This window comes from Francisella sp. SYW-2 (assembly GCF_008711475.1).
Classification (GTDB): domain Bacteria; phylum Pseudomonadota; class Gammaproteobacteria; order Francisellales; family Francisellaceae; genus Francisella; species Francisella salimarina.
Genome location: NZ_VXKO01000011.1, coordinates 1 through 52,410, shown reverse-complemented (window position 1 = coordinate 52,410; position 52,410 = coordinate 1). Strand labels below are relative to the sequence as shown.

The following is a 52,410-nucleotide window of genomic DNA, read 5'->3' as shown; positions in this document are numbered from 1 at the left end:
CCTAATGATTCTTCTAAACCTAAAAAGAAAAAATCCATAACTACTAAAAATATAAATATCTACGATATCTATATTTTACAAAAGTTCATAAGTTTAATGAAAGATTAAATCAACAGTCTTTAGTATTAGCAATACTATAAAGCAAGTGACATATATTAGTGAAGTTGGAAAAGAAAAATTACGTGCAAATAGAAGCTCAATCTGGGTTTTAGAGGGAGAAGAATGGAAGCTTAAATTTCATCAAGGAACTCCTTGTTTGTAAAAACCGAAAAAATGGAGGGCTCTGCAAACAACCCCTTACAAAAAGACAAAACGAAGAAATATACTTATCTCAAAAACCAGGTATAAAGTTGAAAGATGCTTTGGTACATTAAAAAGAAAGTTCAACTTTGCTAGAGCTAGTTATTTCTCTACAGTAAAAGTTCATGTTAAAGCTTTAATGAAAGCTTGCTGTTTTAACATGTTAAAAGCTGTCAACATGATGGCTTAACTAGGGTAAATGTATCTATATCTGCCAAAACTGGTAAATATAGATACTAAAAGAGAAATTAACCTCAAATTTCATTAAATTTGAAAAAGTTATCAGGAATAAATAAATTAGTCAAGATTAATTCAACAATCTTTAATATTTATCTAATCACTCATGTTAATATTTCTTAATAGATTAATAAATCACCAATTAAAGATAATATGAGCAAAGTCGAGATAAACCATAACCAATACTGGTTAGATAGATGGCAAAATAATGATGTCGATTTCTGTCAAGAGTCGCCAAATGAATTTCTAATTAAGCACTTTTCTAAATTAAATATAAATAGTTCTTCAGTATGTTTAGTGCCAATGTGTGGAAGTAGTATAGATATGCTGTACTTTTTATCTAACGGCGTTAAGGTAGTCGGTGTGGAGCTTTCAGAAAAAGCTGTTTTATCATTTTTTAGCCAAAATAATATCAAATATGAGGTTGTAGATGGCAATAACTATAGGCTCTATAAAGGCGATGACATCGAGATATATGTAACAGATATTTTTAACTTACCTAAAATAGCCAAAAACCTACCCGCTTTTGATATTTGGTATGATAGAGGAGCTTATATTGCTTTGCCAGAAGATATAAGAGCTAGATATGCAAAGATGATGCTACAAGTATGCTCTGATAATACTCAAATACTACTACTCGTGATGGAGCATGACAAAAAATCTCAGACTCCTCCATATAGTGTTACTCAAGCTGAGCTGGTAAAGAACTTCTTTCCAAATATTAAGTTTGAACTAATTGATAGTAAGCAAAGAGAAAATATTCCAGACTACCGAAAGGCTGAGGGAATGACTGAGCAATATTACACCGCTTATCTAAGAAAATAATTAGAACTTACTTTTGAAATTTTTCATTAATACCCTGCATATATTTATTTAGAGCATCTAGTGTACAACTGTCATCATCATCCATAATTGGTAACTTGACATACTTCCCATCATACCTAAGCTTAACTTTATAAGTATCGCTATCTTTGAAAAGTTCAAATTGCATATTACTTGCATAGCCTGGTGCTTCAGCTAGAGGTACTCCTAATGTCCCCATTACTTCCAAAAGAGTCAAATCATGACCTGAGTAATAAGTCATTTTATATTTGGATTTACCTTCAGCAGCATTATTTAAATCTTGTATTATTCTATTAGTAAATTCGCCACCCATAATATAGGCAACTTTTTGTGATTTGAATTGTTGTGCTAAGCCCCAATCTGTAAGAGCTATTATCTGATCAGCATCTTCTTGAGATAGCCCTTTTGGTAGAGGCTTACCATGTGCCTTAGCAACTATCAAAACATCGCCTACAGTGATCACATCATTTAACCCTGATATTTTATTACCTAGTATTTGCTGCCATTTTGCAAAGTTAGGCTCTGCTTCTTTAGTCTTATCTTGCCATATTTTAGAGTTATAGATATATTCTCTCAACACAGCCAAATACTGCTCATAAGGAAACTGTATAAGCTTAGAATCTGCTGACAGAGTCATAATAGGAATTGGTTGGAAGCCTCCATTAATGGCGCGCTGTCCATTAGCCAAAACAGGTCCCGTACCTGCTGGATATAGCCCCATTAATAAACTCTGTGCACTCTCTACAGTACGATTAGTATGACTAGATAGTACAAAAATACTCTGATTCTTATATTTACATGAAAGTAACTTAAAGTTTTTGATATATCTTTGTCTTAATTTACTTCCTAGTATAAATTCTTGATGCATACCTATAGGAGTAAGCTCAGATAATTCTGTTCCCCAGTCATAGTCAGCATTTTTGATATTTGCAAATGGTGCCCTATCACCATGGCGTGTAATCATAGATACAAAAACTAACTTACCTTCAGAGTATCCTAGCGGTATCAGCAAAAATAGTAACGTGAATGTCGCAATAATTTTTTTCATAACTTGGTTTAGCAATATTACTAAATAATTCACATATATTATCATTTTAAAAAATGAAAACTATGATTTTATAACCTTATATTACTACTATGCTCACTAATCCCCACCAAATATCAATAAAACTTATATACAAAATAAAAATAACATATTTTTATTTATAAGAAATCTCTGCAATAATACTCACATCTCGATACAGAACATAATAAAAAAGGTAATCAAAATGAAAAAAGCAATATTAGTAATCACAATTAGTTTAGCAACTCTAAATTTTGGATTTAGTTTATATCAAGTAGGTGGTACAAGTTCTAACTCTTTTCCACCTCCCGTTATGCAATTAGCATAATCAGCATACTATACATCAAAAACTTATCTCTACTTATACTTAATACCTTATCTAAAACCAATATCATCATAGATAAATCATAAAAGATTAAAATACTAATTTTTTGTAGAAAAAAATCTATTTTTTTGAAGAGATAAAAGTTAATTGTAGTATAAAAATAGCTTTAAAACTAGACCAAAATCAACTTTAGTCAAAACTTAAGAAAACAGTCTTTACATATAGGTCTCTAATGCCTACAATACTTTCAATTTGCCTATTAACTTTGTAAAAAGTAATGACAGAAAAAACTTTCAAACTCTTTTTTTCTTCCAATTCAATTTATCACAAAAAGGTTGTTTTATTATGATATTAGCTAACGATATGACTAATGCTATATTGGTTTTCCCAGATGGTACATACTATCTTGGTAGATCAATAGGAGTTCGTGGTTGGACAGACGGCGAAATTTGTTTCAACACTTCAATGACTGGTTACCAAGAAACATTAACAGATCCTTCTTATGCTGGTCAAATTATCACATTTACATTTCCACATATTGGTAATGTAGGTATCAATAACGAAGATAATGAATCACTTGGTGTATTTGCCAAAGGTCTAATTGTTAGAGAAAACCTAACTAGCCCATCAAATTTCAGATCAAAAAAACATATTGATACATGGTTAAAAAATAGAAATATCGTTGGTATATGTGGTGTGGACACTCGTGCAATTGTGCGTAAGATTCGCAAAGAAGGTGCCGTAAGGGTTGCTATACTGTCTGTAAAACCTGGTGAGTTTCTAGATGCTAACTATGTAAGATCACGTATCAAAAATAAATCTAACCTAAGTGGTAGAGATTTAGCAATAAGTGTAACTACTAATAGAGAATATGAGTGGGATGAGCATACCTTTGAACTGGGACAACAATCATATCGCCACCAACAAGAATACAAATATAATGTTGTAGTCATCGACTATGGTGTTAAATATAACATCTTAAGAAATCTTGTAGATGCAGGGTTTAAAGTAACTGTAGTACCAGCTGATAGTACTTATGAAGATATTATGAAGCATAACCCTGATGGAGTATTCTTATCAAATGGTCCTGGAGATCCATTTGCTACTTCAGACTACACTATGCCAGTTATCAAAAAACTTCTAGAAATCAAAATGCCAATATTTGGTATCTGTCTAGGTAACCAGCTATTAGCTCTAGCAGCTGGCTTAAAAACTAAAAAAATGCACCAAGGTCATCGTGGTGTAAACCAACCTGTACTAGATGCTGATACTAAAAAAGTTCTCATTACCAGCCAAAACCATGGTTTTGTAGTATGTGATGATGTAGTTCCAGATAATATCGAGATTCATATGAGCTCACTTTTTGATGGTACTGTTGAAGGCTTGAGATTCAAAGATAGACCAGCTTTTGCAGTACAATATCACCCAGAGAGCTCGCCTGGCCCACATGACTGTAAGTATTTATTTAATGAATTTGCTGAGATGATAGCAGAAAGTAAGAAAGGGAACTAAGAAGATGCCAAAAAGAACAGATATAAAAAGTATTTTAGTATTAGGTGCTGGTCCAATTGTTATCGGTCAAGCATGTGAGTTTGACTACTCAGGAACTCAAGCATGTAAGGTTTTGAAAGAAGATGGCTACACAGTCTATCTGGTAAACTCAAACCCTGCAACTATCATGACAGACCCTACAACAGCAGATAAGATCTTCATTGAGCCAATTACAGTTGAGAGTGTTGGCAAAATTATTGCTAGAGAAAAACCAGATGCAATCTTACCTACAGTAGGTGGTCAAACTGCTCTTAACTGTGCGTTAGAGCTAGATGCTGCTGGTATACTAGAGAAGTATAGCGTTGAAATGCTAGGAGCAAAAGCTGACTCTATCGACAAAGCAGAGAATAGAGAGCGTTTTAACAAAGCTATGGCAAAAATTGGTCTTGATGTGCCAAGAAATGTCGTAGTGCAATCTATGGAGGAAGCTCGCAAAGCACTAGAAGATATTGGTTTGCCAGCTATTGTTAGACCATCATTTACACTTGGTGGAAGTGGTGGTGGTATCGCTTATACAAAAGAAGAGTTTGAATCAATTGTCAAAAATGGTCTAAGCCTATCACCAACAAATGAAGTGTTAATTGATGAGTCTATCCTAGGCTGGAAAGAGTATGAAATGGAGGTTATCCGTGATAAGGCCGATAACTCTATTATTATATGCTCAATTGAGAATATCGACCCAATGGGTATCCATACAGGTGATAGTATCACAGTAGCTCCAGCACTAACTCTTACAGACAAAGAATATCAAATCATGCGTGATGCTTCGATTGCTGTACTTAGAGAGATAGGCGTAGAGACTGGTGGATCAAATGTACAATTTGCAGTAAACCCAGAGACTGGAAAGCTTGTAGTGATCGAGATGAATCCAAGAGTATCTCGCTCATCTGCACTAGCATCAAAAGCTACTGGCTACCCTATTGCAAAAGTTGCTGCTAGACTAGCTGTTGGCTATACTCTTGATGAGATTGATAATGACATAACAAAAGTTACTCCAGCATCATTTGAACCAACTATTGATTATATAGTTACTAAAATTCCTAGATTTACATTTGAGAAATTCCCTACTACACCGTCAAACTTATCTTCACAAATGAAATCAGTTGGCGAAGCTATGGCGATTGGTAGATCTTTTACAGAAAGTTTACAAAAAGCTCTAGTATCACTTGAGACAGATTTAAAGGGTCTAGATCAAGTTGAAATACCAGGTGTTAGTGAGTCAAACTCAACAGAAGAAAATAAAGTAGCTATTCTAAAATCATTAGAAGAGCTATCTCCTATGAGAATTCTAAGAGTAGCTCAAGCGCTCAGATTTGGTATATCTGAAGAAGATATTCATAATGCTTGTAAAATAGATCCTTGGTTTATTGAGCAGATTGCTATCATAATAGATGCTGAAGAAAAGCTTAAAAAAACAGGTTTGCCAAATAGCAAAGAAGAGTTCTCTATTTATAAGAATCTAGGATTTTCTGATGCGAAAATTGCTGAGCTTGTTGGTAGAACTGAAAGATATATTAGAAACTTCCGTTTCGGTAAAGAGATCTACCCTACTTTTAAGAGAGTAGATACTTGTGCTGCTGAATTTGAGTCTAAATCATCTTATCTATACTCGACTTATGAGCACTATAGCTATGAAGAAATCGTACGTGACTGTGAGTCAGAAATATCTGATAAGAAAAAAGTTATAATTTTAGGTGGTGGGCCTAACCGAATTGGTCAAGGTATTGAGTTTGATTATGCTTGTGTTCACGCTGCTAAATCTCTTAAAGAGGAAGGTATCGAAACTATCATGATTAACTGTAACCCTGAGACAGTTTCTACGGATTACGACACTTCTGATAAATTATACTTTGAACCTCTTTGCGCTGAGAATGTTCTTGATATTATCAAAAACGAAATGCGTAAAGGTGAAGTCCTAGGAGTAATTGTACAGTTTGGTGGTCAGACACCTTTGAAACTTGTATCTGCCCTACATGAGAATAATATTCCTATACTAGGTACAGATCCTGATAAGATTGATCTAGCAGAAGATAGAGAGAGATTCAAAGAACTATTAGACAAGGTTGGTTTAAAACAACCATTAAACACTATCGCATATACCATTAATGAACTTAAGAAAAAGATTGTTAATGTCGGCTATCCTGTTGTTGTAAGGCCATCTAATGTGCTAGGTGGCAGAGCTATGGAAATAGTTCACTCAAAAGAAGAATTAGATACATATATTGAAACAAATGCTAAATGTATTCTGGAAGGTCCTATTCTAATTGATAAATTCCTAGAAGATGCGATAGAACTAGACGTTGATGCTCTAGCTGATGGTGGTGATCGTGTATTTGTCGCAGGTATTATGGAACATATCGAGGAAGCAGGTATTCACTCTGGTGACTCGGCTTGCTCTATACCAACTCGTTCGCTATCTGATGAGCAAATCGAAGAGGTTAAACAAGCAACTATCAGACTAGCTAGAGAGTTAAATGTTATTGGTCTAATGAATATCCAATTTGCATATCAAAAGGATCAATTATATGTAATCGAGGTAAATCCAAGAGCATCGAGAACTGTACCATTTGTAGCAAAAGCTACTGGTAATAGTATCGCAAATATTGCTACTAAACTTATGCTTGGTAAAAAGCTATCAGAGTTTATCTTAAATAACCCTATACCTAGACATTTCTCTGTCAAAGAAGCGGTATTCCCATTTGGAAGATTTGCTGATGTAGACTGCTATTTAGGCCCTGAGATGAAATCTACAGGTGAAGCAATGGGTATGGATAGATCTTTTGGCGTAGCTTTTTATAAGGCTCAAGAAATGTCTTTTAATAAACTACCTCTAAAAGGAAATATTCTAATATCTGTAAGTAATGCTGATAAGCCTAAGATAATAGAGCCTGTTAAAGAGCTGATAGAACTAGGTTTTAATATATTTGCTACTAAGGGTACAGAAAGCTTCTTAAAAGAACATGGTATTGCTTGTAAGCTATTTGATAAAGCTTCGGACAATATTGGTAACAGTCAGGTTCATAGTACAGTTAATGCTATCGAAGCCGGCGAGGTTGATCTACTTGTTAATACATCAATTAGACAAGAGTTAAATATCAGCTTAGCTCTTAGAAGAGCTGCTATTATGAGTAGAGTACCATATGTGACGACGGCAGGTGCTTTTGAGGCTTTTGTTATTGCAGCTAAAGATATGCGCAAAATCAATAATGATTTTGATGTTAAAACTGTTAAAGAGTGGATTAATAGTTAAATTTTGGCTTATTAGAATACCTATCATTTAGGTAATAATTGATTAATATACTTAATGGATTTTTTTTGAATGAATTTAATTTTCGATATTGATGGAACAATTTGTAATAATGGAAAGCATATAGCAGAAAATATACAAGAAGAAATAAAATCTCTATATAACAAACACAATGTTATTTTTGCTTCTGCTCGACCAATAAGAGACATGTTACCAATCCTTAATAAAGAATTTCACTCATCTTTACTAATAGGATGTAATGGTGGTATTCATTATAAAAATAATGATTTTGGAAAAACCCACCACTTTAAAACTAACATAATAAAAGATGTGGTAAACTTTCTTAAAAAGGGAGATATCCCCTATGTACTAGATGGTGACTGGTATTATTCTCTATCTGAAGTCACACATCCATTCCACGATTATATTAAATCATTAAGTAATTATGAGTATCTAGAGAACGATTTAATAGAAAAAGGAATAACTAAACTACTCATATTAGATAATACAAAAGAGTTTGAAGTAGCTGATATTTTTGCTTCCTTTAATGAAAAGTTTAATTTAAATAAACACTCAAAAGATAACTTTTTTGATATAACACCCAACTATAATAATAAATATGTTGCACTTAAAGAGTGTAATATCAACATGCAAGAATCTATCTGTTTTGGTAATGATCATAATGATTTTATGATGCTAGATAATGCCCACATATCTGTTTTTGTTGGTGGTGAGAATACTTATAATAATGCAGATATTTATACTGACTTTGATGGTGTTCATAATGTCATAAGAAAACTTAAAAGTACTGGTGTACTATAGTAATTTAACTATACAAAAGGTATTAAAATGCTATCATTTCAAAAGCTTCTACGGGGCGATCAAATTACTAAAGATGACTTATATAAACTATTTCATCAAGCTGATATTTATAAAAATAAACTAGCTAATTCAGAACCCATCAAAGATTTAGAAGGCAAAATACTAGCATCTCTTTTCTTTGAACCAAGTACTAGAACTAGATTCTCTTTTGAATCTGCCATGAATAGACTTGGTGGTAAGGTTATATCACTAGAAAACGGTACTTCTAGCTCTACTCAAAAAGGCGAAACCCTTGATGACACAGGTAGAATGATGGATCAATATGCTGACATAATAGTTATGCGTCATCCTAAGCCACATAGTGTTGAAGAGTTCTCAAAATATGTTTACTCACCTGTGATAAATGCTGGTGACGGTGAGAATGAACACCCTACTCAATCATTGGTTGATTTATATACTATCTATTCCGAGAAAGGCTCTCTTGATAACCTAAAAATTGGTTTCTTAGGAGATCTAAAATATGGTCGTACAGTTCATTCATTAACTAATATCTTAGCTAAATATAATGCTACATTTAAATTTATATCTTCAAAAGAGCTGCAAATCCCTGAGAAACTTAGAGATTTTGTTGAGAAAAATGGTAATTCTTTTAGTGAACTAGAAGAGGTAAGCGCTGAAGCTCTGAAAGATTTAGATGTACTATATGTAACTCGTGTTCAAAGAGAGAGATTTCCAAATGAAGAGAGTTATTTAGAGAATAAAGATTTATGCTACTTAGATAGAAAACATATTTCCGCTACTAGCAACTTCATAATCCTTCATCCTCTTCCTAGAGTTGATGAGATGGATAGATCTATAGATGAGCTTGAGTGTGCAAAATATTTTGATCAAATCAAATATAGTGTTCCTATTAGAATGTCTCTACTATCATTACTTCTAAAATCACAAAACTAAATTTAATTAGATATTTATAGCTTTGTTTTTTTGACAATCTCTTCTTTTTACATTAAATTTTATTAACTAATTTTGAACCTGGCTTATCGATTGCTGATTATTAGCTTTCTGTAAGTGTTTTTATTTTTAACTAGATATATATTTACTATGAAAAGAAATGAAGACTTTATGTGGTCTCTTAGCCTTTTTGGTACGGCTATTGGGGCTGGTATACTTTTTTTACCAATTCAAACTGGAATTTCAGGAATTATACCAATACTTGTAGTATTAGTTTTTATTTTTCCAATGGTGTTTTTGTCTCATCGTGCATTGTGTAGGTTTGTGATATCTAACCCAAATACTGACTCTGATATTACTGCCGTAGCAGATGACTACTTTGGTAAATTCGGTGGTATTATTTTTAATATTCTGTATTTATTTGCAATATTACCGATACTGTTGGTTTATAGTGTTGGTATTACAAATACTCTAGCTAGTTTTTTCAAATATCAGCTTCACTATGAGATACATAATAGATTTCTTTTGAGCTTCTTTACCATACTCTCATTAGTATTTATCATCAATTTTGGTCAGAAACTAATTATTCGCGTGATGAGCTTTTTGGTTTTCCCTTTCATCATAGCATTATTAGTGCTTTCACTATGGATGATTCCATACTGGGATATAAATATACTACATAATAGCTTTGAATATAATCATACTTTTTCTGGTGTTTTATTAGCTATTTGGATAATTATGCCAATACTTATATTTTCATTTAACCACTCACCAATTATTTCATCTTTAGCTGTTTATACGAAAAGCAAATATAAGCAAAATGCTGATGAAAAAGCATCGAGAATTATTGCTTTTAGTAATATATTAATGATTGTTACAGTAGTCATATTTGTATTTAGCTCAATGCTAACTCTGTCTCCAGATGATTTAATGGCTGCTAAAGAAGAGAATGTTTCTATATTATCTTATCTAGCAAGTCATTTTGATAATTATTCTTTGGACTATATAGCTCCTCTGGTTGCTCTAGTTGCTATGAGTAAATCTTTTTTTGGACATTACTTAGGATCAAAAGAAGGTATAGATGGTATAGTTTGCAAAATCTCAAAAAACTCAATCAGTCAAAAAACTATAAAGCCTATTACACTATCAATAGTGTTTTTATCATGTTGGTTAGTTGCTTATTTAAACCCAAATATACTAGATATGATATCTAGTATTGGTGGTCTTGTTTTAGCTGTAATACTATTTATTATGCCTATCTATAGTATCTATAAAATCAAATATCTAAAGCAATATAAAAATCTACTAGCTGATGGTTTCATACTTTTTGTTGGTGTTGTGGCATTATCTTCAGCTATCTATGTTTTATTCTAGAATCATACTTAAGATTTGACATTTATCATAATAAAGTATAAATTGTATCCACCCGAATGGGGGCGAATATGGTTTCGACATGAATGTCAAAATCTAAGGTGCATGTCGAGGAAGTACCGTAACCTCGTTAATAACAGTACAAATGCCAATAATAACTGGCAACAAAAAAGCAAACCGCGTAGCGGCTAACGACAGCAACTTTGCTGCTGTTGCTAAAGCTGCCTAGTCTAGCTTAATAACCTAGATGCGCACGGATATGATAGTCTTTCTTATGACACTATCTTTACATCCGTTCATATTCCGCATAAGACGGTCTTTGCTTTTTGTCTGGGAGTTAAGGCTGTATTTAACAGACTCGCTAACTATTACCCTGGCTAATTGGGGAATAGCTAAGCTAAACTCAAATAGATTAGCCTAAGCATGTAGATCCAAGGATAGAGAGTTTGTGGACGCGGGTTCAAGTCCCGCCGCCTCCACCAGTTGCATTCAAAATTTTTTTTGAATAATAACTTTTAAATAGTTATCATTTAGCTATAGATATTTAGGTATAGATATATCATGAAAAAAACACTAATCACTACTCTTATAATTGTGTTCTTAAGCAGCTGTACCTTAATGAATCGCGGAGATGTAACTTCTAGCACAACACCTCTTGTTCAAAGACAATACAAATCATTACTTACAAATAAAACCCAAGGTAATAAAGACTTCTTTAACTTTTCTGAATATAATATTTATTAATTTTGGTCTTTATATGCATTAAAAAGCTGTTGTGATTGCTTGGATACTTGTTGCTTATTTTCATTATTATTTTGGTTAGTATTCTGATTTGCGTTTTGGATATTTTGTTGCATAAGCTCTAAGTTTTTTGCGTATATCGAATTAAATAACAATACAACTGCAAGACCGAGTAAAAACTTTTTCATAACTCTTCCTTTCTAATAAAACTATAATTAACAACTCTAACTAAGAAGATACAAATATGCAACTAACATTTTTTACAATAAAAAGTTTATGCTTTGTGAAAATATTTTATAGAATAGTCATCAATTATTAATTTAAGATATTTATAAAAATGATTAAAAAATATTCTTTACTATTTGCTATAGGACTTATTTGGGGCTCACAATTTATCTTTCAAAAAGAAGCTATCGAACATTTTCCACCAATTTTGATTGCTTTTGCTAGATCATTTATTGGTTGTTTAATTCTTTGTATTGTTTGTTATTTTTTAGGTTTAAAATCTAAATCATTCAAAAAAGATTTTGCTATTTACTCCTTAATAGCTTTTCTTGAAGCTACAATGCCTTTTATGCTAATACCATGGGGTCAAAAATTCACTAGTCCATCCATTACTGCTATTCTTACTGGAACAGTGCCGTTTTTTGTTGTTTTACTTGGACCATTAGTAGTTAATTCTAGAATAACTTTTGCTAATATTTTAAGTATTTCAGTCGGATTTATTGGTTTATTAATATTATTTTATCCAAATTTAGTAGCTGACAATCATTCAATAAATATATATGGGATATTAGCAATACTATTAGCAACTACATCCTTTGCGCTAGCTTTATTGCTTTTAAGTAAATCTTGTTTCCACGATAATCCCATTATTGTTTCAAGAAATATTCTTATTGCTTCAACTTTACAGTTATCTATCTTACTGATTATATTTAAGCCAAGCTATGCCAGCATTCATTCTTCTACTTTTGCACTATCTTCTTTAGTATATTTAGGTATATTTTGTGCTGGTATTGTATATTTTCTTTATGCTTCTTTGATAAAAGTCGCTGGTCCAGTTTTTACCTCTTTTACTAACTACTTAGTACCTTTGTTTGGAGTTATCTTTGGTATATTAATCAACCATGATCCTTCTAACATAACTGTTTGGATATCTTTAATTATCATCCTATCTGCTGTTAGCCTTAACTATATAACTAAACACTAATCATTATTTATGATTTATTATTTTCTATGCCAGATCACTACTTCTTTGATAAAATATAAATGTCATTAAAAATCTTAGGAGAATACAAATGAAATGTCCATTTAAAGAAAATGATTCTTGCTGTAAGCAGTTTTGGTTTTGTGCGTTAGCTGTCTTTTTAACGGTATTGGGAGTTGCTGTCGCATTGAAAATTATAACGCTGATTTTATGTATATTTCCTGGTTCTGTGCACGAAAATACATGGCTTGTAGTTATATCTATCGTTTTAGTACTATTTGCCGCTAAATACCATAAAAAAGGTCACTGTGGTTGTGGTCCTAAATGTGACTATCCTTGTAACAAAAATCAAGCTAGTAAATGTTGTGATTCAAATAAGGAAAACTCTGCTGAATAAATCTTCGGACATCTATTTTTCATAACTAATTACTATATTTATGTCTTATAATATCTATATATTCAAATTCTTTTTTCTAAAATTTCTCAATGCAATATTTAGAACAAAACTGTAAATTAACATTACACGAGAGTCTAGAAGAATATAATAAAAATTATTCTTTTCTAAACTCAAACAATGGACATGATGAAGCTAGCAAATGGTTTAGAAATCATGATATCACCCATATTTTATTTGGAACTGTTCCCTTTGAAATTAGAGGTGAAGCTATAAATGATACTTGGACTTTATTAGGTAGTAATGTCACACTCAAGGGTTACAAAAAGTTTTTTAATTTTGTTGATTATAAAACTGTTATAGATAGTTATCTCAAAAAATATAAATATAAACTTATTGTCTATTTGGTAATGCTTAGGTATATTCCTATATGTTTATTAACTGTTTTTAGAGCTTCTAAAATGTCAAAAAAATGGGATTGGTATAATTATGATGAATATCTAAATATACCTCTTTCAGAAATTAGAAAAGAGTTTAATATAAAAATTATAAAGCCTTAATTTGTAACATTCGTATAACTTCTTTGATTTATCAATAAAACATATAAAGCAGCAGATATAACTACAAATACTAGCGTAAATAAGTTATAGGAAGATATATTTTCATATATATACCCAAATACTAATTCAGATACTAAGTATGCAAAAATAACCCATGATGAAGCAAATGCTTTTAAGATTTTAGAAAAATCTCCTTTACTATCTATATATGCATATATTATGAAAAATACTATATGGAGAACTAGAGCAACCGCTAAATTAAGCACTCCTGCAATCATCAATAAATATGTCAAAAACATATATACTAAAAAAGCTATAGTTCTAGAAAAAGGTAGATAACTCAAAGGTAAAGGATCAGCTTTGTTAGCTTTTAGTTTTGCGTATGCAATAGGTAGAGCTATACATGATACTAGTATAAAAGTCGTTGTTAAAGAAGCTATCATCTGCCAGTTTCTAAAGAAAAATATTAAAATAATCGAGCAGATAAATGAAAAAATTAACGAAGTACGCGAAACGTTTACACCCTCAGTTACTCTAGCAAAATAACCAGGCATTTGTTTTGCTTTTGACATTTCATTTAACATACGAGTACTAGCACCTAGATAGATAATACCTGTTCCTGATGGGCTAAGCAGAGCATCTGCATAAAGTACCAAAGCTAAAGCATTTAAACCTAATATTCCTGTTAATTGAGCTAAAGGAGATTCAAAATTTAAGCCATCCCAACCATTCTCTAGCATTTTTTCAGGTACGCCACCAATAAATGATATTTGTAATAATAAATATATGAATAATACTATCAATACACTACTAACTAATGCTATTGGAATATTTTTTCTAGGATTATCTAGCTCTGCTGAGAAACTAGCTGCCATCTGAAATCCAAAAAATGAATAAAATATACCACAAGTAACAATAGCATTAAAAATACCACTAACTCCATCTGGCATAAATTTAACATTTTCACCACCAAAATTACTTGAATGAAATGCTGCTATCATTATTATCACCGATGTAGCTATGGGTATGATTATCTTTAGAGATGTCAGTGAGTTATTGATTTTTGATAGAGATTTGATACCCCAATAATTTATCAATGTATACAATAGCATAAATACTGCAACTACCAAAACACCTACAAAAGTAAGTTCACCATTGCTAAATACATAAGGAGTAATAGGCTCATATATAGAAGAAATATATTGTGTAGTAGCCATAGCTTCTGACGGTACAATTATAAGCCCTAGCATCCAGTTTGATAATCCTGTTACAAAACCAAAATGCTGATTATGTGATATAGTTACTAATCGCGTAAATAATCCATTTGTAGGATATTTCACAGCTAGTTCTGATAATAAGAAAGCCATTAAAAGAACTACAAAAGCTCCTATAATCCATGAGAAAATTGATGCTGCTCCTGCTGCTTGTGATGCATAATAAGAAGCATATAACCATCCACTACCAAGCATAGTACCAACACTTAATGCTATAGCAGTAAATAAGCTAGGTTTTTTTGTATTTTTCATAATTTTATTTCACCTATTTTTTAAGATTTGTATCCAAAAACAAATATATTATTCTTAATAAATAGATTTTAATCAATAAAATTATTCAGTGATGATAAGATAGTGAAAAATTAAGAAGATTAGTAAACTCTAGATTTTCATTGGCATTATGATGAACAAGCTATTATCTTTTTCATCCTTAACTAAAGCACTCATATTTGGATTATCAAGATAAATAGTCATAGTTTCTTCACTTAGAACATTTATAATATCTAGAAGATACTTGTAGTTAAAGCATATTTCCATATCATTATCATTATATTGAACTTCTACTTTATCTTCTGCTTTTTCATTATCAGGGTTATTTGCAGATAAAAGCACTTGTCCTTGAGATATATTCAAACGTACACCTTTGTATTTATCATTAGCTAAGATAGATGTTCTTAACAATGAATTTTTCAAAACTTGCTTGTCTACAGCAAGAAGCTTAGTGTTATTTTTAGGAATTACCTTTTGATAATCTGGATAACGACCATCTATAAGTTTTGATATAAATGCATAATTACCAAATTCTGCTTTCAGATAGTTCTTACCTAAACATATTTTGATATTTTCTTCTGTTTTACCAACTATCTTTTTAAGCTCTAAAATAGCCTTTTTAGGAATTATCGATTGAGAGTCACTATCTAAAACTTTACTATCTACTATAGACTCTGTAATAGACATTCTGTGTCCATCTGTAGATACTGCTCTTAATAGATTTGAGTTAATTTCCCAAAACATCCCATTTAAGAAATATCTAGTATCATCATTAGCCATAGAAAAATCTACTTTTGAGATAATATGATGAAAGTCTTGTTGAGAAAGATCAAAGCTTGCTTGCTCATTAATATTACTGTCAATTAAAGGATAATTATCAGCATTTAGTGATATAAGATTAAATGTACTATTATTAGAAATAATTGTAACTTTATTATCATCGATTCTAAAGTCGATCATAGAGTTATCATTTAAACTTCTAACAATATTGTATATTTTGTCAGCATTTAACGCTAATTTTATGTTTGTATTACAACTAACAGCTATATTACATGATATTTCTGTATCAAGATCTGAAGCAGTAATTTTAAGATTATTGTTATCTATATCAAACAATATGCATGATAATAAAGGCATTGTACTTTTACTATTAGCCACTGATAACATTGACTGTAAAGGCTTTAGTAAGTCATCTCTATTTAGTACAAAATTCATTTTTAAAAACCCCTTTGATAATAGTTCCTATTTTTATTTAACGAGAAATCTTGTCTAAAAGCAACTCATAATCATCAGATATTGAAGTATTGCTTTGTCTTAATTTAGTTATAGCTTTGACAGCGTGCATAACAGTAGTGTGATCTCTACCTCCAAAAGCATTACCAATTTCTGGTAAACTATGAGATGTTAGTTCACGTGCTAAACTCATTGCTATTTGTCTTGGTCTAGCTATATTTCTACTTCTTTGATTAGAAGTTAAGTCTTTTACCCTTATTCTATAAAAATCAGCAACCACTTTTTGGATATTATCTATTTTCACTTTCTTTTCTTGTATTTTTATAACATCTCTTAAGCAAGCTTGTGCCACTTCTATAGTAGGATCTTTATGATTAAATTTAGAAGTCGTAAGCACTCTATTTAAAGCACCTTCTAACTCTCTAACATTCGTACGTACATTCTCAGCAATAAATGCTGCTGTTTCATTAGGTAGTTTTTGACCTAAATCATGTGCTTTTTTAAGCAAAATAGCTATTCTAGTTTCTAAATCTGGCATATCTACAGAAACTGTTAGACCATATCCAAAACGTGAAACTAATCTTTCTTCCAAACCTTCTATTTCATTTGGATACTTATCACTAGTCAAAATAATCTGTTTGCCACTCTCATATAATGCATTGAAAGTATGGAAAAACTCTTGAGCGGTACCTTCCTTACCTGCTATGAACTGAATATCATCTATAAGAAGAATATCTGCAGATCTATACACTCTCTGAAACTCATCTTGATCTTGTAATCTAATTGAATTTACATAATCTTTAATAAATTGTTCAGAGTTTGTGTATATGATTCGAGCATTTGGATTAACCTCTTTAGCATGATTACCAATAGCCTGCATCAAGTGAGTTTTACCAAGTCCACTGCCACCATATATAAATAATGGGTTATGCAATTTACCAGGATTAATAGATACTTGCATAGCTGCTGCTCTAGCTATTTTGTTTGCATCACCAACGACAAAACTATCAAAAACATATTTTTCTTTTAATGGTAAACCAAAAGAATATTCTTGATCATCTTTATCTGTGATAAGCATCGCTTCATCAAAACCAAATAATTCTTGGGAGGCAGATTTTTTGGAAGATAATTTCTTTTGATTCTTTTTAAGCTCTTGGTTTGAACTAACTTCTTCAGAATCATCTTTTATTTCAACACTTTTTTGATTGAAAAAATTAGCTTGAGGGCCTACTGAAGTAACTCCAGAAGAATTTTCACCAGAAAATTTTTTATTAGAATATTCTATAAGCAAATCACCACTATGGAACTCTTCTATTGTTGATAAAATAAGTGCTCCATACTTAGATTTTATATGTTTTTTAAAATATTCATTATTACAATAAATTGTGAATAAGTTACTATTTTGCTCTACATGAATAGGTTTAATCCACGTTTTGTATTCAAACGTAGAAAGGTTTTTTTTTATTTTTTTTAAACACTTATTCCATGTAGTCATAACAAAAAAATGTCCCAATAACCTTTAATTTATAAAGGATAACCAATAGTAGGCATAATAGATTAATTGAATGTGTTAGATTTTATTGCAATAAAAAAAAATAAGCAAACATAATTACTCAAACCTGTGGATAATTATGTTAATTAATTTGTTTATTTTTTGTCAAAACAGTTGTTAAATAACTTATTCACAAATATGTTAATAATTTTGTTGATAAATTTGATGATTAATTATCCACATTTTTATTCAGGTTCTTTCATCCACTTTTTTACATACTTATACATCTTTTGTAAAATACCCAAATCTATTGATACATTTATGTTTTAAAGAGTTATCAACAAGAAAATATCCACATAATAAATAATAATATAAAGAAAAAGAAATTAAGTTATATATAAATAAGTAAAAGAAAAATGATCAAAAATATAAAAAAAAAATTTTTTCTTTATAATTGATGTTAATAAGATAAAAAACTTTTTTCTAATGTCATTAAATACTGAAATATTTTTAAACATAAATAAATATGAACAAAGAATAGCTATAAAAGAAAATAATATTCTTAAAGAAATTTTAATTGAAAGAGATAACCAAAAAAGAATAGTAGGAAATATTTATAAAGGTAAAATAATAAGAGTACTTCCTGGTATGCAAGCAGCATTTGTAGATATAGGATTAGAAAAAGCAGGTTTCTTACATTTATCAGAAGTTATACCTCTAGAAAAAGATGATGAAGAATCTGATGAAAATTTTAAATTAAACAAACTAAATACTGAAGATATAAATAAATGGTTACGAGAAGGCCAAGAAGTATTAGTTCAAGTTGTAAAAGAAAGTATAGGTAATAAAGGTGTAAAATTAACTTCACATTTATCTGTATCATCAAGATTCTTAGTTTTCTTGCCTGATTTAGATCATATAGGTATATCTCTTAAGATAAATAAAGAAGAAGAAAAACAAAGATTATTAGATTCTATTAAGAAAATAACTCAAAGTGAAAATCCTAGAGGTTACATATTAAGAACTGCTGCAGAAGGTGCTAGTTATGAAGAGCTAGAAAATGACATCAAGTTTTTAAATAACCTATGGCAAGATATTTTGGATATTTCAAGTACTATAATTAAACCAGGTGTTGTTTATGAGGATTTTAGTTTAATAATTAAAACAATTAATATTTTTGCTAATGACAATCCTGATAAAATTCATGTTGATAATATAGATTCATACAAAGAAATTTGTCAATTTGCTGATAAATACATTCCTGGATTAAGAGATAAAATAGAGCTTTATCAAAAACATAATATTTTTGAAGAATATGATATTGATACAGAAATAAATAAAGCTTTAGATAAAACAGTATATCTCAAATCAGGAGGATATCTGGTTATCGAACAGACTGAAGCAATGATAACTATCGATATAAATACAGGTGGTTTTATAGGAACAAAAAATCTAGAAGAAACTATATTTAAGACAAATTTAGAAGCTACAAAAGAAATAGCTAGACAGCTAAGGCTAAGAAATTTAGGTGGTATCATAATTATAGATTTCATTGATATGATGGATGAGTCACATAAAAATCAAGTTTTAGAGGCTCTGAAGAAAGAATTAGAGCTTGATAAGGCCAAGACTAGTGTCAGTGATATTTCAGAGCTAGGATTGGTCGAGATGACGCGTAAAAGGGTACATGAGAGTTTATTAAGAACACTATGCCAGCCATGTGATCACTGTAGAGGTAAAGGAAGCGTCAAAACATTACAGACAATTTGTTATGATATATTCAGAGAAATTAAATCAGAATCAAAAAATTATCCAAATTATAATAATTTCTTACTTATGTCTTCAAAAAAGATTATTGACTATATAGAAAAAGAAGAATCTATATGGTTAGCAGAACTGGAACTTGAAATCGATAAAAACATTCATCTAAAAGCTGAAAGTAGTCATATATACAATCAATACGATATAATTCCATTAAATTAAAAAAAAATACAAAACATTATTGACAGCTTAATAAAAAGAGCTATAATACTTACTCATAGTCGCCGACTTAGCTCAATAGGTAGAGCAACTGACTTGTAATCAGTAGGTCGCCAGTTCGATTCCGGCAGTCGGCACCATAAATACGGAGTGGTAGTTCAGTTTGGTTAGAATACCTGCCTGTCACGCAGGGGGTCGCGGGTTCGAGTCCCGTCCATTCCGCCATATTCTCATTAAGGTCTAGTTCTTAAAACTCAGTTTTCCCCTTTTTACTTCTGATATCTTGATCTAGACCTTAATTTTTTATATTTTCTTAAAAACTCAATAAATTTTAACTATTAAATATCTAAAAAATATTTCGATAAAATCTATATTACTTTTTATTTGTATATAAAGATAAGTTGTTATGTTTAATGTAATGATGTACCATTACATAATTGCATTGAAAATATTTTTTTATGAATTCAAATAAAGGATGGCAACAATTTATAAATATATTATCTGAAACTTCAGATCCTCAAGATATTAATATTATTTGTGATTTTTTGTTGACTAAAGAAGAAAAAGAACAATTAAGTAAAAGGGTATTATTAACCAAAGAACTGATAAAAAAAACTAAATCACAAAGAGAAATATCTAAAGAAATAGGTATAAGTATTTGTACAGTTACAAGGTGTTCTAATGCTCTAAAAGATTGCTCTACAAGAGTAAAAGAAATATTCTCTGATAATAAAAAAGGTGATTAAATGTCAGTAAAAGAGCCAGAAAAATTTTTAGCTTCGCATATCTATAATTTAGATTATCAAGAAGATTTAAATAGATGTTTTGCTAATTTATGTACTAACAAAAAAAATACTATATTGTTAGAATCAGCAGAAATAGATACAAAAGATAAACTCAAAAGTATTTTGGTACTAAATAGTGCCTTGCGTATAGCTTGTATTGAAAACAAAGTTTTTATGAAACCATTATCCAAAAATGGCGAATATGCTCTAAAAGAGATACAAAAAAACATCAAAGATGATATTGAATATAGATATGATAATAAACAATTAATATTAACTTTTAAATCAATAAAAGATTATCAACTCAATGAACATCAAAAATTAAAAAAACAGTCAGTTTTTGATGCTTTAAGAATTATAAAAGATAGTTTTGAAATATATAATGAATTTAGTATTTTTTTGGCTGGTTTATTTGCTTATGATGTAGTTGGTAGTTTTGAAGAAATAGGTCAAGTAAAGCGTAAGAATAAATGTCCAGATTATGTATTTTATCTTGCAGATACAATACTTGTAAGTGATCATCAAGAAAAAAATACATTTATACAAGTTAATAGTTTTGGACATAAAACAGTAGCAGATCTAGAGGATAGTATTGCTGTAATTAAGCAAAATATAAATAATGATATAGAATTAAAAGTTGAAAAATTTAGCAACTTAGAACCTAAAGAATCAATAAATGATAGAGATTTTTGTAGTGTAGTAGATAAACTAAAATCACATATTATAGATGGTGATATATTCCAAGTTGTACCTTCACGAAGTTTCTTTTTGCCATGTCAAAATTCTTTGGAAGTTTATAAAGAGCTTAAACGTACAAATCCTAGCCCGTATATGTTTTATATGCAAGATGAAGATTTTATTATCTTTGGAGCATCGCCAGAAAGTGCCTTAAAATATCAAAAATCTACAAATCAAGTAGAGATATATCCTATAGCAGGCACACGCAGAAGAGCAAAAAATTCAGATGGTAGTATTAATACAGATTTAGATAGTAGGATTGAGTTAGAGCTTAGATTAGATGCTAAAGAAAATGCAGAGCATATGATGTTGGTAGATTTGGCTCGTAATGATGTTGCAAGAATATCAAAAACTGGTACTCGCTATGTTGCTGATCTTCTAAAGGTTGATAGATATAGTCATGTTATGCACTTAGTCTCTAGAGTAGTAGGTCAACTTGCTGATGACTTGGATGCTTTACATGCTTATCAGGCTTCTATGAATATGGGTACATTAACAGGCGCACCAAAAATTAAAGCAATGCAGTTAATATCAGAAGTCGAAAAACAGACTAGAGGTGGATATGGTGGAGCTATAGGTTATTTTAATGGTTATGGTGATTTAGATAGTTGCATAGTTATACGTTCTGCTTATGTTGAAGATGAAATGGCGGAGGTTCAAGCAGGTGCAGGTGTGGTGTTGGATTCTATACCTATAGCAGAAGCTGATGAAACTAGAACAAAAGCACAAGCTGTAATATCAGCTATCAAAAATGTACATGGAGTGTAGTTAATGGCTAATATTATATTTATAGATAATTTTGATTCATTTTCTTATAACTTAGTAGATGAATTTAGAGTTCTAGGAAATAATGTCGAAGTATTTAGAAATAATTTATATCTAGAAGTTCTTTTGGATAAAATTAATTCAACTGATAATCCTATAGTTGTGATATCTCCAGGTCCTGATAATCCTGCAAGTGCAGGATGTATAGTTGATCTTATATCAGTTATTAAAGGTAAGGTACCAATTATAGGGATATGTTTAGGTCATCAAGCTATAGTTGAAGCTTATGGTGGTATAGTATCTCATGCTAACGAAATTGTTCATGGTAAAACTGCTAAAGTTAAATTTATAAAGCATGATATTTTTGATGGTTTGGAATCGCCATTGAGTGTGGCTAGGTATCATTCTTTAGTAGCTATAAAAGTACCAACTGGCCTCGAAACTGTAGCGGAAGTTAATGACTTGGTAATGGCTGTAGTAGATGATAAAAATAAGGTCTGTGGTTTACAATTTCATCCTGAGTCAATAATGACTATACATGGTTCTAAACTCTTAGATAATATAGTTAAATGGGTACAGCAATGATTAGTTTAAGAGATATTGTAGAAAAATTATTTAATTCAGAGGATCTTAATTATAAAGAAAGTTATCAGCTTTTTGATTACTTTATAAAAGGTCAAATAGAGTTACCTTTACAAACTAGTATTTTAATAGCTCTTAAACTAAAACAAGAAACTTCGACAGAAATAGCAGCTGCCGTAGAAGCTCTACTTGACAATACAAAAGAGTTCCCAAAAATAAATGGAGATTTAGCTGGAATAGTTGGTACTGGTGGAGATGGGTTTAATACTATTAATATTTCTACAACAGCTGCGATTGTCGCAGCGGCAGCTGGTTATAAAGTTGCTAAACATGGTGGTCGAAGTGTATCAAGTAAATCAGGTTCTTTTGATCTTTTAGAATCTTTTGGTGTCAATATAGAGTTATCACCACAGCAAACAAAAGAATGTTTAGAATTATATAATCTTGGATTTTTATTTGCTCCATTTTATAGTGAAGGTTTTAGGTATATAAAAGAGGCTAGAACTATCTTAAAAACTAGAACTATTTTTAATATTTTAGGACCTTTGATAAATCCAGCTAGAGCAAACAAGGTTGTGATAGGAGTTTATTCAAAAGATTTAATTTTGCCAATGGCAAAAACTCTAATTAATCTTGGGATAGACAGAGCAGTTGTAGTATACGGTAGTGGCTTAGATGAAGTAGCAATACATGATGATACTTATGTTGCTGAAATACAAAATAGTCAGATAATCGAGTATAAAGTTTCTCCTGTAGACTTTGGTATAGATACTTATGCAATCAAAGATCTTGAGGGTGGCTTACCAGAGCAGAATAGAGAGATTATAAAACAAATACTTCAAGGCAAGGGTAAACAAGCGCATAATGCTGCTGTAGCTGTAAATGTCGCTATACTTATGAAGCTTTATGGTAAAGATAATCTAAAACAAAATACTCAAGAAATATTAGAGCTTATAAAATCAGGTAAGTGTTATCAAACTCTTCAAAATGTAATATCTTTTGGTTAAAAAATAGTCTTATTTTTCAATATATGATAATTTAAAACCTATAAGTATTTAGGTGGTTATACAAATGAAAAAAAGGAAAATTATAATTTTAGGTAGTTTATTATTTGCAAGTAGCTTTGTATTTGCAGCTAATGATTCAGAAAGTAAATATCAAAAAGCTGTATTTGCAGGTGGTTGCTTTTGGTGTTTAGAGTCAGATTTTGAATATATGCAAAAACATCAAGATTTAAGTCATGATGGTATTATAAAGGTTATTTCTGGTTATGATGGTGGTTTGCAAAAAGATCCTACTTACAAAACAGTATCTGCAGGCATTACAAATTATAAAGAATCAGTAGAAGTGATATATGATCCTACTAAAATTAGTTATCAAGATTTAGTAGAGTATTTTTATCGTCGTATAGATCCTACAGATTCTAAAGGACAGTTTTGTGATAAAGGCGAGCAATATCAATCAGCTATATATTATAGCGATGATAAACAAAAACAGGTTGCTGAAGAGATTACTAAAAAATTAAAAGCAGAATTTAAAAAACATAACCAACCTGTATATACCCAAATTTTACCATCTACACATTTTTATAAAGCCGAAAGTTATCATCAAGATTATCATCATAAAAACCCTAAAAGATATTGTTATTATCGTACAGGATGTGGTCGTGATGTAACAGTAAATAAAGTTTGGCAAAATATGGATTGGAAATATAGTAATGTAGTTCCGTTTGATATACCATCTAGCTATGCAGAATGTTTAACAAGATAGTAAAATGAAAATAGTAGGTGTAGCAGCTAAAGTTTCTAATGATAGAGAAGATTTGCTTGAAGAAGCTTGGGAGCTTTTCTTTAATAGTGAGGTATTAGAATATCTCAATGGTCAAAATATATCTCAAGATATAATATCTGTTTATTGTGAGTATGAAGGCGATCATACCGCTCCATACACTCTTTTGATAGGTTATGAGGTGGCAGAGTCTTTTGAGGTACCAACAGGGTTAAATTCTGTGCAAATTGAGCTTAACCATCAAACGTACCGTGTTGAAGGCGAGCTACCTGATGCTATCATTGATAAATGGCAACAAATTTGGGCAGATAACTCCAAAAAGAGAGCTTATAAAGCAGATTTTGATAGATATAATCCTATTGAAGATTATGCTGAAGTTAATGTAGAATATCTAAAATAAATAATCTTCAAATCAACAAAGTACAGAAAAATTCAACTTTTATTCTTTTTTCGTTTAAAATACTTCATAAAATCATATAAATAATAAGTATTATGGAAACTATATTAGCTAAGATAGTTGAAGCAAAAAGAAATTGGCTTTTTGCAAAAAAAAGGTTATTTCCACTAGATGTATTCAAAAAAGAAGTTATCAAAACAGATAGAGATTTTTATCAGGCTTTGGAGTCAGACAAAGCAGTATTTATTCTAGAGTGTAAAAAAGGCTCTCCTTCTAAAGGAGTTATCCGTAAAAAGTTTGATCTAAATGAAATAGCAGCAGTATATAAAAATTATGCAAATGTGATATCTGTACTTACAGATGAAGAATTTTTTATGGGTAGTTTTGCAAATCTAGAGATTGTTAGAAAGCAAGTAACTCAACCTATACTTTGTAAAGATTTTATTATAGATGAGTATCAAATATATTTAGCTAGACATTATCAAGCAGATGCAGTGTTATTGATGCTTTCGGTATTAGATGATAATGAGTATAAGAAGCTAGCAAAAGTAGCTAATCGTCTTGGCATGGGTATCTTAACTGAAGTTAGTAATGAAGAAGAACTTGAAAGAGCTATCAAACTCAAGGCAAAAGTTATAGGTATCAATAATCGTAACCTAAGAGATCTTTCTATAGATCTGAATACTACGCGTCTTTTAGCTCCAAAAATACCTAAAGGAACAATTATTATTTCAGAATCAGGAATTTATAAAAATCAAGAAATCCGTGATTTAAGAAATTATGTTAATGGTTTTTTGATAGGTAGTTCTATTATGAGTGAACGTAATCTAGAACTTGCAGTTAGAAAACTTGTATATGGCTTTAATAAGGTTTGTGGCCTTACCTCTGTAGAAAATGCTCAAAAAGCCTATAATGCAGGAGCGGTATATGGAGGATTTATATTTGTAGAAAAATCTCCTCGCTGTGTAGATTTTGCCATGGCAAAACAAATAGCTAAAAAAGTTAGATTAAACTATGTAGGTGTATTTGCTAATGCTAGCATCGAAGATGTTGTAAATACCGCTTATGGTTTGAAACTTAGTGCAGTACAGTTACATGGTGACGAAAATCAAGAATATATAGATGCACTAAAATCAAAACTACATAGAAACTGTCAGATATGGAAAGCTTATGGAATTGACAAAACTGTCCCAGAGTTTTTTGCTAATGTAGATTATCACTTATTGGATGCTCAAGTAGATGGTAAATCAGGAGGTACTGGTAAAGCTTTTGATTGGAGTCTTATCAAGGATAGAAAAAATATAATACTTGCTGGTGGTCTGAATGCTAAAAATATAGCAAAAGCAATAGAGCTAAGATGTTCTGCTTATGATATTAATTCTGGTGTAGAATCTGAGCCAGGACAAAAAGATCAGCAGAAGTTAAAAGAAGTTTTTGAGGTTATAAGAGACTACTAGCATCTTATTTCACACTTTATTTTAACTTATAAGTATTAAAAGTAATTCATAGTTAGTATATATAATTGCAACAATATTTAGCTACTGCTATTCTAAATAAAAATATCTAATATTATCCTAACTATGAATCAACTAGAAATTAAATATTTAAAAGACTACAAGCCAAGTAATTATCTTATAAATGAAACACATCTAAAATTTGAACTTAATGAGTCAAAAACTAGAGTGACAGCAAATTTACATATAGTAGCTAATCCAGCGAATCGTGAAAATAACACACTGGTTTTAGATGGTAATAATCTAAAACTATTATCTATAAAAATAGATAATAAAGAGCTATCAAATACAGATTTTATAGTTAATGAAAACCAATTAATCATAGATAATGCTCCAGAAAATTTTGTATTAGAAACAGTCGTAGAGATTAACTCTGAGGCTAATACATCTTTAGAAGGTTTATACAAATCTGGAGAGGTGTTTTGTACACAATGTGAGGCAACTGGATTTAGAAAAATTACTTATTATCTAGATAGACCTGATGTGATGTCTTCTTTTACAGTCAAAATAATAGCTGATAAGAAAAAATATCCTGTAATACTCTCAAATGGAGATAAGATTGAATCTGGAGATATTTCAGAAACTCATCATTATGCAGTATGGAGAGATCCATTTAAGAAGCCTTGCTATTTATTTGCTCTTGTAGCTGGAGATTTAGCAAATATCAAAGATACTTATATCACAAAATCACAACGTAAAGTTAGTTTAGAGATATATGCATTTAAACAAGATATTGATAAATGCCACTATGCAATGCAAGCTGTTAAAGACTCTATGAAATGGGATGAAGATAGATTTGGTTTAGAGTATGATTTAGATACTTTTATGATTGTAGCTGTGCCTGATTTTAATGCTGGTGCAATGGAGAATAAAGGTCTAAATATTTTTAATACCAAATATATTATGGCTAGTGATAAGACTACTACAGATAAAGATTTTGAGTTGGTACAAAGTGTAGTGGGACATGAATATTTTCATAATTGGACAGGCGATAGAGTTACTTGTAGAGACTGGTTCCAGCTTAGCTTAAAAGAAGGCTTGACTGTATTTAGAGACCAAGAGTTTACTTCTGATTTAAACTCTAGAGATGTTAAAAGAATTGATGATGTACGTATTATTAGAAGTGCTCAATTTGCTGAAGATGCTAGTCCAATGTCTCACCCTATCCGCCCTGAGTCGTACATTGAGATGAATAATTTCTATACTGTAACGGTTTATCATAAAGGTGCTGAAATAATTCGCATGATTCATACTCTATTAGGTGAAGAAGGCTTCCAAAAAGGTATGAAGCTATATTTTGAAAGACATGATGGTCAAGCTGTTACTTGTGATGATTTTGTAAATGCTATGGCAGATGCAAATAATCGTGATTTTAGTTTATTTAAAAGATGGTATGCTCAATCAGGTACACCAAGTATTAAAGTTACAGAAAACTACGATGCAGAAAATCAAATTTATAGTCTAACACTAGAGCAAACTACTCCGCCAACAGCAGATCAAAAAGAAAAACAAGCTCTACATATACCTGTTAAAATGGGTCTTATCACACCTAATGGTAAAAATATACATGAGCAAATTATAGAGCTAAAAGAACAAAAACAAACTTATGTATTTAAAGGCATTTCTGCAAAACCAGTAGCTTCTCTATTTAGAGATTTTTCTGCACCTGTGAAGGTTGAGCATGAACGTGTTGAAACAGAACTATTACATATCGTTAAATATGATAATAATGCTTTTAATCGTTGGGACTCTTTACAGCAATTAGCTACTAAAATAATCTTGAACAATGCCGATGTAGATACAGAGTTTTTAAATGCTTTTAAATCAATTTTACATGATAAAGGTTTAGATAAAGCCTTAATTAGTGATGCTCTAATGATACCTAGCGAATCTACAATTGCTGAGGCTATGCCAACGATTATGGTTGATGAGATTGTGAAATCTCGCAAAAAAGTGATGAATCAGCTAGCAGATAAGCTAAAAGATGATTGGTTAGAGATATATCAACAATGCAATGATAATAAGCCATATAGTCTATCAGCTGAGCAAATTGCTAAAAGAAAGCTAAAAGGTGTCTGCTTGAGTTATCTGATGAATGCTAGTGATCAAAGTCAAGGTACAAAGCTAGCACAACAGTTATTTGATAGTGCTGATAATATGACAGATCAACAAACTGCATTTTCAGCATTGTTAAAGTCTAATGATAAGCAAGTTCGTGATAATGCTATTAATGAGTTTTATAGTCGTTGGAAGCATGAAGACTTAGTTGTAAATAAATGGCTACTATCTCAAGCTCAAATCTCTCATGAATTAGCTTTAGATATTGTCAAAAGCTTAGTTAATCATCCTGCATATAATGCAAAAAACCCTAATAAAGTTTACTCATTAATTGGTGGTTTTGGTGCTAATTTCTCGCAATATCATCGTAAAGATGGTCTAGGATATGCTTTCATGGCGGATACAGTACTAGAGCTTGATGAATTTAATCATCAAGTTGCTGCAAGAATGGCTCGAAATCTAATGAGTTGGAAGCGTTATGACTCTGATAGGCAAGCTATGATGAAAGATGCTCTTGAGAAAATCAAAGTCTCAAACCCTAGTAAAAATGTCTTTGAAATCGTTAGTAAAAGTTTGGAGTTGTAATTTTCTTTATACTTATCTAAGTATCTCATATCTATAATAATTATTACTGTGTATTTTATAGAGCTATAATCGATAAAATCTTATAATAACCTACTCACAAAAAATATATAAGTTAATATGTCAGTAGTTGTTATAGGAAGTGCTAACAGAGATTTAGTTGTAAAAGTTGATCAACTTGCGCAAAAAGGTCAAACAATAATAAGCCAGAATTATGAAGAGTTTTGTGGTGGTAAAGGAGCTAATCAGGCTGTAGCTGCAAGAAGACTTGGAAAAAATGTAACTTTTATTACAAATCTTGGTAAAGATAGTTTTGGAGATAGGCTTTTAGAGTTTTATAAAAAAGAAGGTTTAGATAGTTCAACTATCAATCAAGATTCTGGTAGTAACACAGGCTTGGCTTTTATTTGTGTTGATAATCAGGGTCAAAATATTATTAATGTAGTAATGGGAGCTAATGCTAAATTATATCAACAAATTTTGGACAAGCATAACCAAAAAATCCAACAAGCTAATATCATATTAACTCAGCTAGAAACTCCTTTGGAAACTATTGAGTATTTAGCTGACAAAATCACTGATAAGCAGACATTTATTCTTAATCCTGCACCAGCTAGAGAACTACCTCAAGAATTACTTAAAAAGGTTGATATCCTAACTCCTAATGAGACTGAGGCATCTATTTTGTCAGGTATAGAGGTCAAAGATGTAAATACAGCTAAGCAGGCAGCAAAAGAGCTGCATAATAAGGGTGTAGCTATTGTTATAATAACTTTGGGCGAACAAGGCGCTTTATTATCAAAAAATAATGGTCAAGAACAAAAATTATTTGCTACCAAAAAAGTAGATGTGGTAGACACTACAGCTGCAGGAGATACTTTTAATGGTGTTTTGGCATTTTGTCTAGACAAAGGATTATCTATAGAACAATCAATCGAGATAGCTAATACAGCAGCAGCTCTAGCAGTAACTATAGAGGGAGCAGAAGATTCAGCACCTACTTTAGAGAAATTGAATACTTATCTAGAACAAAAAATATAATATATGGAGATTTAAAATGGTTGTACTACACTCGTACGGTGTTGCGGTATTTTTTTGCATAATTACGATGCTATGTTGGGGTTCTTGGGCAAATACACAAAAGCTCTCGATAAAAGAGTGGCCTTTTCAACAGTATTATTGGGATTATGCTTTAGGGATTTTGATAGTATCTTTTGTCTTAGCTATAACTATGGGAAGTTTTGGTACAGAAGGTAGATTATTCTTTAGTGATATTTCTCAAGCTTCATCTGAGAGTTTTATTTATGCTTTTATGGGTGGTGTGGTTTTTAACTTAGCTAATATACTACTTGTAGCTGCTATTGATATTGCGGGTATGTCTGTAGCTTTTCCTTTAGCTATTGGTTTGGCTCTAGTCATAGGTGTGATTACAAACTATATAGCAACACCTCTAGGTCAGCCTGTAGTCTTGTTTTTAGGAGTTTTGAGCGTACTTGCAGCAATTATTATTGATGCTGTCATATATAAGCGTATTTCTGATAATAAAAGCAAAAATATGCTTAAAGGATTTATAGTTTCTATTATTTCAGGTATCTTAATGGGCTTTTTCTATCCATTGGTTATTAAATCAATCTCAAATGATTTTGTAACTCCTCAGGCTGGCTTAATGACTCCTTATACAGCTAGTTTTATATTTGCTGTAGGTATTTTTGTATCTAACTTTGTAATCAATGGTTGGATGATTAAATTTCCTATTTCAGGCAAGAAACTTAAGTTTAAAGACTATTTCTCTCAAGGTACGCCATGGTTGCATACTATTGGTATATTAGGAGGTGTGATTTGGGGGATTGGATCTTGTCTTAACTTTATAGCTTCTGGTATTGCTGGACCTTCTATCTCGTATGGTTTGGGTCAAGGTGCAACAATGATAGCGGCATTCTGGGGTGTATTTATTTGGAAAGAATTTGCCAAAGCACCAAAAGGTACAAATAAGTTGATAGTACTAATGTTTATAACTTATATTTTAGGATTAACACTTATTGTTTTTGCGAGAAATATTTAGTTTTATAATTATTTGAATGCTTTTAATAAAAGCGTAGTGGTTGTTTTAATAAAGTCATTTTCTTCTAATATATCTTTATCTAACTCATAAGAGCGTATAAATGGAGCTAACGTTGCAGATGATATAAATAGAAGGACATATTTAGCAGAAAAATCTTTGGATAGTTGTCCATTATTTTGAAAATCTTTTATTTTTTCTTCAAGTTGATCAAACGATGCGAATTTTTGCTGATTTTTGATACCTGATAAAGAAGAGTTTTTTTCTAAGCGCTGCCAGTCTAACATTTTTAGTATATCAGGATTTTTTGTATGAATATTAAACCTTGCTTTGACTAGCTTTTTTAAGAACTCTTCAAATGTATCTTCCTTTATACAGTCTTTGATATCAGAAAATGTTTCAGAATTTATTAAAGATTCTTTAACAGCTTTCCATAAGTCAGTCTTATTAGAAAAATAATGATATATAAGAGAGCTTTGTACATTAGCTTTTTTAGCAATATCTCTAATAGATGTGCCATTAAAACCATTTTCAAGAAATAACACTTTTGCAGATTTAATAATTTTTTTAGCAGTTTTATGAGTTTTAGATTCCATTAATTTTAAGAGTTTCATAAGTTTTTAGAAATTATAGCAGATAGTATGTTTTAAATTCTATTGAACGATCGATCATTAGGTGGTAATATTATTGATCAAGTGTTCAATAGAATTTAAAAAAAGAGACTCTTCCTATGATTTTAGTCAGAAAAAAACCTTTAGGTGTTGTAATGCTAACAATTTTTACAATAGCTTTAGGTTGTGGTTATTTCTTTGGTGCGATGATGTTTACACCTTCTCTTCCAGCAATTACAGATTATTTTGATACAAGTTCATCATTATCTAGAATGACAGTTTCAAGTTTTTTTGTAACAATGGCTATATCTCAGCTTATCTATGGACCAGCATCAGATAAATACGGTAGGAAACCTTTAATTTTAATAGGATCTATAATCTTTGCTTTAGGTTCAATATTATGTATTCTCTCTCATTCTATTATATTTCTAATTTTTAGTAGAGCTATACAGGGTCTCGGTGCAGGAGCTTTAATTACTTTGGCTAGAACACTGGTTCAGGACTCTTTTAGAAAAGAACACTTTTTAAAAGCAGTATCTTGGATGAGTATATTTTTTGCCGTAGCTCCAGCTATTTCTCCAGTTATTGGAGGTTTTTTACAGTTTCATTTTGGTTGGCAGAGCAATTTTATTTTTATGTTTATTTTTGCAGTTAGTTTATTTATTGCTGTACTTTTTTTATTACCAGAAACTAATAAAGATAAAAATCCTAAAGCAATGAATATTAGTCATTTAGTCAGTAACTATCTAATTGTTGCAAAAAATAAGAAATTTTGGATTTATCTACTTTTTATTATTACTGGTTTATCAGGAGGAATTTCGTTTGATGTAATAGGATCGTTTATATTGATCAAGGATTATCATTTAACATCAGTAGCTTTTGGTATGATCTCAACACTTTTATTAATGATGATAATTGTTTCACGTTTTTTGACATCAATGATATTGCTTAAATATATGGATAAAAATAAGGTTATACTGTTTGGATTATTTCTTATGTTCTTATCATCTAATATATTGATAATTTTAGATTTATTAAATCTATTAGAACTATTTGATCTTTTATTTATTCTTGCTATTTTTTTCTTAGCTTGTGGAATAGTAATACCAATTTCAGCAGCAAATCTTTTGAGTTTATTTGATAATATGAAAGGAGTAGCTAGTGCTTTTTATGGATCCATGCAAATGTGTGGGATTTTCTTGATAAGTATTATTGCATCAAGTATGAATCCATCGATTGGTTTTATGCTAAGTATTATAAGTGTATTATCAGTTATTAGTTTTATTATGGGACTTAGGATTTTTTATAAAAGAAATAATCTATTTAAAATTAGGAGTAATAGTATTCAATCAGCGTAATATACAATATGTTTTATATATCAAAATAATCATTGATTTGTTGTAATTGGCTTTTTCTAAGAAAATTTATCCAAAAATTAGTTGTTTGGCAGTGGGTAGAACGAGTTACGGGGATTCTTATGCTTATTATTGCGATTAGCTGTACTCGAATGCTAGTTAATTTCTAATCAACCCTATTAGATTTCTAAATTTATAGTTTCACCAATTTTTAAAATCAAAGCATTATTATCGCCATATTTTTGATTTATAGCTGCTTGTTTGAATCTTTTAGGTGGCTCAAAAAAAGGCTCTGGTGTAAGTCTGATAGTTCCCCAGTGCATGCCTATGGTTTTGGTCGCTTTGATATCTTTGGCTATTTGAATTGCTTCTTCCGGAGTAGCATGTACAGAACACATAAAATCACGAGGTTCATATGCTCCTATACCTATTAAAGCGAGATCAAAATATTCTTCTTTTTTACCAATTTCTTTAAATACTTCGCCATAAGCAGTGTCTCCTGAGAACCATATTTTCTTGTATTTATCTTTGATTGAGAAACTGGCCCATAGAGTTTTATTTCTATCAAATAAACCCCTCCCAGAAAAATGAACGCATGGTAAACAGCCTATAGTAATATTATTTATATTAATCTCTTGCCACCAGTTCATTTCTGTTACATTTTTAAACCCTCTTTTGATAAAAAAACTACTAAGCCCTAGTGGTACTATTACTTTGATATTTTCTTTATTTGGAAAGTTCTTTATAACTTTTGAGTCTAAATGATCATAATGATTATGACTAATAATAAGCATATCAATTTTTGGAAGCTCACTTAAATCTAAAGGAGAAAATATTTCTCGTTTTGGTCCTAAAAATCCAGGCCCAGCATTTTTACTTAAAAAAGGATCTGTAACAATAAAATATTCATTAAGCTTAATCAAAAAAGCAGCATGCCCTAACCAAGTAATACTATAATCATTTGATTTATCTAATTGTTCTAAGGCTTGTTGTTTTTCTAAAACATGGTCTTTAGGAAAACTTTCTTTATGCTTTTTAAACATAGAAGAAAAAATAAATCTTAAAAAATCTCTACTTCCTCCTTTGCGCATGGGGCTACCTGGGGGATTAGAAAAATTATTTTTAGTAGAATTATTAATAGAGATAACTTTTACCGTAATGTATATTTGGTTGTATAGATTTATTTTACATCACAAACAATAATGAAAACTATAAACTTTGAAAAATTATATACTGATTTTACAAGTATTTTTGATTTATGTAGATATACAAATGAATCTCTAGAAGAAGAGATTGTTAGAAGAGTCAAAGAAGATAATATCACTGATGGCATGTTTCTTTTTAGGTTTAGATTAGTGATATTTAAGTTTGAAGTAACAAGCAATTCTATAGAGTATGTTGGTTATGAGAAGTAAGCATAAATAATATGACAGTTTTATTTATTGTTTTAGGAATTTTGTTTCTAGTCTTTTTACCTATTATCAATATTTATTTTCCTATAGGAAATAATATAGCTGATTCAATAAGTGCAGACTATGATTTAAATCCAAAGAAAAGGAAAGTAGGTGAATCTAATGAAGAGTATTTTAAACGGCTAAGAGAGTTAAATCCTAATCCAAAGCCACTGTTTAGTATAAAAAGCTTTTGTATAACATTTATTACCGTACTTTTACTACTTATACTTTTTTTCATAATTTTATTTTTTTAGTATGGGAAGTTATATTTAGAATAAGAGAACCTACTAAAGATAATACTGCTGTAATAATAGCAATAAAAGCAGGTATATAAAGTGAGTGGTACTCTAGAATAAGAGACTGTGTTATAAGAGGCATAAATCCAACAAAAACAGCAGAACCTAAACCATAACCAATTCCCATACCAACTAATCTTACTTTGACAGGTAGTGCATTAATACATCTAAATTGAGCAATCATAATATAAGCACTAAAAAAAATACTATAGACTAAATACGCAACCATATAGTGTGAACTATGAATAAAAGCATAACATAACCAGATAGATAATATTGATGATAAAAGTAAGAACCAATTATCCAACTTTGGAATGCTATCTTTCTTTATTAGCAATGCTGATAGTAAGCCAAATATACACATCATAAGTAAGCCTATAATGCTAATCTTGAGCATACTGTTAGAGCTATAACTAGATAGATTTGTTAAATAGCTTGGTAAAGCATAATAGAACAATGTAATACAAGACATAACATTAGCAGTCATCAAAAAACAACCTAATAATGGCATTTTGTAATGTTTAAATAGCTCAATAATTGGATTTTTTGTCAGTTGATTAGTTTGTAATAATTGGGTAAAAAGAGGACTCTCATGTAGCTCTTTTCTTATATAAAAAGTAACAATCCCTAGCGTAGAACCAAGTATAAAAGCAATTCTCCAAGCATAATTGTCAGGGAAAATAAAATTAAGTATTATCGTTAGTAGCTTAGCAAGCATTACACCTATAGCTGCAGAGATCATTACTGCTGCGATAGGATATATTTTGTTAGTAATGATAGTTTCGTTTAGGTATGTAAATGCACTATTGACCTCTCCACCAGCAGAAAGACCTTGCATAATACGAAAAGTAAGTAATAGTAAACCAGCATATATTCCTATGACTGAAGCATCAGGAATAAGACCAATACCTAATGTGCCAATTGTCATCAAAAGAACAGCAGCTACCAATACTTTTTTGCGTCCAACTCTATCACCAATTTGTCCAAAGATAATGCCACCAATAGGTCTTGTAACAAAACCTAAAGCAAATATTAAAAGTATGATAATTTGGGAGTTAGAACTATGAAGTAAATGAGCTCCAATCACTTCAGAAAAGCTCAGATATATTATAAAATCAAAATATTCTAGAACCATGCCTAAAGAACAAAGAAAAATAGTTTTTAGTTGTAAGTCTTTCATTTTTTTATCTCTAATTTCAAAGTTTAAATAAAAGTACCTAACTCGCAATAATTAGGTCAAATTGTTCGTAAGATAATATCATGAAAATAACTAAATTATAGTGAATATGGTTTTGTAAAAAACAAAAAAATAAGTCATTTTTGCTTTATAAAAGAAACTATTTTAATCATCTGCTATAATCTGTTTATCTAAAATTTTCAAAAATAATTTGCATGGCTGAAAAATATATATACTCAATGCATAGGGTCGGCAAAGTTGTGCCACCTAACAAATATATCCTTAAAGATATTTCACTATCATTTTTTGATGGTGCAAAGATTGGTGTATTAGGTCTTAATGGTTCTGGTAAATCTACTCTACTTAGAATTATGGCTGGTCTTGATACTGATATTGTTGGTGAAGCAGCTCCACGTAAAGGTGTCAAAATTGGTTATCTACCACAAGAACCGAAGCTTGATGAAACAAAAGATGTAAGAGGTAATGTTGAAGAGGCACTATCACACTTGCAAGAGATGCTTACTAGGTTTGATGAAATTAGTATGAAGTTTTGTGAGCCAATGTCAGATGATGAAATGGCTAAACTTCTAGAAGAGCAAGGTAATTTACAAAATGCTATAGATGCCGCTGGTGCTTGGGAGATTGATCGTAAGCTAGAGGTTGCTGCAGAAGCTCTTCGCCTTCCACCTTGGGATGCTGATGTTACTAAGCTATCTGGTGGTGAAGCTCGTCGTGTTGCTTTATGTAAACTTCTATTATCTGCTCCTGATATCCTACTTCTAGATGAGCCTACTAACCACTTAGATGCTGAATCTGTAGCATGGTTAGAGAAATTCTTGGCAGAATATAAAGGTACAGTTGTAGCTATTACCCATGATAGATATTTCTTAGATAATGTTGCTGAGTGGATTCTTGAGCTTGATAGAGGAGAAGGTATACCATTTAAAGGTAACTATTCACAATGGCTTGAGCAAAAGCAAAAACGTCTAGAGATGGAAGAGAAACGTGAATCTTCACATCAAAAAGCGCTTAAAGAAGAGCTAGAGTGGGTACGTCAAAATGCCAAAGGTCGCCAAGCTAAATCAAAAGCTAGATTAGCGAAATTCGATGAGTTAAGCTCTCAAGAGTTTCAAAAACGAAACGAGACTCAAGAGCTATATATTCCACCTGGTGAAAGACTTGGTAATAATGTTATCAAGGTTAAAGATCTTGTTAAATCGTTTGATGATAAGCTTCTTGTAGATGGTCTTGATATGGATGTATATCCAGGTTCGATTGTTGGTATTATTGGAGCTAACGGTGCTGGTAAGTCTACATTCTTTAAGATGCTAACTGGTAAAGAAACTCCTGATTCTGGTGAGATAAATATCGGTGAAACTGTAAATCTAGCTTATGTAGATCAATCTCGTGATGCTCTTGATGATAGCAAAACTGTTTGGGAAGAAATTGCTGATGGTTTAGATGTAATTACAGTAGGTAAATTCACTATTCCATCACGCCAATATGTAGGTAGATTTAACTTCAAAGGTGCTGATCAACAGAAATACATTTCTCAGCTATCAGGTGGTGAGAGAAACCGTGTCCATCTTGCGAAGCTACTAAGAAGTGGTGGTAATGTTATTCTACTAGATGAACCGACAAATGATCTTGATGTCGAGACTTTAAGAGCGCTTGAGGAAGCTATATTAGCCTTCCCAGGTTGTATCATGGTTATTTCACACGATAGATGGTTCCTAAACCGTATTGCTACACACATGCTTGCTTTTGAGGGTAATAGTGAAGTAGTTTGGTTTGAAGGCAACTACGATGCTTATATCGAAGACAAAAAACGCCGTCTTGGCGATAAATATGATGCTATTACTAAGATTAAATATAAGCGAATTTCGGTTGATTAGTATTTATCTAATTAATTATTTACCTCAATCATATTAAAGCTAGGGTCATAGAAAAAAGCCTGCTTTGTATTTGTTTCTTTACTAAATTCTTCACTTATTATTTTAATATCTAAAGACTTTAATTTTGCTAGAAATTCTGTGTAATCTATAGTGGTAAGAGCTATTACAAAATGTGTTTGAGCAGTCTGATTTATAGGGTCAATAAAAGGTCTAGTCATTGTTTCTGATAGTATTAAATGCAAATAAAAATCTCCAGCTCTGTACCACAAACCTTTAGATTCAAAATTTGGTCTCTATATTTTTTCAAAACCAAGGATATTAGAGTAAAATTTTTCAGAATATTCTAAATTCTTAATGATTAGAGCAATATGGTTAAGTTTAATTTTTTCGTAAACATAAAAAATATAATAATTTATTTATTTGAGTATTTTATACTATACTGAATTGATAAACTATTTAAGGCAAAAACTTATGATTAAAAAAATAGTATTTTGTATATGCTTTTTTCTCTTTCTATTAAACTATAGCTTTGCTGATACTGGTATTAGTAATGATCCGATAAATGCTCCTTCTAATACTTCAAAAGTAGAGAGTAAAGGTTTTTTAGATGAGTTTGTAGTTACACCAGTTACAGATGTGGCCTTATTGGCAACTGCACCAATTGGTTCTTTTTTTGGCTTATTCAAAGGGGCTTCAAAGACACAAGATATTCTCTATAATGGAGAATATCATTCAGGTGATAGCGATATAGTTAATGCTTTTGTAGCTCCATTTGCAGCAATAGGCTTTGCATTAGGTGGAGCAATTTATATGACTGTCAAACTACCTGCTGATCTGATAAATGGTGAAAAGTTAGATTACTAAAAAGGAGTATATTTAAAACTTATAGTTGGGGGCTATAGTTTCCAAATTACTTTAGGCAAAGTCTAAAGTTAATAGTAACCTTCTTTCTCCATCTACAATATTTGGTGATCTATGAACTATACCTGAGCCTGAGTTGCCTATCCAAGATTCCCCTTTAAGTAATGCAATATTTCCAGTATTAAGTTTTTGAATATTTGTATTTTTATTCAAGAAAGGATTATCGACCTTACCTAGTAAGTTTCTATCGACTTCCTCATTATATAACCATTCGCTTCCTGTACCTGAATAAGTTGTTACAAGTCTACATGGCACATGATCAACATGAAAACGAGGGCACATAGCTTTATCAATAATAGCTAATCTTAGACCGGCTTGTTCTAAATCAAAAAGATAACAAAACATATCGATGATCTCTGTTATATCTTCAATTAAATAATTTCGCAGAGGAAAGTTTGGTAGCTGCTTAGTTAGTTGTTCTTTGACATCTAAGGGTTTGACTATTATAGGTAGAGTATGAGTACTGCTACTTTCTCTAATGTAATTTTTAGCAGCTATAGCTAAGTTTTCACTAATATTTCTCTGCCATATAGAGATATTAATATTATCATCGTATATATCTGATAGTACTAATTTATCTTTTGATTGAGATCTGTTTTTTCCAATAGATTTTACCATAGCTTCAGTACACAAGAAGATTTAACTTAAAACTCTTAATATGTTATATTATAACATTTAATAGTATTTGATAAGATTTATATTGTCTAGATACAAAATCAATAAAGGTTAGGTATTAGTAATGCAAGATATGGCTCCTCAAAAACTTATTCCTGTGATCGTAATCACAGGTTTTCTAGGTAGTGGAAAGACTACTTTCTTATCTAAGCTTCTTAGACAAGAAGGAATGTCAAGAACAGCTATAATAATTAATGAGTTTGGTGAAGTTGGACTAGATCATGCTTTAGTTGAACATAGTGATGAAGATATTGTTGAACTCCAAAATGGCTGTATCTGCTGTACTATTAGAGCAGATTTGACTCAAACATTACTTAATTTAGCAAATAAACTGTCAAACAAAGATACGAAAGAGTTCGATAGAGTTGTAATAGAAACTACAGGTTTGGCAGATCCAGCACCTATAATCCATACATTAATGAGATCATTCGAGCTTCATCAAAATTATAAGTTAGCAGGGGTGATTACTATTGTTGATGCGATTAATGGGACTTCAACTTTAGATATACATCAAGAAGCTCTTAAACAAGCCGCAATGGCTGAACGAATTGTTATTTCTAAGACAGATATAGCTGACAAAAAAACACAAGAAAATCTAATAAGTGTATTAAGGTCAATAAATCCATCAACTCAAATAATAGATGGTGCAGATAAAGGTGCTGTAATATCAGCAATAATAGGTTTAAATACTTATGATTCAGATAGTAAATCTGAAGAAATTTTAAAGTGGCTTGCAATCGAAGAGTTTGATCAGCATCATAACCACGACCACGACCACGACCACGACCACGACCACGACCACGACCACGACCATCATAATATAAATCGCCATAGTAGTGAAATACAAGCTTTTTCAATGACTAGTGATACTCCTATTAGTTTGATGGCATTTAATTTGTTTCTAGAGCTAGTTTCAGCTATATCAGGACCAAACTTGCTTCGAGTTAAGGGTATTATAAATATAGTGGGAGAGGAGGTGCCTGTGGTTATACACGGAGTACAACATCTTTTTCATTCTGTTAGATGGCTCGATGAATGGCCAGATAATGATCATCGTACTAGATTAGTTTTTATAACTCGTAATATTCCTGCTGAGGCAATACAAAAGTTATTTGATTCTTTGTCATCAGCTACTACAGAGGCCTGATGTATTTTTGTATCAAAGATAACAATTTTATAAAAAATAAATTATAATCACCTCAGAGTTTATTCTGACAATATTTATCTAAACTCTTTTTTATCAAAAGTTTGATAATCTGCTTCGTATAACGTGTTGTTAACACAAGTTAGAATTTGCTCAGATAAATATTTAAAGTTAAAAACCTTAAGGGATTATTATATGTCATTTGAGAGTTACCCAAAAACCAGACTTCGTCGAACTAGACAGACTGAATGGTCAAGAAAGTTAATTGCAGAAAATACTCTTTCGCCAAGTGATTTAATTTGGCCTGTATTTATACATGATCGTGATGATGAAGGGGATATTCCTATTGAGTCTATGCCTGGAGTATTTCGTTATAGCCTAAAAAGTGTTCCAGCTATTGTCAGAAAAGCAACTGAGTTAGGAATCCCAGCAATAGCACTTTTTCCAAATATAAGTAGTCATAAGAAAGACTCTCAAGCATCAGAGGCTGTAAATCCATCAAATATTGTTTGTCGAGCTATAAAAGCTGCAAAAGATGAAAATAAGAATATCGGAATTATATGTGATGTAGCTTTAGATCCTTTCACAGATCACGGACATGATGGGATTTTAGACGATAAACATAGGGTATTGAATGACCAGACTGTAGATGTACTAGTTCAGCAAGCACTAGTTCAAGCGCAGGCAGGATGTGATATCGTTGCACCTTCTGATATGATGGATGGGCGTATTGGAATGATTCGTCAAGCATTAGAAGACGAGGGTTTAGTTGATACGCAGATTATGTCATACGCAGCTAAGTATGCTTCAGGATTTTATGGACCATTTAGGGATGCTATAGGTACTACTAACCTAACAGGTAATGATAAAATATTAAAATTTCGCGATAAGCGTGGCTATCAAATGGATCCAGCAAACTCTGATGAAGCACTTAGAGAAGTAGCTATGGATATATCAGAAGGCGCTGATAGTGTTATGGTCAAGCCTGGTATGCCATATCTAGATATAGTTTATAGAGTATCGTCAGAGTTTAGACTTCCAACTTTTGTTTATCAGGTAAGTGGCGAATATAATATGCTTAAAAAATCTGTTGATTGTGGTGAGTTAGATGAGAAAGTTATTTTAGAGTCTCTGCTAGTGTTTAAGCGTGCTGGTGCATGTGGGATATTTACGTATTTTGCACCTTATGCTGCTGAGAAGCTATTACAAAAGTAATTATATAAATTTATATTAGCTCTTAGTTATAAGTTTACTAAACTATAGGCCTAGTTTACTTATAATATTTTTAGACATTGACTCTATAGCATTTCTTACAATATCAGAGAGTATTTCATCTTTTTCAAAGATTCTTTGACCCTCTACACCATAAAACTCAACATTGCTAATATCCATCCCTACAGCATCAGCTAATGCTAAAGATGGCGCAACTCCAACGCTATGTGAGGATAGAAAACCACCAAAGCTAAGTATGTCTTTTGCTTTGAAATAAAACTCTGAACCTGGTGTAACTTTGGCATATACCGCATCTATAAGGATAATTTTGTCATATCCACTATCTAGAAATGTTAGTAGATTTAAACCTGGTCTATCAGCACTTTCTACAGTGATATTTTGAATATTTTTTTCTCTTACAACTTCAGCTAGTTTATCGGCTACAAACCAACCAAATTGATCATCTGCAAAAGGTGATCCTATACCAAGAATTAGAGTTTTTTGTTTCATTTTTTACCTTTTATGATAAATAAAATTCTGTAGGGGTAGCACATTATGCTGTCCAGTAAGGTATTATTTTATTTTTCTTTTTGAGTATACATTTACAAACTTAAACACAAAAAATACAGAGAAAATAGCTACTAAGCTTAAGCCAATAGTAGATGAATAATCATCAACAAAGTCTGTAACTAGATTAATTGTAGCTATATTTGTATTTAATAAGCCTAACAATTCAACTAAAGCAACGATATAAGCAGCAGCTATCACAATACACAAAATTATGATGTTATAACGATAAAATCTCTGCTCTTTTGAGTTAAAGCTTAGAACTTTTGACATTAATCCAGCATCTATAGAGTCAACTATAATCATCCCTAGAGCAAATGAGATAGGTAGCAACATAATATACCAAATAGATAAACCATTTAGTACATTAGCAGCAGCCATGCCTAATAGAGCTACCTCAGTTGCGGTATCAAAGCCTAAACCAAATAGAAAGCCTACAAAATACATTTTATATGGTCTATCTATGACTTTGATTATAGGTCTAAAAAGTTTTGCCAATATAGAATTTGATGTATGATCGTGAGCCATACTAGTTTTATTTTTGAGCATTTTCTTTAGAGAGAGAAGACTCATAGTCCCTGTTAGTAGCAAAAATACAGCCGATACAATAGTTCCAAAAAAAGCTCCCACATCCAAAGCATTAGTTTTCTCGATACTGGCAAAACTAAAGCCGATAACTATAAGTAGAGTAAGCAAGAAGACAATTGTTGAATGACCTAAAGCAAAAAATAAACCAGTTTTGAAACTTGCTCTATTTTGAGTTATTAGTTGCCTTGTTACATTATCTATAGCAACTATATGGTCAGCATCAAAGCCATGTCTAAGGCCTAGCATAAAGGCAATGCCAATCATACTAAGCATTTTAAGATCTTGGGTTGCTAGGAATAATAGTAACGCTAAGATTAGTACAGAGAAAATAGTTATATTTTTTCTCATATTAGTTCCTTAAATTATGAACATAGTTAATATTTCGCTACTTATTTTAACTAATTTTGTTTCTTAAATTAGAAATTTATAGCTAAATTAAAAAAATATGTGTCATAGGATGACTGATTGTGTTTAATCTCTATCAATATTCAATGTTAAGAAATGTGCAGAACAAGATATACAAGGATCATAGTTACGAATAACCATCTCAGCATGTAGTCTTAGCTCATCTTCTGGCTTATCTAAACCAAAGTTTTCTAAAGCTATACGCAGATCAGCCTCAATACAAGGTAAGTTTTGTGATGTAGGTGCTGATATTCTTATTTTCTCAGCTAAACCTTGATTATTAACCTTGATATGATCTATCTGAATACCACGCGGAGCTTCTACAGCACCCCAAGCATCGGCAGCCTTGACAGTATAGTCAACACATGGAGTATCTGTATATGAGTAGTTTTCACATACTTGTAACGCTCTTTCTATCGCCCAGTAGCCCTCGATAGCTCTAGCAACTACAGAATGGAACATATTTTTACTTGGCCATTTAACACCAGTAGCATGTGCCATTTCTTGGATATGCTTAGGTAGTTTGTCGAAGTTTAGGTTGATTCTTGGCAGAGGACCTAAAAGTATTGGCTGACCATCAATAGTTGTAGAGTGTAGCGCTGTAGATTGTGGAGCATGGAACTCTCTGAAATGATCATCATACTCACTAATATGGAATTTCTCACCATCACTAGTAATCACATCATCACCAAATACAGGATATTCAGTAGGATGTGATAAGCTAACCATCTTAAACGGAATAGTAGTATCTGGGAATGATAGTTTAGATACCCACTCAACCACATCTTTAGCTTCTTTTAGGGCATCTTTTAGCTTAGGAATCAGTGCATGTACTTCTTTTACCAAAGGAGCTTTGTAGAAGCCACCAACTTTCATACCATTAGGATGAACAGATCTACCACCTAGTAGTTTAAGTATATCATTACCTAAATGTTGTAATTTAACACCTCGGACAACTTCTTTAGGGTAGTCTTTTGCCATCTCGATAGCTGATCTATAACCTAAGAAGTCAGGTGCCGCTAATAAATGTACATGTAGATAATGCGACTCAATCCATTCACCCAAAAACATCAATAGACGCATATCATCAATCCATTGAGTTCTAGTGATATCAAAAGCAGTTTCATAAGCTCTTGAGAAGCCTGCTTGATATGCAAGAGGGCAGATACCGCAGATACGAGCTACAGCATCGATAATTGCATTTGGTTCTCTACCTTCGAGGAATTTTTCAAAATAACGAGGTGGCTCATAGATTCTTAGCTCACACTTATCTATTTTTCCATCTTTAATTCTTAAATCTAAAGCACCTTCACCTTCAACACGGGCTAAAATAGGCACTTCAATAACTGTTTCTCTACTCATAATTATACTCCAGCCTTTTTAAATACTTCATCTTGGCTACTGATAAATCTATATTTATCTTGGATTTGTTTGTCTGATAAACCAAGTTCTTTTAATCTAGTTGTCATTGCATCTAGATTGGCATATTTTGATGCACCAAAACAACCATAACAACCACGTCCAAGTTTTGGACAGATTGCACCGCAACCATCTGCTGTTACAGGACCCAAGCATGGCTCATCTTTTGCCACCATTACACAAGTAACGCCAGCATGCTTACAGCTTGTACAAACTGGATCAACAACTTTCTCAGGCTCTACACCAAATAGTAGCTGGCGGATAGCTTTGAGTATTTGCTCCGTAGTTATAGGACAACCAGAGATTTCAAAATCAACATTTACATACTCTTTGATAGCTTTTGCTGTAGATAAATCTTCTTTGATAATTACATCTGTATCTTGAGGATATACAGCTTTTTGCCATTCTAGGAGCTCGGCAGCATTTGTATAGTTTCTTAGAGCTTGAATACCTCCAGCCACGGCACAAGCACCGATAGCCACTACATACTTTGCTTTTTCCCTAATTTTTTGTAAGCGTGGAATATCATGATGAGTGTTTACACTACCTTCGATAAATGCAATATCAACATCAGCAAACTCATCTAGAGGACCAGCTTCTGCAAAGTGAACAATATCAACCATTTCAGCTAATGTAAGTAATGATACAGCATCATTGATTAGAGCTAGTTGGCAACCATCACATGAGCTGAATTTATGCACAGCTATTTTTGGTCTAGGAGCTAAATTTTTTAATTTATCTTGAGATGACATAATTATACTCCTTTTATTTCTAATAGTTTCTTAACAGCTGGATAAGCATATACAGCACCATCTTTACAGACAAATTCTTTGCCCATTTGGCAATGACCACAATGTCCGATAGCACACTTCATGCTACGCTCTAAGCTGACAAAAATTTGCTCTTCTGGCACACCAACTTTAGCAAATTCTTTGGCAACATTTTTCATCATAATCTCAGGACCAACAGTCATAACCACTGTATTTTTGTGATCAATATCAAGATCTGGAATTGCTGCAGTTACAAAGCCATCATACCATTTCCATGGGCCGTGAGGCTCGCCAGCTGTAGCTGCTAGAAGTACCTGTGTATTTGGTTGGTTATTCCAGCGAGTGTATTTATCTTGGTAGATAAGACCAGAAGTATCACGAATGCCTTGTACGACATATACTTTACCAAAAGCATCTCTATCTTTTAGGATTTCTTCTGTTGCAGCAACTAGAGGAGCATTACCAAGACCGCCCGTCATAATTACAACATCTTTACCTTTTGCTTGCTCTACAGGCCAAGAGCTACCAAATGGACCTCTAACACCTATAGTTTCACCAGTTTTTAGTTTGTCCATACCCTTAGTTATACGACCAACTACTTGGATTGTATGCTCAAAGATATCATCAGCAAAATTTCTATCATTAACAATAGATATTGCAACTTCACCAACACCATATAAGTACAGCATATTAAACTGACCTGGGTGGAATTTGTAATTTTTGCGTAACTCTTCATCTACAAAGCGTAAACGTAGGGTAAAAATATCATCAGCATCTTTGATAAACTCAACTATCTCAGCTTCATGAGGTAAATAAGCATCTTGTGGGTATATCATAATTATTTCTCCTCACAAATAGCGTTAATTTCTTCTGTAACATCAATTTTTACAGGACACCATGTGATACAACGACCACAACCAACACAACCTTTAGTTTTGAACTGCTCTCTCCAAGTACCAAACTTGTGAGTTAGCCATTGGCGATATCTGTGTTTTGGTTCTTCACGATATAGTTCACCATGAGTATAGCTATGATCTAGACCAAAGCATGAATCCCATTCACGTGTATGCTCACTTTCTTTACCATCTAAGCTTGGTTGCTCTTTTTCTGTATGGCAGAAGCAAGTAGGGCATGATTGCGTACAGCTACCACAAGATAGACATCGCTCTGCAACATCATCCCATTGTGGATGATCATATGAGCTAGTTAGTGCTTTTTCTACTTGAGCTATTGGTGGTAGAGTTTTCTTTTGCATACCATACACAGCTTTTACTTTTTGTTCAGCTTGATATGTTTGAGCGCCTGTTGCTGGTTCTAACTGTAGTGCTAATATGGTTTGTCTACCTTTATCACTACCTGTCTCTATCACAAAACCATTCTCAATTTCTGTCATAGCTAGATCAAAACCTTTATCCGCTTCTGGCTTATCTCCTAGAGCGATACAGAAACAGTTACTATGTGCTGTAGTACAGTTTGCAGCTACGATAAACATAGCTTCTCTTCTAGCTTTATAGCGTACATCTTGATAAGCATTTTCAACAAACACTCTATCTTGAATTTCAATAGCTCTTAGATCGCAAGGTCTAACACCTAGTACAGCATATTTTTTATTATTTAAACTTTGATTGAATGTTAGTTTGCCACTCTCATCACGAGAAACTCTCCAGAGTGTTTCTTTCTCTTCAAAAAGCATCGGCTTAACAGACTGAACTGGTACACTCCAACCAAAAGCTTTTTTAGCATCTGTTTTGATGACTTCATATTTTGCCGGCTCTTGTATATCTACATAACCCCAAGGCAACTCGCTTGCATTGTTTATATTGTCATAAACAATAGATTTATCTCTAACTGCTGGCGCCATAACTTCATAGCCTTGCCCTGAGAAGTAAGAAATCATTCTATCTAGGTCATCATGTTTTAAGAAATAAAACTGACTCATATTACTCTCCTTAACATATTCTTGGTAATTGCTCACCATTTAACCAATCCACACGTCTTTTGCCACCAAATGTGGTTTTCATAAATACTTGTGGTTGCTCACTTTTTCTTACGGTTGCTATCACTTGGGCATTTTCTCCTAACGGATGACCCCTTAAGCAGTCTAAAACCTTTTGAGTCTGACTAGGCTTACAAGCGATTAAAACTTTGCCTTCATTGGCGATATATAATGGATCTAAACCAAGTAGCTCACACGCTGCTTGAACTTCTTTAGATATAGGAAGTTTTTCCTCATCTATCTCAATAGCTACATTATGTTGGTTTGCCCATTCATTTAGGGTTGCACCAACTCCTCCACGAGTAGGGTCACGCATTGTTTTTACTTTACAATTGTTCTCATAAATCGAGTCTATCAAGCCATCTAAAGATGTTGCATCACTTACTATTTGGCACTCAAAATCAAGTCCAGCTCGCTGTGACATTACAGCGACACCATGATCACCTAGAGAACCATTTATGATAATTTCATCACCATCTTCAAGAGTATCTCTAGTGACAAAGTCATTACGAATTACACCAACTCCAGTTGTATTGATAAAGATGCCATCTCCTTTACCTTTCTCTACAACTTTAGTATCTCCAGTTACAATTTGAACATTTGCTTTTTTAGCTGCCTCTGCCATAGAATCTAGGATTACTTTTAAATCTCTAAGAGGTAGACCCTCTTCTAAAATAAGTCCTACAGATATATATAATGGTTTAGCGCCACCTACTACTAGATCATTAACTGTACCATGAATTGCAAGACTGCCAATATTGCCACCTCTAAAGAAATATGGCGTGATTACATAACTATCTGTTGTCATAGCGATCTTACCATTTATGTGCGGTAGTACAGCTTGATCCTCTGCTTGAGCTAGATATTGACTATCAAAACTTTTTTTAATCATCTGCTCGATTAAATGATGCATAGCCTTACCACCAGCACCCATCGCTAGATCGACTACACCATTTTTGATGTTTAATTTCACAGCCATTTTAGTCTCCGTATTGGTAATGTGCCGCACAGGCACCTTCTGATGAAACCATACAAGCTCCCATAGGTTGCTCTGGAGTACATACAACACCAAATAATTTACAATCTTTTGGCTCTTTTAAGCCTCTTAGAATATCAGGACAAGCACATTGCTTATGCTCTAGCCCTTGCACCTCGGGGATTTGATAGTATTTTTCAGCATCAAAGTTTGCATATTCGTCTTTGATCTCTAAGGCACTATTTGCAATATATCCAAGTCCACGCCATTCAAAAGTATCTCTAATTTTTAGATATTGAGTTATTAAATCTTGTGCTAGCTGGTTGCCATTTGGTACTACAGCCCTTGTATACTGGTTCTCTACACCTATTTTGCCAGCGTTTATCATCTTGATAAGCATAAGTATAGATTGTAGTACATCCAAAGGCTCAAAACCTGCTACAACCATTGGCTTTTGGTATTCTTTAGTTACTTTATCATAAGCATTACTACCAATAATCACACTGACATGAGATGGACCTAAAAAACCATCAATCTTAACATCTTCAGATAAGATCGCTTGCATAGCTACAGGTGTAAGTACATGATTACAAAATACTAGAAAATTATCTAATTTCTTAGCTATAGCTAGTTGTATAGCTACAGCAGTTGGTGGCGTAGTTGTCTCAAAACCAATAGCAAAGAATATAACCTTTTTATCAGGGTTTTCTTCAGCTAATTTTAGAGCATCTTCTACTGAGTAGATCATCCGTACATCAGCACCACGCGCTTTTGCTTTGATTAGACTATCTTGGTGAGACCCTGGTACGCGAATCATATCTGCGTAGCTACAGAAGATTACATCTTTTTGTGATGCCAAAAATATTGCTTGATCCACTCTTTTGATAGGTAGTACACATACAGGACAACCTGGTCCGTGTATCATTTTGACATTGTTAGGCAAAAGACTAGGAATGCCATAACGGTGTAAAGCATGTGTATGCCCACCACAAAATTCCATTAGGTTATATTGTCTATTAGGGTCAACTTCTTTAGCGATTTGTTGTAGAAGAGATTTTGCAACTTCTGGGGCCCTAAACTCTTGTATGTAATCCATAACATTACCCCTTTTATATTATACTTTTTAGATCCTCTAGAGTCTGATGAGCCATTTCTTTATCTAGTTTGCTAAGAGCAAAACCAACATGGATTATGACAAAATCACCGATAAGAACTTTATCTCTTAGTAGAGCTAGAGAGATATTTTTTTTTACACCGCCAACATTAACAATTGCTTGATTATCTTCTTTGATTTCTACAATTTCTGCGGGTATTGCTAAGCACATTTTACTCACCTTTTTTATATTTTTTGGCACCGAGCCAAGCTTGTCCAAGGCTTACACCACCATCATTTAGAGGAACTTTCTCTGATATATAAATATTGAAATCCATTTCTTTAAGTTGACGGTAAGTCTCTGTTAGTAGTAGCTTATTTTGGAAACAACCGCCACTAAGTATTATGTTCTTAATATTTCGAGGTTGGGCTGAGTTACTAATCCACTGCGCTAGAGCATAAGCCAAAGTGCTGTGCCATAAGTTACTAGCAACACTTATATTATCGCATTTTATTATGCTTTTTAGTAGTTTTTTTAAATTTAAATTAGTTTTAAATGATACCGATTTGGTATCATATTGAATGCTTGAAATATCAGCTAAAGACTCTAATTCTATAGCGGCTTGAGCCTCGTAAGTGTTGATGTTGCAAATATTTAATAAGCTAGAAACAGCATCAAAGAGTCTGCCCATACTAGTAGTTTTACCTTTAGGTAAAGAGTCATTTTGTAAAAGCTTGATTAGACTTTCAGATTGCGGAAACTCTTTGAGATGATTTGGTATCTCAAGAGCATATTTATGGCATACTGCCAAAGCCATTCGCCAAGGTTCTTTGGCAACTTTGTCACCACCGATATAGTCAATAGGATCTAGTTCACCAATGCGGTTAAATTCTAAATTATCAATATCACAATGATAAAGTTCACCACCTCTAGCTAAACCATCTTCACCTAAACCAAAACCATCTAGTACGAGACCTATAGCTTGACCTTGCAAATTATTCTCAGCAATTACAGCTGCTAGGTGAGCTTGATGATGTTGGATCTGATAAATTGGTAGATTAAATTTCTGAGCAAAATAAGTGGTATAAATATCAGGATGTAAATCACATGCAATAGCATCAAATTTAAGCCCAAACATCTTTTGGAAATGCTCCAAAGATTGCTCAAAAAATTCGATATTTGCTTGGCTATCCATATCGCCTATGTGTTGCGATACAAAGGCTTGATTATCTTTAATAAAACAAAAAGTATTCTTCAAAAATGTACCAGTAGCTAGTATATTTGGTAGAGTTTCTGATAGTTGGATTGATTGCGGTACAAGTCCTCGAGATCTTCTAATTGGTAGATTTTTATCTATCACAGTATGAAAAACACTATCATCACTTTTTATCGCTATATCACGATTATCTGTAACTATTAGATCAGCTATATCTTTGAGCTTTTCGTGAGCTTCATTATTATTAGCAATGATGCTTTCACCAGAGATATTTGCACTTGTGACAATCAATGCTAAATCATGAGCCTCATTAAGCCAGCTAGAGCCAGTAGGTCGGTTTAGTAGATGATAAAAAAGGATATAATCAGTCCCTGTTGTGGGTAGCATAAAGCCAAGCTGATTTATGCGTGGTGCAATAGATGAGCTAATATTGTTAGTAGAGTGTCTTTTAAGTAAAACAATAGGTCTGATAGTTGTCTTTAGAAGCTCGTTTTGCTGTGTAGTAACTTCTGCGAAATGCTCTTGTATGCTTTGGGTGTTTAGAGCCATTAAAGCAAATGGTTTATTTGGGCGAAGTTTTCTTCTACGGAGTTCTGCGACTGCTTGAGTATTTGTAGCATCTACAACTAACTTAAAACCATTTTGACTTTTAATTGCGATAATTTTACCAGCTTTGATAGCTTGGGATATTTCTTCAAAAGAGTGTGACAATTCTGGGCCACATTTAGCACATGCAACAGTTTGAGCATGATAATGTCTATCTAATGGATTTGTATAATTGGCTAGACAATCATTACATAATGGAAAATCTTTATAAGTAGTTTTATCTCTATCATAAGGTAGGCTTTGTATCGTACTAAAGCGAGGGCCGCAATGCGTACAGCTAGTATATGGATATAGATAGTAGCGACTTTGTGAGTTAAAAATATCATCTAAACATAAGTCACAAATTGCTGTGTCAGCAGGAATTTTAGTCGTAGAGCTACCTTGTTGAGTTTCTAGAATTTTAAAATCTGTAAATTTAGTTTTAGTTTGATAAATAGTTTTTTGGATAGTTTCTATACTAGCTAGCGGAGGTAGTTTTGCTTGCATATCATTTATGAAACTATCTACGGTAGATTCATCACATTGTAGAAGGATTTCAACACCATTAGGAGTATTTTGCACCGAGCCACATAAATTCATATCTTTGGCAAGGCAATAGATAAAAGGGCGAAATCCAACCCCTTGAACTATACCATTGACGAGAATTTTTGTTATGGTTTGTTGCATTTTGTCATGTGTCTCAAATTATTATCTTTATGGTTTATTTGTAGTGACAGCACAGTGTGCTGTCTTCTAAACAACTGACAGATCAATGATCTGTCACTACATATAAAAAAATCGTCATCAACTATGTTGTAAATTATTTACGAAATTTGCATTTTCAGTCTTAAATCTCTAATTTTAGCATTAGCAATGACTATAATTTTTCTCATAACAGCTATAATAGCGACCATCTTCTTTTTAC

At 32.0% G+C, this 52,410-nt stretch carries 48 protein-coding genes, 2 tRNA genes, 1 other RNA gene and 1 pseudogene; 32 read left to right on the top strand and 20 right to left on the bottom strand.

Annotation, left to right across the window (positions count from 1 at the left end; all coding sequences use genetic code 11):
* Positions 1-283 precede the first annotated feature (283 nt).
* Together F3D57_RS05205 and F3D57_RS05200 are read left to right on the top strand one after the other, a co-directional pair.
* Positions 284-490: a transposase gene (locus F3D57_RS05205; protein WP_224728154.1), complete on the top strand. Its 207-nt coding sequence runs from the start codon at positions 284-286 to the stop codon at positions 488-490.
* 200 nt (positions 491-690) lie between these two features.
* Positions 691-1,362: a thiopurine S-methyltransferase gene (locus F3D57_RS05200; protein WP_150465452.1), complete on the top strand. Its 672-nt coding sequence runs from the start codon at positions 691-693 to the stop codon at positions 1,360-1,362.
* 7 nt (positions 1,363-1,369) lie between these two features.
* Here F3D57_RS05200 and F3D57_RS05195 read toward each other — a convergent pair whose 3' ends face one another.
* A complete protein-coding gene (locus F3D57_RS05195) occupies positions 1,370-2,428 on the bottom strand; it encodes a histidine phosphatase family protein (RefSeq protein ID WP_191092353.1) in 1,059 nt (352 codons plus the stop codon).
* Positions 2,429-2,648: 220 nt separating this feature from the next.
* Here F3D57_RS05195 and F3D57_RS10430 point away from each other — a divergent pair, with 220 nt between their 5' ends.
* The 8 genes from F3D57_RS10430 (at position 2,649) to F3D57_RS05160 (ending at position 11,454) form a co-directional block, all read left to right on the top strand.
* On the top strand, positions 2,649-2,771 hold the full coding sequence (locus F3D57_RS10430) for a hypothetical protein (RefSeq protein ID WP_013921814.1): 123 nt from the start codon (positions 2,649-2,651) through the stop codon (positions 2,769-2,771).
* Positions 2,772-3,113: 342 nt separating this feature from the next.
* Positions 3,114-4,280: a glutamine-hydrolyzing carbamoyl-phosphate synthase small subunit gene (gene carA / locus F3D57_RS05190; protein ID WP_013921813.1), complete on the top strand. Its 1,167-nt coding sequence runs from the start codon at positions 3,114-3,116 to the stop codon at positions 4,278-4,280.
* A gap of 4 nt (positions 4,281-4,284) precedes the next feature.
* Entirely contained in the window at positions 4,285-7,569 is a 3,285-nt protein-coding gene (gene carB, locus F3D57_RS05185; RefSeq protein ID WP_150465450.1) for a carbamoyl-phosphate synthase large subunit, read from the top strand.
* Positions 7,570-7,638: 69 nt separating this feature from the next.
* On the top strand, positions 7,639-8,388 hold the full coding sequence (locus tag F3D57_RS05180; RefSeq protein ID WP_150465449.1) for an HAD hydrolase family protein: 750 nt from the start codon (positions 7,639-7,641) through the stop codon (positions 8,386-8,388).
* Positions 8,389-8,415: 27 nt separating this feature from the next.
* Positions 8,416-9,342 (top strand): aspartate carbamoyltransferase, encoded by a 927-nt coding sequence (gene pyrB / locus F3D57_RS05175; protein WP_150465448.1) that lies wholly within the window; start codon positions 8,416-8,418, stop codon positions 9,340-9,342.
* Positions 9,343-9,489: 147 nt separating this feature from the next.
* On the top strand, positions 9,490-10,713 hold the full coding sequence (locus F3D57_RS05170) for an aromatic amino acid transport family protein (RefSeq protein ID WP_150465447.1): 1,224 nt from the start codon (positions 9,490-9,492) through the stop codon (positions 10,711-10,713).
* 58 nt (positions 10,714-10,771) lie between these two features.
* Positions 10,772-11,192: a transfer-messenger RNA gene (ssrA, locus tag F3D57_RS05165) on the top strand.
* Positions 11,193-11,271: 79 nt separating this feature from the next.
* Entirely contained in the window at positions 11,272-11,454 is a 183-nt protein-coding gene (locus F3D57_RS05160) for a hypothetical protein (protein ID WP_146421553.1), read from the top strand.
* On the opposite strand, the gene F3D57_RS05155 is transcribed toward F3D57_RS05160, so the two are convergent.
* Positions 11,451-11,639, bottom strand: a complete 189-nt coding sequence (locus F3D57_RS05155) for a hypothetical protein (protein WP_149368987.1) — start codon at positions 11,637-11,639, stop codon at positions 11,451-11,453. The two genes, F3D57_RS05160 and F3D57_RS05155, sit on opposite strands and share 4 nt — an antisense overlap.
* 149 nt (positions 11,640-11,788) lie before the next feature.
* Between F3D57_RS05155 and F3D57_RS05150 the strand changes: the two genes are divergently transcribed.
* The 3 genes from F3D57_RS05150 (at position 11,789) to F3D57_RS05140 (ending at position 13,612) form a co-directional block, all read left to right on the top strand.
* Complete coding sequence (locus F3D57_RS05150) at positions 11,789-12,661, top strand: DMT family transporter (RefSeq protein WP_004286826.1); 873 nt, start codon at positions 11,789-11,791, stop codon at positions 12,659-12,661.
* Positions 12,662-12,749: 88 nt separating this feature from the next.
* Entirely contained in the window at positions 12,750-13,055 is a 306-nt protein-coding gene (locus tag F3D57_RS05145; RefSeq protein WP_150465446.1) for a hypothetical protein, read from the top strand.
* 89 nt (positions 13,056-13,144) lie between these two features.
* Positions 13,145-13,612, top strand: a complete 468-nt coding sequence (locus F3D57_RS05140) for a hypothetical protein (protein WP_150465445.1) — start codon at positions 13,145-13,147, stop codon at positions 13,610-13,612.
* Here F3D57_RS05140 and F3D57_RS05135 read toward each other — a convergent pair.
* From F3D57_RS05135 to dnaA, 3 genes are all read right to left on the bottom strand, one after another.
* Positions 13,609-15,138 (bottom strand): APC family permease, encoded by a 1,530-nt coding sequence (locus tag F3D57_RS05135; RefSeq protein WP_150465444.1) that lies wholly within the window; start codon positions 15,136-15,138, stop codon positions 13,609-13,611. The two genes, F3D57_RS05140 and F3D57_RS05135, sit on opposite strands and share 4 nt — an antisense overlap.
* A 129-nt stretch (positions 15,139-15,267) precedes the next feature.
* Positions 15,268-16,371, bottom strand: a complete 1,104-nt coding sequence (gene dnaN, locus F3D57_RS05130; RefSeq protein WP_146421549.1) for a DNA polymerase III subunit beta — start codon at positions 16,369-16,371, stop codon at positions 15,268-15,270.
* A gap of 37 nt (positions 16,372-16,408) precedes the next feature.
* The gene (dnaA, locus tag F3D57_RS05125) at positions 16,409-17,884 is read right to left on the bottom strand and encodes a chromosomal replication initiator protein DnaA (RefSeq protein ID WP_150465443.1); all 1,476 of its coding nucleotides are present in this window, start codon (positions 17,882-17,884) and stop codon (positions 16,409-16,411) included.
* A 483-nt stretch (positions 17,885-18,367) separates the two neighbouring features.
* Between dnaA and F3D57_RS05120 the strand changes: the two genes are divergently transcribed.
* The 13 genes from F3D57_RS05120 to F3D57_RS05060 all read left to right on the top strand — a co-directional run bounded on the left by F3D57_RS05120 (position 18,368) and on the right by F3D57_RS05060 (position 31,132).
* Positions 18,368-19,864: a ribonuclease E/G gene (locus F3D57_RS05120; RefSeq protein ID WP_013923729.1), complete on the top strand. Its 1,497-nt coding sequence runs from the start codon at positions 18,368-18,370 to the stop codon at positions 19,862-19,864.
* Between the two features lie 61 nt (positions 19,865-19,925).
* Positions 19,926-20,001, top strand: a tRNA-Thr gene (locus F3D57_RS05115).
* Positions 20,002-20,008: 7 nt separating this feature from the next.
* Positions 20,009-20,086, top strand: a tRNA-Asp gene (locus tag F3D57_RS05110).
* A 233-nt stretch (positions 20,087-20,319) separates the two neighbouring features.
* Positions 20,320-20,607 (top strand): trp operon repressor, encoded by a 288-nt coding sequence (trpR, locus tag F3D57_RS05105; protein WP_150465442.1) that lies wholly within the window; start codon positions 20,320-20,322, stop codon positions 20,605-20,607.
* On the top strand, positions 20,608-22,152 hold the full coding sequence (locus F3D57_RS05100) for an anthranilate synthase component 1 (RefSeq protein WP_150465441.1): 1,545 nt from the start codon (positions 20,608-20,610) through the stop codon (positions 22,150-22,152). It begins immediately after the preceding gene.
* A gap of 3 nt (positions 22,153-22,155) precedes the next feature.
* A complete protein-coding gene (locus F3D57_RS05095; protein WP_150465440.1) occupies positions 22,156-22,734 on the top strand; it encodes an aminodeoxychorismate/anthranilate synthase component II in 579 nt (192 codons plus the stop codon).
* Positions 22,731-23,738 carry an anthranilate phosphoribosyltransferase gene (gene trpD / locus F3D57_RS05090; RefSeq protein ID WP_191092352.1) on the top strand — a complete coding sequence of 336 codons (1,008 nt, stop codon included), beginning with the start codon at positions 22,731-22,733 and terminating at the stop codon, positions 23,736-23,738. Before F3D57_RS05095 ends, trpD begins: the two co-directional genes overlap by 4 nt.
* 64 nt (positions 23,739-23,802) lie before the next feature.
* Positions 23,803-24,501 carry a peptide-methionine (S)-S-oxide reductase MsrA gene (gene msrA, locus F3D57_RS05085; protein WP_150465438.1) on the top strand — a complete coding sequence of 233 codons (699 nt, stop codon included), beginning with the start codon at positions 23,803-23,805 and terminating at the stop codon, positions 24,499-24,501.
* A gap of 4 nt (positions 24,502-24,505) precedes the next feature.
* Positions 24,506-24,919, top strand: a complete 414-nt coding sequence (locus F3D57_RS05080) for a GyrI-like domain-containing protein (RefSeq protein ID WP_150465437.1) — start codon at positions 24,506-24,508, stop codon at positions 24,917-24,919.
* Positions 24,920-25,011: 92 nt separating this feature from the next.
* Positions 25,012-26,373 (top strand): bifunctional indole-3-glycerol-phosphate synthase TrpC/phosphoribosylanthranilate isomerase TrpF, encoded by a 1,362-nt coding sequence (gene trpCF, locus F3D57_RS05075; RefSeq protein ID WP_150465436.1) that lies wholly within the window; start codon positions 25,012-25,014, stop codon positions 26,371-26,373.
* A 123-nt stretch (positions 26,374-26,496) separates the two neighbouring features.
* The gene (gene pepN, locus F3D57_RS05070; protein WP_150465435.1) at positions 26,497-29,073 is read left to right on the top strand and encodes an aminopeptidase N; all 2,577 of its coding nucleotides are present in this window, start codon (positions 26,497-26,499) and stop codon (positions 29,071-29,073) included.
* Between the two features lie 117 nt (positions 29,074-29,190).
* A complete protein-coding gene (rbsK, locus tag F3D57_RS05065) occupies positions 29,191-30,111 on the top strand; it encodes a ribokinase (RefSeq protein ID WP_150465434.1) in 921 nt (306 codons plus the stop codon).
* Positions 30,112-30,127: 16 nt separating this feature from the next.
* The gene (locus tag F3D57_RS05060; RefSeq protein ID WP_150465433.1) at positions 30,128-31,132 is read left to right on the top strand and encodes a GRP family sugar transporter; all 1,005 of its coding nucleotides are present in this window, start codon (positions 30,128-30,130) and stop codon (positions 31,130-31,132) included.
* An 8-nt stretch (positions 31,133-31,140) separates the two neighbouring features.
* Here F3D57_RS05060 and F3D57_RS05055 read toward each other — a convergent pair whose 3' ends face one another.
* A complete protein-coding gene (locus tag F3D57_RS05055) occupies positions 31,141-31,725 on the bottom strand; it encodes a TetR/AcrR family transcriptional regulator (protein WP_013923717.1) in 585 nt (194 codons plus the stop codon).
* A gap of 134 nt (positions 31,726-31,859) precedes the next feature.
* On the opposite strand from F3D57_RS05055, the gene F3D57_RS05050 reads away from it, so the two are divergent.
* Positions 31,860-33,098, top strand: a complete 1,239-nt coding sequence (locus F3D57_RS05050) for a multidrug effflux MFS transporter (protein WP_150465432.1) — start codon at positions 31,860-31,862, stop codon at positions 33,096-33,098.
* A gap of 176 nt (positions 33,099-33,274) precedes the next feature.
* Here the strand turns inward: F3D57_RS05050 and F3D57_RS05040 are convergent, their stop codons facing one another.
* Positions 33,275-34,186 carry an MBL fold metallo-hydrolase gene (locus F3D57_RS05040; RefSeq protein ID WP_150465431.1) on the bottom strand — a complete coding sequence of 304 codons (912 nt, stop codon included), beginning with the start codon at positions 34,184-34,186 and terminating at the stop codon, positions 33,275-33,277.
* Positions 34,187-34,297: 111 nt separating this feature from the next.
* Between F3D57_RS05040 and F3D57_RS05035 the strand changes: the two genes are divergently transcribed.
* A complete protein-coding gene (locus F3D57_RS05035) occupies positions 34,298-34,510 on the top strand; it encodes a hypothetical protein (protein WP_146421534.1) in 213 nt (70 codons plus the stop codon).
* Positions 34,511-34,783: 273 nt separating this feature from the next.
* Here F3D57_RS05035 and F3D57_RS05025 read toward each other — a convergent pair whose 3' ends face one another.
* Complete coding sequence (locus tag F3D57_RS05025; protein WP_150465430.1) at positions 34,784-36,025, bottom strand: MFS transporter; 1,242 nt, start codon at positions 36,023-36,025, stop codon at positions 34,784-34,786.
* A gap of 212 nt (positions 36,026-36,237) precedes the next feature.
* Here F3D57_RS05025 and ettA point away from each other — a divergent pair, with 212 nt between their 5' ends.
* On the top strand, positions 36,238-37,917 hold the full coding sequence (gene ettA, locus F3D57_RS05020; RefSeq protein ID WP_150465429.1) for an energy-dependent translational throttle protein EttA: 1,680 nt from the start codon (positions 36,238-36,240) through the stop codon (positions 37,915-37,917).
* A gap of 11 nt (positions 37,918-37,928) precedes the next feature.
* On the opposite strand, the pseudogene F3D57_RS10505 reads toward ettA, so the two are convergent.
* Positions 37,929-38,285: pseudogene (locus F3D57_RS10505) on the bottom strand (VOC family protein).
* Between the two features lie 103 nt (positions 38,286-38,388).
* Here F3D57_RS10505 and F3D57_RS05005 point away from each other — a divergent pair.
* Positions 38,389-38,781, top strand: a complete 393-nt coding sequence (locus tag F3D57_RS05005) for a hypothetical protein (protein WP_150465427.1) — start codon at positions 38,389-38,391, stop codon at positions 38,779-38,781.
* Between the two features lie 51 nt (positions 38,782-38,832).
* Here F3D57_RS05005 and F3D57_RS05000 read toward each other — a convergent pair whose 3' ends face one another.
* Positions 38,833-39,456 carry a DUF1826 domain-containing protein gene (locus F3D57_RS05000; RefSeq protein ID WP_150465426.1) on the bottom strand — a complete coding sequence of 208 codons (624 nt, stop codon included), beginning with the start codon at positions 39,454-39,456 and terminating at the stop codon, positions 38,833-38,835.
* 121 nt (positions 39,457-39,577) lie between these two features.
* Here F3D57_RS05000 and F3D57_RS04995 point away from each other — a divergent pair, with 121 nt between their 5' ends.
* A complete protein-coding gene (locus F3D57_RS04995) occupies positions 39,578-40,660 on the top strand; it encodes a CobW family GTP-binding protein (protein ID WP_150465425.1) in 1,083 nt (360 codons plus the stop codon).
* 192 nt (positions 40,661-40,852) lie between these two features.
* Positions 40,853-41,872: a porphobilinogen synthase gene (gene hemB, locus F3D57_RS04990; RefSeq protein WP_150465424.1), complete on the top strand. Its 1,020-nt coding sequence runs from the start codon at positions 40,853-40,855 to the stop codon at positions 41,870-41,872.
* Between the two features lie 42 nt (positions 41,873-41,914).
* On the opposite strand, the gene F3D57_RS04985 is transcribed toward hemB, so the two are convergent.
* The 10 genes from F3D57_RS04985 to hypF form a co-directional block, all read right to left on the bottom strand.
* The gene (locus F3D57_RS04985) at positions 41,915-42,379 is read right to left on the bottom strand and encodes a hydrogenase maturation protease (protein WP_150465423.1); all 465 of its coding nucleotides are present in this window, start codon (positions 42,377-42,379) and stop codon (positions 41,915-41,917) included.
* 63 nt (positions 42,380-42,442) lie between these two features.
* Positions 42,443-43,372, bottom strand: a complete 930-nt coding sequence (locus F3D57_RS04980) for a HoxN/HupN/NixA family nickel/cobalt transporter (RefSeq protein WP_150465422.1) — start codon at positions 43,370-43,372, stop codon at positions 42,443-42,445.
* Positions 43,373-43,495: 123 nt separating this feature from the next.
* Positions 43,496-44,791: a Ni/Fe hydrogenase subunit alpha gene (locus F3D57_RS04975; protein ID WP_150465421.1), complete on the bottom strand. Its 1,296-nt coding sequence runs from the start codon at positions 44,789-44,791 to the stop codon at positions 43,496-43,498.
* Positions 44,792-44,793: 2 nt separating this feature from the next.
* The gene (locus tag F3D57_RS04970) at positions 44,794-45,600 is read right to left on the bottom strand and encodes a sulfhydrogenase subunit delta (protein WP_150465420.1); all 807 of its coding nucleotides are present in this window, start codon (positions 45,598-45,600) and stop codon (positions 44,794-44,796) included.
* 2 nt (positions 45,601-45,602) lie between these two features.
* Positions 45,603-46,454 carry an FAD/NAD(P)-binding protein gene (locus F3D57_RS04965; protein ID WP_150465419.1) on the bottom strand — a complete coding sequence of 284 codons (852 nt, stop codon included), beginning with the start codon at positions 46,452-46,454 and terminating at the stop codon, positions 45,603-45,605.
* 2 nt (positions 46,455-46,456) lie between these two features.
* The gene (locus F3D57_RS04960; protein WP_150465418.1) at positions 46,457-47,557 is read right to left on the bottom strand and encodes a 4Fe-4S dicluster domain-containing protein; all 1,101 of its coding nucleotides are present in this window, start codon (positions 47,555-47,557) and stop codon (positions 46,457-46,459) included.
* Positions 47,558-47,567: 10 nt separating this feature from the next.
* On the bottom strand, positions 47,568-48,593 hold the full coding sequence (gene hypE, locus F3D57_RS04955; protein ID WP_150465417.1) for a hydrogenase expression/formation protein HypE: 1,026 nt from the start codon (positions 48,591-48,593) through the stop codon (positions 47,568-47,570).
* Position 48,594: 1 nt separating this feature from the next.
* On the bottom strand, positions 48,595-49,686 hold the full coding sequence (gene hypD, locus F3D57_RS04950) for a hydrogenase formation protein HypD (RefSeq protein ID WP_150465416.1): 1,092 nt from the start codon (positions 49,684-49,686) through the stop codon (positions 48,595-48,597).
* A 13-nt stretch (positions 49,687-49,699) separates the two neighbouring features.
* A complete protein-coding gene (locus F3D57_RS04945) occupies positions 49,700-49,915 on the bottom strand; it encodes a HypC/HybG/HupF family hydrogenase formation chaperone (protein ID WP_150465415.1) in 216 nt (71 codons plus the stop codon).
* A 1-nt stretch (position 49,916) separates the two neighbouring features.
* Complete coding sequence (gene hypF / locus F3D57_RS04940; RefSeq protein WP_150465414.1) at positions 49,917-52,172, bottom strand: carbamoyltransferase HypF; 2,256 nt, start codon at positions 52,170-52,172, stop codon at positions 49,917-49,919.
* Positions 52,173-52,410: the final 238 nt, after the last annotated feature.

Coding starts and splice junctions, on each gene's coding strand:
- trpD (WP_191092352.1), top strand. CDS start 22,731: ATGATTAGTTTAAGAGATATTGTAGAAAAATTATTTAATTCAGAGGAT.
- F3D57_RS05170 (WP_150465447.1), top strand. CDS start 9,490: ATGAAAAGAAATGAAGACTTTATGTGGTCTCTTAGCCTTTTTGGTACG.
- F3D57_RS05160 (WP_146421553.1), top strand. CDS start 11,272: ATGAAAAAAACACTAATCACTACTCTTATAATTGTGTTCTTAAGCAGC.
- F3D57_RS05005 (WP_150465427.1), top strand. CDS start 38,389: ATGATTAAAAAAATAGTATTTTGTATATGCTTTTTTCTCTTTCTATTA.
- F3D57_RS05035 (WP_146421534.1), top strand. CDS start 34,298: ATGAAAACTATAAACTTTGAAAAATTATATACTGATTTTACAAGTATT.
- F3D57_RS05060 (WP_150465433.1), top strand. CDS start 30,128: ATGGTTGTACTACACTCGTACGGTGTTGCGGTATTTTTTTGCATAATT.
- ettA (WP_150465429.1), top strand. CDS start 36,238: ATGGCTGAAAAATATATATACTCAATGCATAGGGTCGGCAAAGTTGTG.
- hypD (WP_150465416.1), bottom strand. CDS start 49,686: ATGGATTACATACAAGAGTTTAGGGCCCCAGAAGTTGCAAAATCTCTT.
- carB (WP_150465450.1), top strand. CDS start 4,285: ATGCCAAAAAGAACAGATATAAAAAGTATTTTAGTATTAGGTGCTGGT.
- F3D57_RS05050 (WP_150465432.1), top strand. CDS start 31,860: ATGATTTTAGTCAGAAAAAAACCTTTAGGTGTTGTAATGCTAACAATT.
- F3D57_RS04965 (WP_150465419.1), bottom strand. CDS start 46,454: ATGATATACCCACAAGATGCTTATTTACCTCATGAAGCTGAGATAGTT.
- F3D57_RS04945 (WP_150465415.1), bottom strand. CDS start 49,915: ATGTGCTTAGCAATACCCGCAGAAATTGTAGAAATCAAAGAAGATAAT.
- F3D57_RS04995 (WP_150465425.1), top strand. CDS start 39,578: ATGCAAGATATGGCTCCTCAAAAACTTATTCCTGTGATCGTAATCACA.
- F3D57_RS05150 (WP_004286826.1), top strand. CDS start 11,789: ATGATTAAAAAATATTCTTTACTATTTGCTATAGGACTTATTTGGGGC.
- F3D57_RS05200 (WP_150465452.1), top strand. CDS start 691: ATGAGCAAAGTCGAGATAAACCATAACCAATACTGGTTAGATAGATGG.
- F3D57_RS04975 (WP_150465421.1), bottom strand. CDS start 44,791: ATGAGTAGAGAAACAGTTATTGAAGTGCCTATTTTAGCCCGTGTTGAA.
- F3D57_RS05000 (WP_150465426.1), bottom strand. CDS start 39,456: ATGGTAAAATCTATTGGAAAAAACAGATCTCAATCAAAAGATAAATTA.
- trpCF (WP_150465436.1), top strand. CDS start 25,012: ATGGAAACTATATTAGCTAAGATAGTTGAAGCAAAAAGAAATTGGCTT.
- rbsK (WP_150465434.1), top strand. CDS start 29,191: ATGTCAGTAGTTGTTATAGGAAGTGCTAACAGAGATTTAGTTGTAAAA.
- hemB (WP_150465424.1), top strand. CDS start 40,853: ATGTCATTTGAGAGTTACCCAAAAACCAGACTTCGTCGAACTAGACAG.
- F3D57_RS05095 (WP_150465440.1), top strand. CDS start 22,156: ATGGCTAATATTATATTTATAGATAATTTTGATTCATTTTCTTATAAC.
- F3D57_RS05080 (WP_150465437.1), top strand. CDS start 24,506: ATGAAAATAGTAGGTGTAGCAGCTAAAGTTTCTAATGATAGAGAAGAT.
- F3D57_RS05055 (WP_013923717.1), bottom strand. CDS start 31,725: ATGGAATCTAAAACTCATAAAACTGCTAAAAAAATTATTAAATCTGCA.
- hypF (WP_150465414.1), bottom strand. CDS start 52,172: ATGCAACAAACCATAACAAAAATTCTCGTCAATGGTATAGTTCAAGGG.
- F3D57_RS04970 (WP_150465420.1), bottom strand. CDS start 45,600: ATGTCATCTCAAGATAAATTAAAAAATTTAGCTCCTAGACCAAAAATA.
- F3D57_RS05180 (WP_150465449.1), top strand. CDS start 7,639: ATGAATTTAATTTTCGATATTGATGGAACAATTTGTAATAATGGAAAG.
- F3D57_RS05155 (WP_149368987.1), bottom strand. CDS start 11,639: ATGAAAAAGTTTTTACTCGGTCTTGCAGTTGTATTGTTATTTAATTCG.
- hypE (WP_150465417.1), bottom strand. CDS start 48,593: ATGGCTGTGAAATTAAACATCAAAAATGGTGTAGTCGATCTAGCGATG.
- trpR (WP_150465442.1), top strand. CDS start 20,320: ATGAATTCAAATAAAGGATGGCAACAATTTATAAATATATTATCTGAA.
- F3D57_RS04980 (WP_150465422.1), bottom strand. CDS start 43,372: ATGAGAAAAAATATAACTATTTTCTCTGTACTAATCTTAGCGTTACTA.
- F3D57_RS10430 (WP_013921814.1), top strand. CDS start 2,649: ATGAAAAAAGCAATATTAGTAATCACAATTAGTTTAGCAACTCTAAAT.
- dnaN (WP_146421549.1), bottom strand. CDS start 16,371: ATGAATTTTGTACTAAATAGAGATGACTTACTAAAGCCTTTACAGTCA.
- pyrB (WP_150465448.1), top strand. CDS start 8,416: ATGCTATCATTTCAAAAGCTTCTACGGGGCGATCAAATTACTAAAGAT.
- F3D57_RS05145 (WP_150465446.1), top strand. CDS start 12,750: ATGAAATGTCCATTTAAAGAAAATGATTCTTGCTGTAAGCAGTTTTGG.
- pepN (WP_150465435.1), top strand. CDS start 26,497: ATGAATCAACTAGAAATTAAATATTTAAAAGACTACAAGCCAAGTAAT.
- F3D57_RS04985 (WP_150465423.1), bottom strand. CDS start 42,379: ATGAAACAAAAAACTCTAATTCTTGGTATAGGATCACCTTTTGCAGAT.
- msrA (WP_150465438.1), top strand. CDS start 23,803: ATGAAAAAAAGGAAAATTATAATTTTAGGTAGTTTATTATTTGCAAGT.
- F3D57_RS05135 (WP_150465444.1), bottom strand. CDS start 15,138: ATGAAAAATACAAAAAAACCTAGCTTATTTACTGCTATAGCATTAAGT.
- F3D57_RS05100 (WP_150465441.1), top strand. CDS start 20,608: ATGTCAGTAAAAGAGCCAGAAAAATTTTTAGCTTCGCATATCTATAAT.
- F3D57_RS05195 (WP_191092353.1), bottom strand. CDS start 2,428: ATGAAAAAAATTATTGCGACATTCACGTTACTATTTTTGCTGATACCG.
- F3D57_RS05120 (WP_013923729.1), top strand. CDS start 18,368: ATGTCATTAAATACTGAAATATTTTTAAACATAAATAAATATGAACAA.
- F3D57_RS05140 (WP_150465445.1), top strand. CDS start 13,145: ATGCAATATTTAGAACAAAACTGTAAATTAACATTACACGAGAGTCTA.
- F3D57_RS05040 (WP_150465431.1), bottom strand. CDS start 34,186: ATGCGCAAAGGAGGAAGTAGAGATTTTTTAAGATTTATTTTTTCTTCT.
- dnaA (WP_150465443.1), bottom strand. CDS start 17,884: ATGACTACATGGAATAAGTGTTTAAAAAAAATAAAAAAAAACCTTTCT.
- carA (WP_013921813.1), top strand. CDS start 3,114: ATGATATTAGCTAACGATATGACTAATGCTATATTGGTTTTCCCAGAT.
- F3D57_RS05025 (WP_150465430.1), bottom strand. CDS start 36,025: ATGAAAGACTTACAACTAAAAACTATTTTTCTTTGTTCTTTAGGCATG.
- F3D57_RS04960 (WP_150465418.1), bottom strand. CDS start 47,557: ATGAGTCAGTTTTATTTCTTAAAACATGATGACCTAGATAGAATGATT.